This window comes from Luteolibacter sp. (assembly GCF_039920825.1).
GTDB lineage: Bacteria > Verrucomicrobiota > Verrucomicrobiia > Verrucomicrobiales > Akkermansiaceae > Luteolibacter.
The window spans coordinates 1-57,671 of sequence record NZ_JBDSCX010000023.1; the positions used below are offsets into that span (position 1 = coordinate 1).

Below are 57,671 nucleotides of genomic sequence, written 5' to 3' on the forward strand. Positions count from 1 at the left end.
CTCTCCCTGCCTGCCAACCTAGCCGCCTGTGTCCTCCACCTTCAAACCCAGATCACCCAACATGCCGAATCCAACACCGCATGAAGAAAAAACTTGAATGACTACATGCCTGTTCATCTGCGGTTGATTTCTCTTCATTCCAGCAACAACGGCACCAGGCCTAACATTAGATACAGCGCGAGCGTCCAAACTGCGGAAATGGCTTCGATTTTTTTCCCAAGGAGGTTGCGCTCCAAGTAGAGGCTGACGTACACGACGGCAATGCCGAGGACGATGGAGAGGGTGACTATTACGGGAGTCGTGAAGTCGATGGCGGTTGCTGCAAGCAGTGCGGAGGTGGCAGTAGCGACAAGGGCAGCGAGCCAGACGGCGGCGGCAAGTTGTTTCCCCCACAAGCGGCTATAAGTTTCCACTCCTTCTTCTTCATCCTCTGGTTGGCGGAGTTTGCGGCCGATCTCGATGACGATGCCGTTGAAAAAGCTGGCAGCGAGGAACCAGCCGAGTCCGGCGGGCGCATGGGCACCGCGTGGCAGCCATTCGCAGGCGGTGCCGAAGAAATCGACGAGCGGCATGATCCCCATGTGCGTGAGCAGATAGATGACCGGGCGTTTTTTCAACCAGTCGCGGCAGAAGAACTCGACGCTCATCAGCGCAAGGTAGCTCCAGGCGATCGCGAGGACGATCATCAGCCGGACATCCAACGCGAGGACCAGCGCGGTTTGCAGGATAGCTGCCAGAATGAAAACCATTCGCAGCTCTTTAAGCGTCACCAGCCCGCGAGGCACCGGACGATAAGGACGCCAGCGCGCATCCTCGCCCGCGTCCTTGAATTCATCCGCGATTCGAAGTTGCAGAAACATCAGCAGGCAAACGCCGAAAGCCGTCACGTACATCTGCCAGCCGGGAGCCGGAGCATGCCGCACCAGCGAGGAAAACGACACCGCGCAAGCACTGAAGGCGGCGATCAGCGGGCCGTGGGCGAGCAGGGGGAAACGCTCCTTCTGATAGATCCACCAACGGTTCATGGAGCCTTGCGGGTGCGGGCAAGCTTGCGGTGGGCGCGGGAGAAATGCCCGGCGCTCAACGCGGCGATGATCGAGAGTTCGCCAGCTAACAAAAGTCCGGCGCAGACTTCGGCGAGCGCGCGGGATTTTCCATTTCCCGCGAGACCCATCAATTCGAGACACGCATTCTGCGTCGGCAAACCGGTTCCGCCGCCGACGGTGCCGACCATGATTCCGGGCAACGTCACCGATGCATAAAGTCCGCCGTCGGGCGTGACTTCGAAGCGCGTGACGCCGGTGGCCGATTCCGCGACGCAGGCGGCGTCCTGACCTGTGGCCAGATAGAGCGCGGCGAGGCCGTTGGCGAAATGCCCCTGAATTCCCAAGGTTCCACTGAGAACCCCGCCGATGGCCGACATGCGCCAGTAATCGGTCATGGCCTCGGGCGTGGTGTGCAGGAGTTTGGAAATCAACTCGGCGCTGAGTTTCACTTCGGCCGTGACCTTTTTCCCACGAGCCGAGGTGAAGGCGCGGGCGCTGGCCTTCTTGTCGCCTGATAGATTCGACTCGACGTAGTAGCGCAGCGGACGCACCGGGGTTTCCGCGAGAATCAGATCGCAGACGGCCTGGGTGGCGAGCGTGACCATGTTCTGGCCGGAGGCGTCGCCGGTGGTGAATTCGAAATTCAGATAGACGTGATTCCCTTCGACGGTGCAACCGACATCGACGAGCTGTCCGTGGGATGTCGTCGTCGCCGCGGTTTTCTGAAAATCCTCGAAGCGCGCCATCGCCCAGACGACGAAGCGGCAGGCATCAGCGGCCGTTTCAAAAACGAACGCGGGCGCGCGGCTCAGGCTTTCGTAAAGAACCATCGCCGAACATCCGCCGGCCGCAGTGATGACCCGGCAGCCGCGGTGATAACTCGCGACCAGCGCGGCTTCGGTGGTTGCAAGCGGAACCCAGTAGTCCCCTTTGGCCGCCAGTCCGTTGACCCGCAGCGGCCCCGCGAGGCCGAGCGGCATCCGCAGGAGGCCAATGAAATTCTCCACGTTTCCCTGATACCGGCCAAAATCATCGTCCGTCCCCTCCAGCAAAATTTCGCGCAGCGCGGGATCGGCCCCGGTTTCCCGCCACAGGTCCATGGCGCGCTCCTTGGAAACTTTCGCACTCCCGGCGGGCACATGCGGGAGATTTTCGAGGTCGGGCATCAACCTTAGTGCCACGGTTTCAATGCTTTGGGCTCCCAGCATCCGCGCGGCGTGATCCTGCGTGAGTCCTCGTTTCCCGGTCATGTGGAAAACGATTGTCGGGCAACACTGGCCCGTCAATGGATTTGAAAATCCGGGGAAAAATCGCCCGAAATCAATCCTTGCCATCCCTGAATCGGAGGGGTAAAGGCATTACGTTCATTTTGCAAATTCGCAAAAGAACGCGCTTCGTCTGGTCTCTCACGCCATGGTCTCAGGAAGTGTTGAATGTGATGGCGTGATAAGAATAGACAAAAATGGACATCTACGTGGGCAACCTGCCCTACACCGCTACTGAAGAAGACGTTTCAGGCCTCTTCGCCGCTTATGGACCTGTCGAACGGGTAAAAATCATCACCGACCGCGAGACAGGCAGATCCAAGGGGTTTGCTTTCGTGACCCTCGGCGACCAGAGCCAGTTGAATGCTTCGATCGAAGCGCTCAACGGTTACGACTATCAGGGCCGCGCTCTCCGCGTGAACGCATCTGAGCCAAAAGAAGCCAAACCCGGCGGATTCCGTTCCGGTGGTGGTGGCGGCGGTGGCTACGGCGGTGAACGCCGTGGTGGCGGCGGCGGCGGTGGCTACGGTGGCGGTGGCGGCGGTGGAGATCGTCGCGGCGGCGGTGGTGGTGGCTACGGTGGCGGCGGCGGAGACCGTCGTGGCGGTGGCGGCGGCTACAAAGGCGGCGGCGGTGGTGGCGGCTACAAAGGTGGCGGCGGCGGTGGCGGCTGGGATTGATCCCTAACTCACCTCACAAGCTTTTTCACAGCGCCCGGTTTCCCTCACGGAAAACCGGGCGTTTTTTGTGTCCTGCGATGGAAGAGATCGGAGATAGGAGATTATAATACGCTCTTTCATCCCCGATCCCTCATCCCTGATCTCTAACTCTTATAACACCGCACCACCCGGGGCGTGATGCCGGTGAAAATCTCCCAGACGATGGTGTCGGCTTTGTCCGCGATTTCGGCGACTGGAATGTTAGATCCGAACAATTCCACCTCATCCCCTTCCGCCACTTCATCGGCGGCGGTGACATCGATCATCATCTGATCCATCGTGACCCGCCCGAGAATGGGAAAACGCCGGCCGCGGATCCACACGTCCGCGCTTTTTCCTGAAACATGACGCGGGTAGCCGTCGCCATAGCCGATTCCGACAGTCGCCACGCGGGTCAGCTTGGTGGTTTGAAATTGGCGGCCGTAGGAAATGCCATGACCCGCCGGCAAGGTGCGGACCAGCGTGACCCGTGATTTCAAGGTCATCACGTTGGACAGTTTTTCCTGAAACTCAGGTAAGGGAGAAACGCCATACAGCATCAGTCCCGGACGCGAGAGATTGCAGACGCCCTGCTGATAGCCTAGCAGACCGGCGCTGTTGGACAAATGGCGCCATTGGAATCGGGTGGCCCCGCCTAGCTCGGCGATGATTGCCTCGAAGCGCGCGAATTGTTTCAAGGTGAATTCCTCATCCTCATCGGCCGACGGCAAATGCGAGCCGATCCCCTCGATTTCGAGGTACTCCATTCGTTCGAGCTGCGCCAGTTTTTCGGGTAAATGATCGGCCACGAATCCCCCCCGGCCCATGCCGGTATCCACGGCGAGATGAACTTTGAGGCGCTTGTTGCGGGCGGCGGCGAGGCGATTGAACTGCTCCGCTTCCTCGATGGAGGAAATACACGGCGTCCAGTCGCGGGCGACTATTTCCTCGCGCTCCTCGGACCAGGTCGCGCCGAGCAGATAGATGCGTGTCTCGACTCCGGCCGTGCGGATCCGGCGAGCCTCGCCGACATTGGCGACACCGAAAAACGCGATGTTTTCATTCTCCAACGCCTTCGCAATGTCTTCCAAGCCATGGCCATAAGCCCCGGCTTTCACCACCGCCATTAGGTCACCGGGAAAGGCCTCGCGGGCGACGCCGAGATTTTTCTTCAGCGCGCCAAGATCGATCTCCACCCAGGCACGCGGCGGCGAAACAGGAAACGTGTCGTTCACAGCCGTGACGCTAGGCATCCGCGCGACGGTGGCAAGGAAAGCGAATCAAAGTTTCCCGCTTGCCCGATGGACGCGCAGGGGATTGTTTCCGGTGAATGATTTCACGGGGGCTCGCGCAAGGTTTCATATCCATCTGGATCGCGTCGGGCGCTGCCGGAGCCGGGATTCCAGACGGAGCGGAGGAGATGCATTTGGTGACTGCTCCAGCGGTTTCAGCCGACGGTAAATCGATGGTTTTCGAATGGATCAACGACCTGTGGACAGCATCAACCGACGGCGGAGAGGCGGTCTGCGTGGAGCACAATCCGGCGCGCGACACTTACCCGCAATTCACGCCGAATGGAAAACGCATCGTCTTTTCATCCGGCCGCACCGGCTCGATGCAAATTTTCTCCATCCCTGCTGGCGGAGGTGAGGCCATCCAGCACACGCACCAAACCCAGGGCAACGAACTGGAATGCCTCTCGCCGGATGGCAGCCATGCGATCACCCGGGGGATCCGCGAACGATCCGGTTTCCGGGCGACCAGCCTGTTCACGATTAACCTAACAACCGAAGAGCGGGAGCAACGGCTGTTCGATGCCACGGGCGACGAGGCGTCGTGGTCACCCGATGGCACGCGGGTTTTGTTCTCCACCGGTGGCGAGCAACTCTATCGAAAAGGCTACAAAGGATCGCGTGCGTCGCAGATCTGGCAGTATGAAATTTCCACAGGCAGGTTCGAGTGCAAGGTCGCCGAGGAAACAGACGCCCGAACACCGGTCTGGCAGGCGGACGGAAAAGGTTTCTACTATCTCTCCAGTAGAACAGGAACGCTGAACCTTTGGTCGCAAAGCGGTGATTCCGCGGCTCCTGTAGCGATCACCCGCGAGACCGGTGACGGCGTTTTCTCCCGCATGCCGTCCGCGGATGGCTCGACGTTTGTTTTCCGCCGCGGCTTCGGGTTGTTCCGCTTGCGGCCGAAAACCGATACGACGCCGCTGCCTCTTACCTTGTGGACCCGCGAGAAGCTGCCGGACGTTTCCCGGGATCGGAAAAAAATCACCTCCGCAGCGAGTGCGGATTTTACGGCGGATCTTGATCAGGTGGTTTTCGCAGCCGCGGGCGAATTGTGGTGGATGAAACGTTCCGGCGAAACCAAACGCCTGACGGAAACCGCAGCGGCGGAAGGCGATGTGAAATTCTCACCCGACGGACAATGGCTGTATTTCCTGCGCGACGACGGCCTGACTCCTAACTATTTCCGCGCCGAACTCAAGGAGAGCTCGTTGGCAAATGAACAGCAGATCACCCGCGATTCGTTCACGAAAATCGACCTCAAACCAAGTCCCGACGGGAAGAAAATCGCGTGGGTGGAAGGCACGGGCAATGTCTTCGCCGCGGCGGCCGATGGTTCCGACCCACATCTTGTTTTCAAATGCTGGGACCGTCCGACATTTGATTGGCACCCCGGCGGTCAGTGGCTTGCGATCGCGGCGGAAGATCAAAATTCCAACCGCGACATCTGGTTGGGCGATGCCGATGGCAAGCTCGCCCCACTCAACCTGACTCGAAATCCGGCGTTCGAAGGTTCGCCACGATGGTCGCCGGACGGCAAATGGCTGGCGTTTTCCGCGAAGCGCAATGCCGGCGGGATCTCGCAATTATGGGGAATGGAGTTCGGCGCTAAAGGCATTCCCGCGGACAAGGCCAGGATCATTTCCACCGGCGACATCGAACCCACGCAGGTGATCTGGGCCGCCAATTCGGAGTCGTTGCTGTTTCAAAATCAGAAACTCTCGGATCCGAATCTCTATTCTATCAGCGCGGCGGGCGGTGATGTCAAAACCCTAACGGCTCAACGCGGTGTGCCGATCCGCACTTTGAAGGAAGGTTCGTTGCTGTGGCGGGTGGATCAGACACCAGCGATTTTCAAGGATGCCAATTCCGTGAAATTTCCCATTTCCGCATCCATCGACCGGCCGCGGAGCGAAGTCCTGACGTTGGCATTCCGACGGATTTGGAAAACGCTGGGCGAACGGTTCTACGACCCGACGATGAACAGCACCGACTGGGAAGCACGGCGAATCAAATACGAACCCGCCGCCGCCCAGTCGCGGACATCGAGGCAATTCGACCGGACAGTGAGCCAATTGTTCGGCGAGCTGAACGCATCGCACCTATCGTTCCTCCGCAAACCATGGCCTAACGAAATCGTGAAAGCCCCCAAAGAGGAAGCGACCGCTCATCCAGGCTTGGTTTTTCGTGATGCCCTGTCGGAAGGACCGCTGGTGATCGAACGGGTGATCCACGGATCATCTGTGGCTCTGATCCCGGATGCACCGGAGCCGGGTGAGACGGTGGTTAGAATCGCAGGCGAGGCGGTAACGAACCACACGCCGCTCCATCGCTTTTTCAACGGCGGCTTGGATCGCACTTTACCGGTGGTGATCCGCGCCAAGGATGGACAGGACCGGGTCATCGAACTCCACTGCATTTCCTACGCCCGCGCCCGATCGCTCGACCGCAAGGAAAAGGAAACGACCGCACACAACCAGGTCACGAAAAGCGGAAATTTCACCTACATTCCGGTTCACGACATGAGCATGAAGACTTTTACCGATCTGGAACTAACCGTTTACCGGGCTTCATTGGATTCTGCGGGAATGATTCTCGATTTCCGCAACAACGGTGGCGGGCGAGAGGCGGACCGGATGCTGTCGTTGTTTTGCCAGCCGGTGCATTCCTTCACCGTGCCGCGCGACGGACCGGAAGGTTATCCGGTCGATCAGCTGGTCCACGCCGCTTGGAACAAACCGCTGGTAGTGCTTTGCAACGAGAACACGTTTTCCAACGCGGAGATTTTCTGCCATGCGATGCAGGAAACCAAACGGGCTCCTCTAGTCGGCATGACGACGGCGGGTGGCGTGATTTCCGCCGTTAAAGTGACGATTCCCGACGCGGGCAAATTGCAGGTCCCGTTCCGCGGTTGGTTCCAAGCGGGAACGCGGAAGAATCTGGATTTGAACGGAGCGCTACCGGATTTCCAAGTGAAGTTGACACCGGCGGATACGGATGCGGGGAAGGATCCGCAGTTGGAAAAGGCGTTGGAGGTGCTGCTGGAGAGCACTCGCGGCAACCGGTGATCCGCCGTTACAACTCGACCGTTCCGAAGAGCTCGCGGGTGTCGACGCCCGACCCGGTGGAGACGACCTTCCACTGCCGGTCGGCATTCAACCGGACACTGGCGAGGTGCTTCTGAGCCCATTGATCCGGCGCGACCATCGAAAGCTGGCGGCGGCCGCGCATTTCATAGAGGTGATAGGTTTCGCCGATGATGGGTTCGAACTGGATGTCCGCTTCGTAAACCAGCTTGTTCCAGTTGAAGTGGTCGATGGTCTGGAGATAGATCTCGCGGATTTCCATCAGCTTTTGCTGGAGTTCGCGCTCCACTTGGGAAATGCCGCGGGATTTGAAGGACGTCAGATCATTTGGAATGATCGGCGGGCTGAGCGTGGAAACGGGATAGGGCAGAAATGCCCGCGATGGTTTGGATTCAGACTCTGACATGGTTTGGAATTCCTGCTGTTCCCTTCGCTCACGATATCCCACCGGGCAACAAAAAACCGGGAGGTCGCGAAGACCTCCCGGCTGAATGATTTCAAGTTCAGAGCTTACTTGGAAATCGGATAGGCCATTTGAGGAGAAACGGAAGTTCCCCAGACACTGTCTTCCGACTTTTCGAACAATTCCTTGCCATTGATCTTGACCTTGCTGGTGGTCTTGAGGATCGGAATGGAGGTAACGCTGTTGTCCAGTTTCAGGACCACGGCCTTGCCATCATAAACGTCGTAGTCGAATTGCTCACCAGACAAGGCGGTGGTGAACGGAGCCATCACGATCGGACGTGAAGGATTGCCAGCAGCACTCATTCCGGTGCCGTCAGCATTTGTGATGATGCCGAAACCAACTTCACCCTTCTCCAGAGCCTTGGCCCCACTGGTGATGCCATCAGGCTTTTTGGTATAGGGGGCTTTGGCGTAGAACATCGGCTCGGATTGAGCGATGCCCGCGCGAACCATTTGACGGAAGCGGTCGTTGGCGGCGGTTCCACTCACCTTTTCCGTGTCGGTCGCGTCATGGACCGCCGTTGACGTTGCCTCGTCCGGGAAGCTTCCGTATTCCGTTTCGAATTCGAACAAGGCCATGCCGATTTGGCGGGCGTTGTTGACGGCTTCCGTTTGGTCGGCCTTTTTGCGCTGACGGATCACCATGGGAGCGGTGAGACCGGCAAGCGCCGCAATGATCACGATAACAACAAGTAGTTCCACCAGGGTGAAACCACGACGCATTCTATAGTTTGTTTTCATAGGTCTATTTTATCTATTTATGGGTTGGGGCAAATCGCCCCGGTTTATATGGTCCCAACGGCATAAGCCGAAGAGACTGCCCCAAAACTAGCCCGGGCTTTCACCGAAGCAAGGAGGAAATTGAGGGATATTCCTTCGCATTGCTTTACCGCTTTACTCTCAAAATGAAGAGCTTATGGCGGCCAACTTCCAAGGTTTACAACTTCGTCGGCTTGTGGCTGGGATCGCGGCGGAAATCATCCAGCATGCGGAATTCCCGGTCGGTGATCGGATAGGGTCCGGCAAATTCCACGGCGTCCCGGTTCTCGGCCCGAGTACGGCAGGCAAATGCCTCGCGCTCCTTGAGATAGTATAAAATGAAATATTTCCGGTCCCGATTCCCGGTTTCAGCGAGGAAATTCGGCAATCCGTGTTTGGCGACGAAGAACTGTATATCAGGATAAACGCTGGACTGCGTGGCCAGCCGCTGGAAGCCGAACGAGGGAGGATCCTTTCTCACCAGCATGATCTGATCCTTCGCCGCAGCCGCCTCACTGCCATACAGTAGGGTGTTTCCAACCTGCGAACAGGAGGTGGCGAAAATCATACCGGCGGCCATGCCGAACAGCCGGAAAATCCATCGGGGGTCATGCCACATTGTCACGGGTGCTTCTACGGCAGGTTACGTGCCACTGTTGCGGGCACGGTCGCTTCGGATCAATCCGTCGATCTGTCGGATGTTAGGTCGGTTTCCTTCCGAATCGATGAAAAACGGAGTTTCCATCGGCACAAGGAATTCGACCGCCGAATTGATACCCACCAGACGCCCATAAGCATCCACCACTGGACCACCGCTGTCGCCCGGTTGGAGGGGGATATCGATCTTGAATTTCCGGGTCCCAGTAAACGGACCCTCAGGAGCCAGTGAGGTGCCGAGCTTGCCATCGCCGGATTTGAAACCGGTGGCGATTCCTCCATGAATCAACCGGGTGCCCGCCGGAAGCCATTTGTCGGGATCCGTCCATTGATAGAAATAAGGAGTCTTCACCGGAATATGGAGCAAGGCCAGATCCGCCGACTCGGAGCGCCAGACCACCCTCGCCTTTGCCGGACGCAGACGCCCGCCCTGACCGTAAATGAGAAAAACATTCCGACCCGCCATCCGCGCAAGAACGTGATCCGCCGTGATGAAATAGCCATCGTCGGAAAGCGGAGCTGCGGAACCACCGTCCGCATCACCCGGTGCCTGCGAAGTTGAAAAATTCCGGTTCACCCAGCGGCTCAGACTTTGGTGATCCGTCACCACCACCGCGCTCACCCGCTCAGTGACGATCTGCCGCGTCGCCTTTCCAGGAGCCACCATGTCCGGCTTGGGAGGAACCGCACACGATTGGGCAAACAAACCCATCAAAAGCAGCAGTGACACACGGGCAAATCGTTCCATCCACAGCGACGAAAGCACAGCCATTCGCATTCGTCACATCTGATTTCAATTTTCACCCAACAATCGCTCGATCACCCGTCGGAAAGGCGAAGGCATCGCCAGCGCCAAAACCGCCTCCGCCTCCTGCCAAACCTCGCCATCCGCCGTTTTGAATCGCTTCAGTCCCGAAGCATCGTGCACCCGCAACATCACCCGGTAGCGTGTGATCGTGTAACGATGTTCATCCAGCACTGGTAAATTTGAAATTTCCGCCGCATCCCGCGTCGGCAGTTTCCACAGCCCCTCACGGCGTTTCCCTCCTTCGCGATGGAGTAGCAGCCGCCCATCGCCATCACGCAACCACAACGCATGCTCGTCCACCTGCGTCACCGTCGTTTTCTGGCGCTTCACCGGCAGGTTTTCCGGCTCGCGTGTCTTGCAAAATGAAGCCACCGGGCAACTCAAACAATCCGGCACTCCCGGCCGACAAATCGTCTGACCCAGTTCCATCAACGCCGAATTATAAATCCGGGGCCGCTGCGGATCCGCCAGCGCTTCCGCCCATTCCCACATCTGTTTGTTACCAGACGTGTCATCCACCGGAGCGGAAAAATCCATCACCCGCGAAAGCACCCGAGCGACGTTTCCATCCACTACCGCCGAAGATAAATCGAATGCAAATGCCCGTAGCGCCCCCGCCGTGTAACGCCCGACTCCGGGCAGTTTCATCAACGCCTCAAGCTCCGTCGGAAACTCTCCTCCATGCTCCGCAATGACCGCCCGCGCCGTTTCGCGCAGCATTCTAACACGCCGATAATATCCCAACCCTTCCCACGCCTTCAGCAGGCGCTCGTCCTCCGCGGCCGCCAGCGATTCCACATCCGGAAACGTCTCAAGGAACCGCGTGTAAAATCCCCTGCCCAGCACCGTCGCGATCTGCGTCTGCTGGAGCATCACCTCGGAAATCAGAACCGCATAAGCATCCTTCGTCCGCCGCCATGGATAGTCCTTTCCGTTTTGCGAAAACCAGTCCGCCAAAGCCTCACGAAAACCCTCCCGGTTTTTCAATGCCCCACTCTTCATCATCGGCTTCAACATTCCGCCGCAGGGTCAACGATTCCAAGCTCCACGCAAATGCGAAATTGGCTCACCCGACGAGATTTCCTGGAAGAGGAACCTACCTCTTCACTTCCGCGAAATCTCATCCAACAGGGATTGCTCCAACTCCGTATCCTTCATGGCATGAATCCACCCCGTCGCTGCTTCACCATCCTGCGATGCCCATCCTCTCGCGATGCCCTTGAGGAGCACAGGATCGTTGCCCACGGATTCCGCGAGCTTGATGGCATCAAGCGGCTTCGACTCGGCCATCGCTTCCAGTGCCATGGCACGCACGTTTTGAATTCGCTCGGGATCCGAGAACACGGTCGCGTGACTCCATGCCTGCAATGAATCCTGGTTGGAAAGGCTCACCAGCGCCGTTTCGAGAAATTCCTCATGCCGCGGCTGATCCTTGGATTTCGTTAGATAGTCCACCGCGGCCCCGGGTGCGTCGAGAGCCCATTGCGCGGCGATCACGTGCAGGCCGCGCTCGCTTCCGGTTTCGGGAGTCAGAGCGAAATAACGGGACAACGCTTCCTGTGGATTGATGGCCACCCAGGCGTCGGCGAGTTGCGCCAACGATACCTCGCGAAGATTTCCGGAATCGAGAGCAGTGGCCCAGTCGAGACAGTTGTTAGGATTTGAATTCGCCCAAGCCGGGATAAGGCCGAGCGCCGCGGAAACAGCATCCTTTTCGGATGCCAGCTCAGCCACCCATGCTCCGGCTGCCTGCGGATCGCTTTTCGCCCAACCGCGAGCGATGGCAGCGAGGGCAATCGATCTAAGATCGGGATCCTGCAAATCCGCCAGTTTCGACAGCGCCGCCTGAAGATCCGTAGCGGCGAGGTCCTCTAGAGTCTGCAACTGGTTCCGCGTGCCCAAACCCGTCTGTGGGGGAAAAGCAGGATTTGAAAGCAGCCTGCCGCCACGCGATCCAGACTCACGAACCGATGGCGGAGATTCACCACCAACAACAACATCCTTCCGATTCCCCCCTTTGAGGAATACAGCGGCCCCCAGCCCGCAGACAACCGCCAGGCTCACCCACCAGAGTTTGGCAAAGGTAAATCGCACCGGGGTATCGGATCAATCCAACGTGCGGCTTCCGGTGAGCCGGACCGTATTTTTCCCAACCTTGGCGGTTCCTGTTAGCTTGAAATCCGAATCGATCTTCGCGACGACCGAAAGATTTTTGTCCGAGCTGCCGATGAGCTTGCCGCTCGCATTCACGGTGCTGACGGCTGGATTCAGTTCGCTTTTGATATCGGTGCCGTCACTGAGGCTCAGAACGTGTCCGCCCCCGGTGATGGACAAGAGCACCCTGGCCCCGGCTTGCACATCATAAATGCCCGAGAATTTGGAACCGGCGATGGCAGTCGTGACGGTTGCGACCACCACCAATCCGAGGATCTTGATTTTGTTGATTCTCATCGCCGTGATGTGGCACGACGGAAGGCATCTTGTCAAGGAACCACACATGCGGAAGGAATGGCACGGCATCATTCCGATCATCGCCGAGAACGTGCCAAGTTTCAGATAAAACCGCTCGAAGCAGCGGTCGATGAAATCCGCGCTCCTTTTTTGATCTCACAACAAAAATCCCACCGGCGGGGTGCTGCCGGTGGTGTTGAAAAATCGGGAAATGTTAGGAAGGACGAGCGGCAGGTCCGTTTTCGCGACACCGAGCCAGAGCGCCATTTCGGCAAAGAACTCGTCCACGCTGGTCGTCGGGATGAGACGGCCGCGGCCGACGTCGAGCAGACTGTCCTGATAGAGATCCGGGTAGGTGCCGTAGATCCGCTTTCCCTTCACCTGGCCGCCGAGGACGAACTGGTTGCCGCCCCAGGCGTGATCGCTGCCCTGGCTGTTCGATGTTAGGGTCCGGCCGAAGTCCGAGGCGCTGTAGAGAACCACCTCGTTCTCCGCACCAAGGGCGACAAGCGTGTCGTAGAACGCTTTCACCGCGTCGTTCACGATGGGCAGCATGGCGGCCTGATTGGCGATGAGGCCGCTGTGATGGTCGAAGCCGCCGTAATTGATGAAAAACGTATTGCGCCTTTGTCCGAGATTGCCGCGGCCGGCGATCGTTTTCGCCACCATTTTCAACTGGTCAGCCAAGCGACTGGACGGCCAAGTCACGCTGGCGGGCAAGGTCACAGTGGTAGCCGCCGTGAAGGCGTCGTAGGCGGCTGTGGCGTCCTTTTTCGATTTCGCAAAACTCTTCTGGAAGATGTTCTGATATTCGAGCGCCATCTGGCTGTCGAGCGCAGCGCTCCGTATCTGTGTTAGACTCTGCCCGGCGATGTAGGCGGAATTGTAGCCGGTCATGCTGTCGGCCCCGGTCTCACGGATGGCGTATTCGGCAATGGTGTTTCCCGCCTGCCAGACATTCGAGCCGTCGAGCGAGATGTTCATGGAAAAGCGGTTCTCGGTGTTGAGGCTTTTCAGGAGATCCGCCATCCGTCCGCCCCAACCGATGCCGCTGCGGTTGTCCGGGATCGATGTCTGCCACTGCTCAATCTGATCGGAGTGGGAGAACAAACCCAGCGGCAGCTTCTGACCCGCGTTGTATTGGTTCTTGGTGACGTGCTCCACCAGCGTGCCGACGTTGGCGACGAACGCGAGTTTGCCCGACTCGAACAAACTCTGCAATCCGGGCAGCGCGGGATGCAGACCTAACGGACGACCGGGATCAACGGTCGGATTGATCGGCAGAAGCTGGTTTTCAGGCAAGGCTATCGACTGCCGGATGTTCGCATATTCCTGATAGGCCGCACCGCGCGGGGCGAGCATGTTGAACGAATCGTTTCCTCCGCTGAGGAAAAGGCAGACCAGCGCCTTGTAATCTCCGGGGCCGTTCTGCGCCGCCGCGCTGCCCGCCAGGCGCAGGTTGAGCAGGGTGTTCATGATCGGCAGGGCGCTGATCAATGCGCAGTTCGCCTGGCCCATAAAGTCACGGCGGTTGAGGAATTTCGTGCTCATGATTTCTAACGTAGGATGCAGAACTCGGGCGAGGTGAGGATGAGATAGACGGCGAGATTGACCCGCTCGGTCTGCCAGGTGCTCGTGACGCTGGAATCAACACGCAGCAGCGCTTCACGGATCGACTGGAACTCGCGCGGTGAAAGCCCGCCACAGGTGAGGTGCAGGTCGAGGCGGCGGATCAGCGCGTCAACATCAGTGCCCGCGAGCGTGGTTTCCCGCGTGAAATTCGGGCGAACGGTGCGGGTGGAATCCGCGGTGCCCCACCGGTGAAGGTCACGGTTGGTGATCGAGTTGTAGAAATAGTTAGGCGATGAAACGGCGGTGGTGGCGTTGAGGATTTGAAACTCGGGAGCCACCAGACCCGCATCGCCCACCACGCCGGGCGGCAGGTAGTTGGGCGAGTAGAAATTGAAAACGCTGGGCGAGTTGTAGGGCTGCTGTTGTTGGTCGAAATTGAACTGCGCGCACTGATAGAAATCGACTCCCGAGGATTTCGCGTTGAAAGCACGGCCATAGTTCACACAGCGCAGGAACGGTTCGCGCGGTTTCCCCCAATGCGGATCGGTCAGCTTCGCTCCGTCGCGGGCTTCGGGATCAAGCAGGATCGCCTTGATGAACGCCTTCATGTCGCCGCGAACTCCGGATCCATTGTCGGCGAAAACGGCGGCGACGCGCCCGATGTAGGCGGGGCTGGGATTCGAGGTGACGAGCCGCTGGATCAACTGGCGGCCGATGAACGGACCGACGTTCGGGTGGTTGAAGAGGTTGTCGATGGCCGCGTTCACATCGAGCATGGTGGCGGTGCCATCGTCCGGGCTGCTGGCGATGCGGGCGGGCAGGGAAAGACCTTTCAACAAGGTTTTCGGAGCGAGGTCGTGCCATTCGTCGTAGCCGCGCATCGGAACGAGCCACTTGGGAGGATTCGGATAGACGTCGAAATTCGTCTCTTCCTGCGGACCGTAGCTGAGGCCGGTGAAGACGCGGGCGAAGTTGGTAATATCGATGTTGGTGTAGGTCGGGATCGGCTGGCCGGTCATCGGATCGATCTTTTTCGTGCCGTCCTGGTTCAGCTCCCACAGTCCGATAGAGAAAAGCTGTTCCACCTCGCGGGCGAAATTCTCATCCGGAAACGTATTGGTCGCCGGGTTGCCCTTCTTGTTTTTCACATGGCTGAGGTAAAACCCCATGACAGGATGGGTGGCGACGTCGTAGAGAAGATCGCGGTAATTTCCCAAAGCATTCCGCACAAGCATGTCGTAGTAGTTCGACATGCCGCGATACTCCACGGCGAGCGTTTCCGGCCGGTCGCTGACGACGAAAATCTGGCTGAGGCTGTAGGCGACCCGCTGCCTAACCGGATCATATTCGGCCGCGGGTCCGCCCGGATAGATGGCGACGGTGCCGAGTGCGCGGTTCCACCAGGAAACCATTTTCGGATCGAGATACATTTGCGGGATCGTGTTCGCCATCGCCACGAACGGCTCGTGATATTGCGGCGGAATGGCGAACTGGGCGTCGAGCCATGCGCTGAATCCCTGCGCCATCACGGTCTCCACGTTTTCCGGAATCTCGTCGGAATCCGCCGGATCGTCCTGATCCGGGCCGAACGCGGCCTGCACGAGAAACCTCGGCGTCGCCTTCGCCGAGGGTCCGCTCGAACCGGTTTCGTTGATGATGGATGCGGTTGCGTTGTTTGCCGCCCCTATGGTGTAGCCCGATCCCGAAGTCGCGGTTAGAACGACCGTCTCGGTGGCCTCAGCGTCATCGGCATCCGCCAGCGGTCGAATCTCAATGAACACCTCGCGCTGGCCCGCCGCAAAAGTCGCGAAATTCCCGGCCAGCGAAGTCTGATAGTCCGCATCACGGGTCGCCGTGCCGCCGAGCGAGAAATTCACCGTCAGCGGCTGGATTCCTCCCGTCCTCCGGAGAACCAGAACGGCGGGGTCGGGCCAAAGCTCGCTGCAGGAATCGTCGTAAGCGGAAACGGTGATTGTGTTCGACGCGCTCATCCCGGCGATCACGCGTTGCGAATCCGTCTGCGAGTAGCGGTCCGTGTTCGCGCGCAACGGATCGTATCCTAACGAAATTTCCTCCCAGTCATTCACGCCGTCGCCATCTGAGTCCTGATCCGAGATCTGGATCCGGAAAAATTCGCGCCCGTCCGCAGGCGGCAGCAGGAAGGTCATTTCCCCGCCCGAACCGACTGCGATGTCGCCGGAAGGCGCGAATGATGTTAGATCGTCACTTGCCAACAGGGCATAGCGTTTTCCTTTCGCACTTGGCCATGAGAGCAGAGGGATGCCGGTGTTGAAATGGAGGTTCGTCTCCGGGTGCGAGATGCCGGATTTCGGGTTCGTCCCGGCGCTGCTTTCCGCCGCATTGCTCCAGCCGTCGCCATCGAAATCGCCTGCTGCGGGCAAGCCGGACGCTTGGAACAACATTTCCCAGACATCACTCTGCTGGTTGTTATTCTGGTCCACCGCCCGGACTGAAGGCATGGAAACCACAAGGGCGAGACCTAGAACTTTTCCGTTCATCAGGTCGCGGAACGTAGCGGGACTTACTATAAATACAAGCAAACCTTTCCCGCCGCTGAATGGAGAAGGGTTTAACCCTCATTTTTCGACACGCGCGTGAAATGAATCACCGGAAGGCGCCGACCATCCGGACTGCGGGCGTAGATCGTCGCCAAGTCGGCATCTTCTGTCAGAAAATCCAATTTGAATCGGGCTTGGGAGGCCCCGGGATGGTCCGGATGCAGTTTCCCAATTTTCGGCGAGGGCTGCTTGGCCTCATGGCGGTCGATGACCAGATTCTCAGCCTCGAACGTTACCGGATTTCCCCATTCTTCGGGAAACAGCACCACGCCCTGGATGGTGCTCCTGCCGCCGAGCACGTGGAGAAGAGATTCGTCCAAGACATAAGCGGACAACTGAGCCTCGGCCTCGGCAGTGAACGCCACTTTCCAAATCCGGCAGCCGGATAGCTTTTCAATGAGTTTGCCGAGCCACTCCTTCATTTCCGGAGCGGTGTTCTCCATATCCATCAGCCCGCGGAGGAAATCAACTCCCTCGCCGATGCTCTCTGAGTCTGCAAAAGCCTGGGCCATCGCTTCCAGCAGTTTCACCGCAGGCTCGAAAACATCCGGCCGGTTGAGGTCGCGGATGCCGGTGGCCACCTTCAGCCACTCTGCGGGTGGCGCTCCGGCCTTCCTCAGCGCCAGCACCAGGCGACGGGTGGCATGGCGGCTCCCAGGGCAGGCCTTCAGCGCCTTTTCCGCCTGCAGGATCGCGCGTTTGTGAAATCCGGATTTGGTCGCACCGAGCGAAAGCGCGTTACGGCAATGCACTTTCAAAACAGCGTCCGTGCTTTCTTTCGCCAGCTCGAGCAATTCAGTGCGCTGCGGCTCCATCCATTCCAGCGCACCCTGGTCCAGCAGGTCCCAATGCCCGCTCCATTTCTTCAACTCGCCGACCTCCCCATCTTCAAACGGGAACCCGCGCCCTTCCTCAAGGTGAAACAACACGAACCGTTGGAGTCCGTAACGACCGTCGAAATAGTTAGGCAGCCAATGCCCGAAATCCGCCAGCGTGGTCACGCTCACGTTGGGGAGATCCATCAGAAGCCGCACGGACGCAAGATCCGGATAATAAAACTCGCCGGCGTAGAGGAAAAAACGGCCGCGGGCATTCGCCACCAACTGGCGCACGTCCAGCGGGCGCAGGTCCGCACGTTTCCCGTCAAGTTTGAGATACTTCACCGACAGGCTGCCCGGCGCGAACAACTTGAGCACCGCTCCCGACGCCACGATGACATCGGCCCCCAGCAGAGCACCATAGACCACCGCGCCGTATCCGCCCATGGAAGAACCCCACACCACCCGCCGGTCTTCCGTTAGACCGAATCCGGCCAATAGCGCGAGCAGAGCCTTGGCCGAGGATTCCGGGCACTTACCCAGTCCCGGCACTCCTTCGAGATACCAACTGTTGTGCGGGCAATTGAGGAAAACGACATTGCAGTCCGTGTTTTCAAGCACCCGGGAGGCCGCGAACTTCCCTGCCGGATAGTTGACTGCGGAAAAGACCACAATCGTTCGCGGCGAGTCCCGCAAAACGATCCGGCAGTATGGCTCATCATGGACGATTCGGGCGGCGGACATTGCTGCGGAGGGTTCCCGAATCCGCTGAAATGTCAATGGTCGGATGAGCTCCCCGTCGCTCTTCTAACGCTTCACTTCCCGGCCGGAGCGTTTTCGGCGAGCCACTTCTCGCGGGCTTCCAGATTCGCCTTCATGGCGATGATCTTGTCGCGTTCCGTGGCGGCTTCTCCGTATTTGCGGAGAATGGTCCAGAAGTCGGCGGAAATGTCCTTTCTCGCGTCGTCGAGAAGTTCCTTCATTTCGTCCGCGTTGTCCTTAGGTGCCGCGGAGGGAGTGGTTTTGCCGTAGGTGTCCGAAGTGCTGGCGTTGCCGGATTCGCGGTCGGGCGAGGCTTGCGGCAGGGAAAGCTCGACGAGCTCTTTGCGGCGGTTTTCGAGGGAGGCGTTGATGCGGCCGAGTTCCTGCTCCTGGATCGCGCGCTCGGCATCGGATAGATTCCGGTTTTTCAGCAGGTCGGCAGTCGAAGCACTGCGGGATTCGAGCGAGGCGATGGCCTTCTCGAGCGCCTCGCGGAGTTCGCGCAGACTCTTCTCGGTGGCGACTCCCTGGCGGCGATTCTGCTTCCATTCGTCACTGATCCGGGAGGTTTCCTCATACCAGCCGTTCCAATAGTTGCCGCCGGTGGACTCGTATTTTTCGACTTCCTCGCTGGCCGGCATGGATTTCGCGAGTTCCAGAATCTGATCCACGCGCTTCTGGGTGCGGGCGTCGAACTTTTCCAAGTCCCCGGTGAGCGCTTGCACGGCCGCGGACTTGTCGCTGCGAAGACGTTCGAAAATATCGCGGCGCTTGCCCTGATAGATGGTGATCGACTTCCGCAAGCCGGCGATGACTTCGCCCTTGAGCGCGTTGATGCGGGTTTTCGAAGCTTCCGAGTCTTTGAGATTTTTCAGGGTGTTGACGATCGAGTCGATGCGCTTCTCGTTGCGGTCGTCGAGGGCGCGGATGTCGGTCGCGATTTCCGCCAGGCGCTGCTCGCGCATCTCGATGTGGCTTTTCAAATCCACCACCGATTGGCGGCGGGCTTCCATAGCGACGGATGTTGTATCCTGAGCGTGCAAAACCGGAAGAACAAACAGGGAGATCAGTGCGAGGGCTTTCATCGTATGGGTTGGATTATCAGTTTGGCTTCCGGCGGGCAACCATTGAATCGACCGCAGCCTATCAAACTTTCCCCGCCCGTTCGCACCCTACGTCATCGCGTGATGGCAACGCCGTGAAACCATGTTACTCTGACTGCAATCGATTTGGTTTCTTGTTTTCCTTGGATGCTTGTTACGTGGTTTTGCCCCCCGGTTCGAAAGAGCCGGGGGGATTTCTTTTCCGATGGACTCCCCTCCGGAAGCTGGCGTAATCAGAGGGATTTCAAGAACGCGACCAACGCCGCGCGGTCCGCCGCAGGCATTCCGACAAATGCCTGTTTCGACGCTTCCGCCTCGCCGCCGTGCCAGAGGATGGCTTCTTCAAGGTTGCGTGCGCGGCCGTCGTGCAGATAGGCTTCGCCACCGCTGACTCCGGACGTCAGGCCGATGTTCCAGAGCGCCGGTGTCCGCCACTCGGAACCGGTCGCGGAGCCCTCGCCCATGTTGTCGGCAAGACCCGCGCCCATGTCGTGCAGCAGGAGATCGGTGTAAGGATGGATCACCTGATCGCGCAACTCCGCCATCGGATGATATGGGCTGGTCGCGAGGGTCGGCGTGTGACAGGCAAAGCAGCTAGCGGCGGTGAACATCTGTTCTCCTCGAAGAGCCTGCGATTCTATTAGGTCACGCCGGGCACCCACTCCGAGCAACGAGATATAACGGGTCATCTCATCGAGTTCGGTGGCCGCCACCTCGGGAGTTCCGGAAGCAGTCTCGCCATCAAGCGTCGGGAAAATGGAGGTCGTCACGCCCATGTCGGTGTTGAGAGCTCCGGCGACCTGCTGGCTGACACGGGCCTTGCCCGCCTTGTAAGTGAAACGTCCGAGACGCTGCTGCCCGGTCTGCGGATCAAGCACCGTCTGAATGCGCCCGGAAATGCCGTCGTGATTCACGTCGTCCGGATCTGATAGGGCGACAATCGTGTTTTCGGCGACAGCCTCCAACAGCCCCATGCCGACCAGCGGCGGCGTCAGACGCACCGAGAAATACGCGGGCGTGGTTCCTTGAAACGAGTAGGTCGGCTTCCTCAGCGACCAAGGTGCTCCATCGCCATACTGCCCGCTGGAATTGATATAACTGGCGATCACCGCGGAGCCCTCTGCCGCACCGCTGGTCGATTGTGGCTGGAGCACGGAACCCAGAGTGGAATGGGGACTGCCAGTCGAGTTGCTTCCCACTTTGACGACCGACTTCGTCATGGGAGCTCCGATCGCCGGTGGCAGCGCGCGGCCGTTGTTGACGTGGCACTCGACGCAACTGCGGGCAATGAACTTGGGCCCGAGTTTTCCGACCTGCTCGGCATACACCGGATTTCCCGGCTCGGAGTGCGTTCCATCGCCGAAATCGGTGTGGTGCAGCCGCCGGCCTAACATAAACGGTTGAATGCTGGACGGGGAGATGTTTCCCGCCGTTTGCTTGAACCGATGTTCGGGTTCGTTGGAATACTGATAGGGAAGAGTGGTTTTCCCGCCGAGCCACGCCGTCTGCGGAAGCGGGGAGGAATCCTGCAACGCCCCTGACGCCTCCCACGGCACGATCCCCTGCCCCACGATGTAGAGCATGACGGTGCCGTAGTAGTTGTTGCGGCCATGCGTCGCCGCTTGGATGAACTGGCTGACCTCGATCTCGACGCGGTCGCCGATCTGCAGCGGCCGATTTTCGGGGAGTTTCGAGGTCAGCGTCTGCGAGTAAAGGTTGGTCCCGACAAGAGGCGCGGAGTAGTTTCCATGATACTCGGCCACCGTGTTGATACCGCGGAAAAAGGCGCGGAACTCGGGCGCGCCCAGCGGAGTGAGTGTCTGATAGTTGAAAGTGATTCCCGTTCCGCCCTTGGCGACGTGGTCGATGATTTCAATGCCGATCGTACGCTCTTCCCAATACCAGGTCAGGTAATGATCGTAGGCATGATAGATCGCCTCACGCGCGTGCCGGTCACGCGCTCGGTCACCGACGCGGGTGACGAGCGCGGTCGGCGTGTCGATGGTGGTCGCCGGTTCGGGCACGGTGGTGGAATTGAACAACGCCACGATGCCGCTGGCGACATCCGGCTGGGCGGACAACGTGGCATCCCCCGCGGGGCTCTCACCATTCACCGTTAGAGCACTGACCGAAATGAAATACGTCTGTCCCTGCAACAGGCCCGCCAGCGTGGCGGTGGTGACATTGCCGACATCGAGCGTCTGATCCAGATTTCCGCTAGAGATTCCGTAGCGGATGCGATATCCGGTCACGCCAATGGTAGGACTGACGTTCCATGCAAGACCGATCGCGTTGCCGATTCCAGATGGAACAGTATGCAGCCCGGTCGGCGGCGACACGACCGCGATGGGAATCCCCAAACGGAAAAAGCCCGCCCCGTTGGTGATGGGAACCGTGATCACCTTAGGATTGCCGTCGCCAACGATCACCGGCGGAATCGCGGTCCAGGCCAAAAGATCCGGACTCGCCCATGGCTGATAGGAAACACCTGCCTCCGTGGACCATTTCAGTTTGGCGACAGGCTGGGCCGCCACGGCGAGCACATCGGTGTGGCCGGGGCTGCCGGATGTGGCGCTGCCATCATCAAGCAGGACATCGTCAATGAACACCTCACCATGACCGCCCGCCACAGCGCCGGTGGCGAAGCGGAAGCTCAACCGGGCCTCGACGGTACCCGCCGGAGCGACGAGTGCGGGTTTGGAAATTTTCACCCAAGTGCCTTGCACGCCGTTGAAGTTGACCACACCCGTGCCGCCGACAACGACGTTGGACGCATTCAACCACTGCACCTGATACTGCTGCACGTAGGAGGGGCCGCTGCCGATCTGCTTCGCCCAGAACGAGAAATCATAAGTGTGCCCGCCGGAGACAGCGCCGCCCTGGGCCGCTATCAATTGATAGAGGAGTCCTTCAGCGGGCGAGGAACCCACGTTGGTTAGAGCACTGCTCATGCCCGAGGCTCCGAGATGGGCCGCCTCGCCCGAACGAGCGGGCGGTTGTCCGCCTCCGGTGGTCCAATGGTCGGCAACAATGCCGCTCCCGGCTTCGAACCCCGCGTTCACCGGACCGGCCGGCACAGGATCCGAACCCGGAACGATTTCCAATACCCGATAGATCCGCAATCCGCCGCCCGCCGTATCATCAAACGTCTGTGTCGCTCCGTTGCCGGAAACCACCGCCCCCAGATTGGTCCATGGTCCGCCGGAAGCAGGCGACCATTGCGGTTGATAGGTATTTCCAACCAGCGTCGGCCAGCCAAAGGAAACTCCGCGCTCGATCATCATGACGGGTGTGGCCGCGCGCACGTTCGAGCCGACGACCAGAAAAATGGCGGCACTTGCAGCACGAATAGGAAGACCGGGTTTCATTTTTTTACTGGAAGGAGGATGCGACGCATCAACAGAAAATGCAAATTCATGCAAAATACGTTCGCCACATCACGAGGTTATCGAGCATCGCACAAGTTGATTTTTCTCCCCTGCTCTTCATGGAGCGGAAGTGATGCCCGCGCGGAGGAATCCGCGGGGGCCACGAGGGGACGGGCCATCGATCGAACCTGCAAGACGGAAGCTGCGATAGTGCCAACCGCTGCGAGTAGCTGGCATCCCCTCCGCCCTGGCGGGGGAAACCTCCACCACCGTCCGGTCAAAACCGGCGAGGTCGTCGGATCCTTCGATCGTGTAGGCGAGCTGTCCGATGACAGCGCTCAGGGCCGAAGATCCGCTGAAGACCGCCCCATCCAGCGCCGGGAGGGTCAGGAGCAGGACCCGTTCGCCGGCGATGGATTCCGCGCGCACCCGGAATTTTCCGGATGAGGCGGCGGTAGCCGGATCGCCATCGAGTGCGAATTCCGTCCGGTTGTCCTGACCATCCCTATCAGGATCGCCGGCTGCGGTTAGGTCAGGATTGATAAACCCGGAAAAATTGAAACCCGCCATCCATGCGGCGAAAGGGTTTGCCGGAGCGGCGGTGATCGAAACAGATCCGAAGGGCCCGGCGTCGGTTGGCCAGACATTGACACCAGTGGTTTCAAAGCCGTATTGCACGTGACGACCCGCTCCCGCGGCGGTTGTCAGGCTGAGTCTGAAAATGCCGTTGGTGAGGTGCGCCGTCACCGACTGGAATGAAGAGAAGTCCGGCGAAAAATCCCTGATGAAGGCCAAGGACTGATGGGCACCGGTCAGGGAATTCGCAGTGACGGCTCCGGTGAAGACGACGGTTTTTCCTGACAAGCCACCTGTCTCCTCCACATACATGTTGGCCTTCATGATCTTGTTGCCGGGCCTCCCCGGCGCCCCGCCGCCGATATACCAGTAGCTGGCCGTATCGGCGATGGTGTTTGGATAAACGGTTAGGAATGGACCATTGAAGACCGCACGAAGATCGGCCACGGGCCAGCTTTGCCCGGATCTATGGGAACCACCGTTAGAAGGAAGATCGAACACGTGCATGTAGCCGAGCCAGGACTCCGCCGGATCGACGGTGACCACCGTCTCCGCGGGAGTTGTCTGGTCCGGCGAATAGACTCGGACATAGTCCACCGTCATCCGCTGGGGAAACACGGTGGAACCGTTGGGCGCACCCGGCCAGTTTCCTCCAACCGCGAGATTCAAAAGAATGAACTGCGGCTGATTGAAGGCCCACGTCCCTCCGTTAGGAAGCGAGCCCGGGGTGACAGTGAAATACGGCTGTCCGTCGAGAAACCATCGGATCCGATCCTCCTCCCACTCGATGGCATACACGTGGAAATCGTCCGCCAGCGCGACACCTGATAGAACAGTATTTCCGGAAATGCCGCCCGCTCCGGAAAAACCGGGGCCGTGAGCCGTACCGTAAAGAGTGGACGGCAGCGAGCCGATGTTTTCCATGATGTCGATCTCGCCGCAGGCCGGCCAATTCACCGCATCGACGCTGGTACCGAGCGTCCAGAACGCGGGCCAGATTCCTTGACCACGCGGAATCTTGATCCGCGCCTCGATGCGGCCGTAGGTCCACGACCATTTGCCCTTGGTCAGCAATCGGGCGGAGGTGTGGTTTTTGCCACCATAATTTTCCGCCCGGGCCTCGATCACGAGGTTGCCACCCTCGATCCGCGCGTTTTCGGTGCGATCGGTGTAATACTCGAGTTCGTTGTTTCCCCAACCAGAGCCGCCGATGTCATAACCCCATTTCGTGGAGTCGGGTTTGGTGCCGTCGCTTTGGGAAAATTCATCCGCCCAAACCAGGTTCCAGCCGGGAAGACCCTGCGCCCGTGCAACCGCCGCCAAGATAAAGACCACCAGCATCCCCGTTAGACTGATCCGCATCGGGGAGCCACTGAAGTGCTGACACGTGGACGGCCCGATGGTCCGCGCGAAGGCTTTCAAAATGGTCTTCATCCGATGGGTTCCGGCGGGAACTCCTGCCGGAAAAAGTGAGCCAAAACGGAACAAGCCACCCGGACTCCCGACCGGATGGCTTGATGGATTCATCTTTCCTGGTTTCGGTTGTGACCCGATTCAGGGGGTCGTCTGCAGGACCTTATAAAATTTCTTCGTCACGGAAATCGGATCCACGATCGAGTAAGGCGATCCGTTGCCGATCACGGAAGTTCCCAAGTCCGACCACGAAGACAAATTGGTCGAGGACTTGACCTGATAGACGCTGCCGTCGAGCGTGTCCCACGTGACCTCGACAGCGGGTGCAGCGGTCGCCTCCAGGACGAATTCGTCTCCGGGAACGGATGGAGTGGGGAGCGAAACCTCGTCGATCAGTGAAACCCACTGCCAGCCGTTGCCGGCTCCCATGGCCTGGATCCACCCGATTCTCATTTTCGCAGTACCTGCAGGGGCGGTGAAAGTTTTTTCCACCTTGGTCCAGGTGGAACCGACACTGGCAAACGAAGTGTAGGAGTTACCGATGAAGACGTTGGAGTTGTTGAAGAATTCGAAGCTATATTGCGGATTCGCGCCACCGACCTTGATCGGGTTCAACGCGTAGAATGAGAAGGTGTAAGTGACGCCTCCGGTGACCGAAAAGAAGTCGCTGCGCACGTCCGTGTTCGGCGGAGACACCGGACCCTCGGCGGCAGTTGACGATTCGATGACGAGCATCTGGCTTCCTTCGTGCGGGACATCGGCTCCGTATGAGGAACCCACGGTCATGCTTGCTCCGACGTTGGGTGCGACCACGATGTTCCAGTTTTCCGCACCGGGGTTGAAGTTGGAGGGAACGGCGGTGGTTTCGAAGCTTGGATTGGGCACTCCGTTGCCAAGCTGATCCGCAGTCTTTTCAATCACCTGATAGAACGGAGCCTTGCCCAGGGCGAACTTCGACGTGACCGAGGTTCCGGTGGAGGCGGTTCCCACATCCGACCAGTTGAAGCCGTCGGTGGATTCCTGAACCTGATAGCTGTTCGCCTCGCTCGTAGGGGTCCAGCCAACCAGCGTGCCAGTATTGATCGTGGCCGAGGGCGCTCCCGGAGGCGGAGGGGGAAGGATCTTGAAATTATCATAAGCCACCATGGAATCCGGACCCCAAAGAGGCACGACCATGAGCTGGGTGCAGGTGGGCGGAATGGTGATTTGGAATGAGTAGGTGGCCCACGAGGTGCCGTCACCAATGATAGTCGGATAGAGATCGCCGGTGCCGGTGGGAACGAATTCCACCTTGAGTCCGCCGATGTGGGTTCCGGCGAGAATCTTCATGTCCTGTTGGAAGGTATAGGTCTTTCCGGCAGTGAGGCCGAGCGAGGCGAGCGACATCGGGGCATTGTTGTTAGCCACCATCACCGCATACGCGCCTTTTCCTACTGAGTCGATGACCGCGCAACCATCGGGATTGCCGCCGGTGCCCGGGTAGCTGACGGTCTGGCCGCCGCCCTGGAAGAAGGCCCAAGCCGTGCCCGCGGCGGAGAAGGTTCCGTTAGGAATCACCGGGACGACCGGTGGCGGAACAATCTGTGTGTTGTCGACGAGGATGTTGTCATAGCCGATGCTGGAGTTTTCCCCCCAGAGCGGCACGACCTTGATCGCCGTGGCGGCGGGGTCGATGGTATAGGTGAAAGAGTAGGTCTCCCAGGAACCGGAAGTGCTGGTGGCGTACATGTCGCCGCTGTTGCTGAGGTGGGCTCCGTTCCACGATTCGATCTTCACGCCCCCGCGATGGCCGACGCCGGAGATCAGGGTGATCATGTCCTGTTTGAAGGTGTAAGTTTTTCCAGCCACCAGACCCAGCGAGGATAGGGGGATGGGAGCGTCGCCGTTGGCAACCCAAATGGCCCACTGACCATTGGTGGCATCCATGATTCCATAGCCGCCGGGATTTCCTCCGGTAGCCGGGTAGCTGTAGGAAATGCCACCGTGCACTTGGGCCCAGCTCGTTCCACCAGCAGTGAAATCACCATTGGGCATGAGCATGGGGGCCGCGATCGCGCTTCCCGAGGCACCCACAAGGGCGCAGAAAGCCAGGTTTTTCATGAATGAGTTCATAGGGTCTTTTTGGAGGTCTTGGTTTGGGATTTTTGCAGATCTACAGTTACCAGACGGCAGGTTGTTCGATCTGTTTGCGCAGGTTACGCGCTGCTGCTGCAATTTAATGCAACACCATCAGACATAAATAACTTCCGCGTTTGCCATGTCGAGGAATTTTATGCAATTATAGTAATTTTCTCTAATTATTCCTCGAAACCTCCATTTCATATCCATCTGAATGCCAGATTCTTACATAATATCCGTACGGTGATCCCGCAGCCATTTGATAGTCGCCTTCCGAGGACGTCAGTCCGTTGTTGAAAGTTCCAGTCCTGGTTCAAAACAGCCGGAGGGCTTTTCCGTTCTAAGGGCAGCCACGGAAAGCCGACGATCAATAGGAAAGCCCGAATCCTAGCGGAAAGAGCGCGCTCTGAGCGTAGACCTCGCCGTGCCCTCGCGGAACCTGATCCATGGAACGGGGCCAAGTGAATGATAGTTTGCCGCTTGCCGGGGAGTCGCCAAAAAGCACGTCAGCCACACCTGAACCCTCGGTCCCCGGAAGCCAGGCGGCCACGATGGCGTCCGCTTCGTCGGCCACCGGGCCGAGGACGAGCGGACGGCCTGATAGAATCACGACCACCACGGTCGCACCGCTTGATTTCGCATCGGAAACCGCGGCGATGTCTTCCGGCGCGAGGGAGAGATCCGCGGTGTCACCCTTCGACTCGGCATAAGGAGTTTCCCCGATGACCACGAGGGCTACGTCCGCGCCCTTCCCATCCGGTTGGGTTCCGGAGTCGGTGATCCGGAGGTTTTTCCCCGCGGATTGGCGCAATGCCCGGAGGATGGTGGTGCCACCGGTCGTGACCTCCCCGCGCTTGCCCTGCCAATCGATGGTCCAGCCACCGCATTGCATGCCCAGATCATCCGCTCCGCGGCCGGAGACATGAATCCTACCGGCGCTGCGGGAAAGCGGGATTGCCTTGTTCTCGTTCTTGAGCAGCACCAGCGACTTGCTAACAGCCTCACGCGCGATAGCGCGGTGCGCGGCCGAACCGAATTCGTTTTTTAATAACGCGTCGGCCTCCAGCTTGACGCCTGGTTTCATCAGACCCATGGCGAATTTCACGCGCAGGATGCGGACCACCGCGTCGTCGACGCGTTCCATCGGGATTTTCCCCTCCCGGACAAGCTCCGCGACCAAACGGGGAAACTCGCGGTAACGGTCGGTGAGCATCACCATGTCGATGCCCGCGTTGATGGAGATCTCGACACATTCCTTGTAGTTGGAAGCCCTCACCTGACCGGACGCGTTGTTGCTAACAGTTGCCAGGCTCTTTCCGGAAGATGCTGTCAGCTGATCGATGGCATTGTAGTCGGAGATGACCAATCCCGCGAAGCCGAGTTCCTTCTTGAGGATGTCGGTAAGGAGATGCCTGCTGCCCGAGCATTTCACCCCGTTCCAACTGCTATACGACGGCATGATGGTTGCCACCCCGGCATCGATGGCGGCTGGGTAGCCTGCGAGATGAATGGCTCGGAGTGTCGCCTCGTCGAGCCGGGTGTCGCCCTGGTCCAGCGGGGCCTTGCCATGGAGGCCACCGAAAGTGGTGCCGCCGTCGCCGATGAAATGTTTGGCACACGCGAGCACCGAACCGGGCTTCGAAAGGTCGTCCCCCTGGAGACCGCGGACGGCGGCAAGACCGAGCTCCGCAACCAAAGCGGGATCCTCGGAATACCCCTCGTAGGTGCGGCCCCAGCGGATGTCGCGAGGAACGGCCACACAGGGAGCGAACGCCCATTGGATTCCGGTGGCGCGGACTTCCCTGGCCGTGACGTGGGCGATCCTCTCGACAAGCCCCGGATCACGGGTGCATCCGAGGCCTATATTGTGGGGAAACACCACGGCACCGAGCACGTTGTTGTGGCCGTGGACGGCATCGATTCCGTAGATCAGCGGAATGCCTAACCGGGTGCTGAGCGCTTGCTTCTGGCAGTTTTCATACTGGGCGGCCCAGTCGCCGAGGTTATTGCCGGTTTTCGGATCGGAACTGCCGCCACTCAGGACCGAGCCAAGGTGATAAGTCGCGATGTCCGCGGGATCCTTGATGGCGAGCACGTTCGGCTGGGTCATTTGACCTGCCTTTTCCTCAAGCGTCATCCCTGCGACAAATGCCCGGATCTCGCCATCGCGGGCGGTAAGCCAGGGCGGCGAGGCGGCAAATGAAAAGCCGGGCAATGCGAACAGGACGAATCCGAGGCCCGCCTTCATGGCGAGGCTGGTGCGTGGTGCGCGAGGTGGCATGAAAGCGCGTTTCTGCTAGTTTGTGTGACGGAACGGATCACTCCTACAACCCTGCGCCGGTCGCGGCTCAAGGTTGCGCCGCATGGAGCCGCACGAAGATTTTCCCCGCCGGACCGCTGTTGATGGTGGTGGTGACCGTCACCACGCCTGCCACCGGCGCGGACGAAGTGATGGTTGCGGTGGTTCCGCCGGAGTTGGTTTCGGCGCTTGCCTTCCATTCCACGAGATCGGTTGACCACCGGTAACCATAGGAAACATCACTCGCGATGGTCGGGTTGAGCGTGTGCTGGAAGGTGGCGGAACCGCCCGTCGCCGAAATCTGGGTGAGCCCTGCGGAGTAGGTGTTGGGATTGGTTCCGAGGACATTTTCCAGACCATTGGAAACACCATCGTTGTCGGAATCCGTGACGAAACCGGTGGCTGGCGAGTTGGCGGCGAGCCAGTCGGCATAGGTATTTCCACCACCCGTGAAGTTGAGCTTGAGAACGTTGCCGCCTTCCACCGCGAGGACGTATCCGGCAATCGGGGCTGCCAGCACGGGAGTGCCAGTGATGGATGACGCGGTCATCAAGGTGTAGCTTGTCGACGGAGCCGGCGTCCCCGTGATCTTCACCGCACCCACCGTTAGATCGACGGTGGACGTGGAGGTGGTGGGCAAACCCAGGGTGAATCCAAGAAATGCCCCACTGCCCACCGTGATTGGCGAGGATTGGCTTCCGCCGACCAGGGCGAGCGTTCCCTCGGTCACCGTGGAGGCTCCGGTATAAATGTTGGCCCCCTTCAGCGTCAGTGTGCCCGCGCCGGTCTTGGCAAGAGACAAGGTGCTCGAGACCGTGGCGGTGTTTGCGATGTTACCGGGAAACTCCACGTCGCCTGCACCGGAAACATTCAGTGTTTTGCTACCAAGGAGCGGACTAACAGGACCATTGAGCGTCAGTTTGCCCGAGTCCGAACGGACCCCGTAAGCCGTGCCGCCGGAGTTCCATGTCAGGATTCCGCTGAGGATGTTGTCACCGCTGACGTTGAGCAGGTGATCGCCGGAGTTTCTGGCGTTGATGGTGATGTTCTCGGCGACAGTAATCCCTCCGCTGAGTGCCAGACGGCCGGCGGCGGATGAGATGTTGGTGCTTCCGGCAGTCGTTCCAAGGGCGGAAGGGTTTGAGATCTGCAAGGTTCCGCCCGTGATGGTGGTGAGCCCGCTGTGAGTGTTCGTTGCGGAAAGGACGGTGGTGCCGGAACCGACCTGCCGATAGGTGCCGCTGCCCGTGAGGACGTTGCCCACCGCATAGGTGTCGCTGTGGTTGAATTCGAGCGAGCCGGTGGTCACCGACACGTTGCCCGCGCCAAGATTGCCCGTGGTGCCGCCATTGCCGACCTGCAGCACGGTGTTCGAATTTTCCACGGTGGTGGTGCCGGTGTAGGTGTTGGTACCCGCGAGGACGACCGTTCCGCCACCGTTGACCCTTAGGTTGCTGGCCAAGGTGTTGGTAAACTCGTTGTTGTTCACCGTGCCGGTGACGAGCACCTTTCCGGGACTGCCGGCGGCGGATGTGCTGCCGAAGGTGAAGGTCTGGGACGATGTGCTGCTTTCCGCCAGATAGACGTTGCCCGCAACGGTCAGGAATCCATCAGCAGGCAACAGGGTCGTGGACACGTAGCGCGTGCCGCTGCCGGTGATGCTGCCGTTGATGGTCAGGTTCTGGGTTCCGCTGACGGTCAGCACGCTGCTGCCGGTGGCGCTAAGGAATATTTTGTTAGCAATCGAGCGGGCGGCATCGCTGGCGAAGAGACCGACGGAATTGTTGGTGGTGATCGTGCCCGATCCGAGCGCGCTGTCATTTCCAATACCAATGGTTCCTCCGAACAGGCGGGTGCCCCCGCTATAAGTGTTGGTTCCGGAGAGGACCAGGGTGTTGGCTCCGAGTTTGGTCAATCCGAGGATATTGGATCCGCCATTGGGATTGGCGATGACGGACGAATGAGTGAACACACCCAGATCCGCATTGCTCGTGTCCAACCCCAGGAAAGAGCCGGACACGAAGCCATCCGCCGTGCCGCCCAGCGCCCCCAACAAATTGATGTCCGCGGAGGTGAATTCGCCGAAGCCGCCGACGTTCATCGAAAGCGTAGCTCCGGATGAAACCACGATGTTCGCCGCCGTCCAACTCGCGTTGTTGTTGAAATACAGTGCTACCTGCCGGGACATCTGCAGCGTTCCAGCGGTCACAGCGGTCACACCGGTGTAGGTATTCTCGCCCCCTAAGATGACCCGGCCACCGTTGATTTTCTTGAGGCCGGAAGTGCCGATTACCCCCGCGTTGATGGTCAGGTTCGCAGTCGTGCTGTTGTTTCCTACGGTTGGGCCGGTTCCGCTCAGCTCCAGGTTGTAAATTCCGTTAACAACGTAGGACCCCGTCTGCCCGCTGCTCATCGAGAGCGAGAACAGGGAGATGGATTGGTCAAGGGTAATGGTGCCGCCCGTGGCCGGATTGGAGTAACCTGTGCCGCTCGCGTTACCGATGAACGCCGTGTTTCCCGGTCCGCCCACCCACGAAATGTTAGGTGTTCCGCCCGGAAGGGCGGTCCAGTTGGTATTCCCGACGTCGCTGGTCCACGAGCCGCTTCCGTTCTGATTGCTTGCGGCGGCGGGATTGGCATCCCAGTAGAAGCTATCGGCGGATGCGGTCTGGGTCAGGGCGAGCAGGCCCGCTCCCAGGGAAATAAAGGCAATGAACGGATTTCGGATGGGTTTCATGATGGGATTTCGTGGGGTTGGTTTTGAGCGATAGTGTCAGGAATTGAGGAAATGGTCTATTGGCTGATCGGCCAAACCGGCGTTTTTCCGCCAGCGTGCCGGAATTAAGATCACCTAACGCGACGACGGAACAATAGCAGCACACCGACACCACCTAGCAGTATCGAGGCTGGTTCGGGCACGACGGCAATGTTTACGAAGCTGTCGGACCCACCGGCGAATTCACCGGTGAAATTGGAACCGCCCTCGGTGGCGTTGTAGGAAATTTCCCAGGTATTCAGACCGGCGGTGAATTGTCCGTTGTTGGCAATTTCATTGCCGCCGAATGTGAAATATCCGTTGTTCCAGGAGCCCGTGTAGTTGATCAGCGAGAAGGTTGCTCCCAACGGGAGCGCCACATTCGTTAGAGCGATGTCAGCCAAGGTCAGCGCCACGGTTCCGGACAGATTCAGGTCGCCCGAGACCTTTTGGAGATCAGCCCCCACGGTCGGTGAGACGCTGGAGTCAAGGTCCACGGCAAAGGTCGATCCACCATTGAATGTTAGAGCTCCGGACGACAGCGTCTGGACGGACGCGCCGGGAGCAAGGACGCCGGTGACATTGACCGCACCGGAAATGGCGCCGGTTCCCCCCAGGGTTCCTCCGGAGTCGACGTTGACCACTCCTGCCCCCGTTCCCGAACCGCTGGTGTTGTTCACGAGCAGCGTGCCACCGGACACAGTCGTATTCCCGCTGTAGATGTTCGCATTGGAGAATGTGAGCGTGCCACCGCCGCTCTTGGAGACCGAGAGTGTTCCTGTTCCGTTGGAAACGATGCCGGACAGTTCGGTGTTTCCGCTACCGGAAACATTCAAGGATTTGGATGCGGTGCTGCCTCCGCCGATCCCGAGCGCGCTGCTGACAGTTAGTTTTCCGGAATCGGAGCGGAAATTGTAGGAATTGCCCCCCGTGTTGAGCGTGATCGCACCGGAGAGGGAGTTGTCACCGCCGGAATTGACCAGATGCGCGCCAGTCGCAAGGCTGTCCTTCCCGTTCAATCCAAGGGTTTCCCCAACAGAAATTCCGCCGATCAATTCCAACCGGGCAGTGCTGGAGCCTCCGCTGACAGTCGTGACACCGCCTGTGGTTCCCAACGCCTGGCTATGCGCCACACGCACCGCACCGGAATTGACGGCCAGTGTACCTCCCCATGCGGTGCTGATGCTGGAGTCGCCGTTGAGAAACAAGGTGCCAGCACCATTTTTCGTGATGTTGATGGCACCAGTGGCACCCGGATTGATCTGCCCGGTGACCGTGGTGTCGCCGCTGCCGGTGAAGGTGACGGCGCGGTTGTTGTTTCCACCCTTGCTCAACGAGGCGAGGATCAGGCCGCTCGACGAGTTGTTGTTGATCGTGTGGGAGGTGTCGATGGTTCGCCCGCCGATTTGGATGTTAGGAAGCGAGACGGCGCCGGCACCGGACGCTACGGTGATATCGTTCGTGCGGATGGAGGTACCGGTGATCGTGAGGCTCCCGCTTTGCCCGGCGGTGATGGAAAGGTTCGCACCCGAAGCGCCGGCGATGCCTCCGATGGCCGCCGGAGTGTTGCTGTTCGTGAGTGTTAGGCTCGCGGAAACAGTCCCGTCCCAGACAGCGGTGTCGCTCGTCGAGCTGGTAGATATCGGCAACGTGTCCGAAGTCCAATTCGCCGCAAGACTGATATTTGACCCCGTGCCTGCCGGGCCACCGTCCCATACATAAGTCGTCTGGGCCACAAGAGGGGCGACCAGACAGGCGGTTGCCGCGATCACGAACACGGCTGAGCAAGGGAAATGGCGAGGTTTCATAAGTTGGGTTTTATGGAATCATCAAAAGAGTGGCGACCCTACTGGTTCGGGTCAATTGGCCGATCGGCCAACCCACTGAGAATGAGCCACCCGCAGATCCATTAGACCTGCGGAATTTTCTGCCATCGGAACCTTAACCTGATTGGCCTCGATCATTGCGTCGCCATCCAAAATTTCCGACGAGATGCCAGCGTGGCTCCAGACGGCGAGATCCATCATGGCTGCGTAATGCGAAGTTTCATGAACAGCCGCGGATTCGAATTCGTCGGAACGCGTGCCTCGATGGTCCGCGTGGAAGAGCCTTCCGTCACCGTTTCCTCAAAAATTCCCTCTCCGCTCCAGTGGAGGAAATCCGTGGACCAGACCGGCTCCACCGTGATGCCGATGGCGGTCTTCGAAAGCGAATAGCTCATGCTGAAATGATCCTCGTCGAAATAGCTGTCGATTCCCGGCGGATTCGCGGCAAGTGGCGAGGTCCCGAGGCCGTATTCGACGAGATTGGCGATCCCATCGTGATCGGGATCGGCCGTTTTCCCGGCGATCTCGGGGTCGCCGGCATCCCCGCCGAAAAACGAGCTCTGCCACGCGGTAAAGGTGGTGGTCGGAGTCCAGACAATGCTGATAGAGGATCCGATTTTCCGGAGTTCGAAGCTACCCCGCGTTTCCGCGGCATGACCGGATGGATCGTTGTGGATGGAGCCGAGGACAAAATTACCATCGACCGCATTGGCTGATAGAACGGTCCAGGCGTGGGGCTGGCTCCAAAAGGCATCGGTGAAATCCACCGTGCTGCCCGGGCTGTCCGGCACGATGTCGACAACCGCACCCGCGGCGATTGAAACCTCGTCGGCGGTCACCGAATCGAAACCCGTATCGACGCTGTTGCCACCGATTTCCCATTTCAAACGGGAGGTCGCGGAGTAGCTCAGGGGAGCCGTGAATTCCTGAGTTCCGAACCCATAGCCGGGAGAGTGAACTCCACTAACAGCGGTGCTGGCGGCGATGGGTCCTGTTCCGGAAAGGGTGCCAGCAGCTTCCACCATCACGCTGCTGGTTGTGGATAAATTTCCGTTAACGACCAGCGTGCCGCCACTAACAAAAGTCCCGCCGGTGTAGGTGCAGGCTCCGGAAATCGTCAGGGTTCCGGTGTCGGTCTTTTGGATACCAAGGGTACCGGACGCGCTGCTGATAGCGCCGGAGATCTCGATATCGCCAGCTCCGGAGAAATGACTGATCTTAGTCGCCGTGCTGCCGAGCATGGTGATTGAATTGGCGATGAGGAGCTTGCCGCCGTCGGCACGGATGAAATAGTCGTTTCCTCCGGTGTTGAGGGAGATCGCGCCGGTCAGGGTGTTCATACCGCTTTCGTTGAGCAGTTGATCTCCCGAGTTACGGCCATTGATGGACAATGGTTCAGCGACCGTGATTCCTCCCCTCAGCGCGAGCTTGCCACTGCTGGTGATGCTGGTGATTCCGGCCGTGCCACCGAGCGCGGAATCGTGGGAAATGGCAAGCGTGCCGGAATTGATGGCGGTGGCACCGGCGAACGAGTTCGCGCCACCTAGCAGCCAGGTGCCGCTGCTGTTTTTGGTGATGGATACGGTGGACGCTCCATTCACGATGGCTCCGGTAATGGCGTTGCCAGTGTGGGTGCCGCCGAGCGCGAGTGTGGTGGCGTTGTTGGCACCGAGGTAGGTGCCGATGGTGAGTGGCGCGGTGGTGGGATTCAATGTCTGGGTGCCGGACGAACCGCCGGTGCTCTTGAGCTGCGCGATGTGCAGGCCATAGCCGTTTGCTCCCGTCACGTTGAGCGTCGTGCTGTTGCCCCAACCGGTGGTCGCGCCGTTGAGCTGGATGATGTTGCCCGTGGTTCCGCCGCCGTTGTTGCCGACGTCGATGATGGTGGTGATGTTGCTGTTTCCACCGAAGCCGTTGGACATCGGGATGACGCCCCCGCTGCCGGTTCCGTCAATGTGAAACTGGACCACAGGCGCGACCGCGCCGGTGTTGGATAGCAGCACGCCGTTGGAGCCGAGGCCGGTGGCGCTGGTCACGCGGATGATTCCGCCTGTTCCCTTTGAAATGGTGTGTCCGGAGTAGGTGTTGGCTCCGGCGAGAACGAGCGTGGAGCTTCCGGTCTTCGTGATGCCGCCGGTGCCGGAAACATTTCCCGTGATACGGCATTCGGCGCTGCCGCTTCCTTCGAAGGTGGTGGTGGTGCCGAGACTGACAGGTGCGCTGATTTGATAGATGAGCGATCCTCCGGCTCCAGCGGAAGCGGACAGATTCACCACCGGAGCGGTGCCATCACCCGCAGTGGCGAAGGCGAGGGTTCCACCGCTAAGATTTACCAAGCCCGCCCCACCCGCGGGACCGGTGCCGGAAAGGGTCAGGCTGTTGAGCGTGAACGGTGTGGCTGCGTTGTTATTGGAGACGATGGTGCCCGCGGGAAGGGTGGTTCCAGCCAGATAAGTAAGGGTCGTCGAATTGCCGCTTTGGGGTTGCGATCCGCTGAACCAATTAGATCCGTTGGTCCAGTCAAGGGCCGAGGCGGTTCCGGCCGCGGTCCAGAGCGCCTGGCTGGTATCGAGCACGCTGAGGAAGAACGATGCGGTCGAGGTGCCGGTGCCGTCGCCCGCGGAAATGACGATTTCGGTGGTACCGGCCTTGTTGGCTGCCGGGGTGACGGTAACGGTTCGGTTCGTCCCGCTTCCGCCGAAGACGATGTTCGCATTGGGAACGAGGGTGGTGTTGGATGAACTTCCGGATACTGTTAGGGAAGCGGAGGAGGTTTCCGCATCCGCGATGGTGAAGGCGATGGCTCCGGTGTTCGTGTTGACGTTGATCGCGCGGTCGCCGGGGCCGTTGATCACCGGCGTCGCGTTCACCGTGAGGGCAAACGCATCGCTTTTTTGTCCTCCATCCGCATCCGTGACGGTGATGGTGATGGTTGAGGTTCCAGGTTGGTTGGACGCCGGGGTGATGGTGACAGTGCGGCTGGCTCCCGTGCCGCCGAACACGATGTTTTCCACAGGCACGAGCGCAGCGTTGGATGATGCCGCCGAGATAGTTAGATTTGCCGCGGTCGTCTCGGTATCGCCGACCGTGAAGGCGATGGCACCGGTATCGGCATTCCCGCTGACGGTGCGGTTGGTGATGTCGCTGATGGTCGGCAGGTTGCCGCGATAGCCGACAGCGACACCGCTGAATCCACTGGTGCCTCCGTCGTTCACCGCCTTGGCCCAATAATAGTAACTGGCAGTATAGGCGGCGGTGGTATCATCGAAGGTAGTGGCGGTGACTGGTCCGAAACTGATCAAGACCGCGGTCGAGCTGTTATTTACCGTATTTCTCCAGACCTGATAGCCGGCAGCGCTGCCGACACCATTCCAGCCGAGCAGGACCCGGTCGTTATAGACGCCGTCGGTGGCATACAAGCCGGTGGGAGAAGAAGGCGTGGCGGGCAACACCCGATAGCCGGTATCCGAGCCGCTGAAACCGCTAGTCCCGAAATCATCCACGGCCTTCACCCAGTAATAGCAGGTCGTGGTGTAAGTGGCGGTGGTGTCGTCAAAGGTGGTGCCTGTGACGGGGTCGGTGTTGAGCTTGATGGCAGTGACACTGTCGTTTTCGGTGTTTCGCCAGATTTCATAACCATTAACTGAAGCGACACTACTCCAAGTGACACGCACCTTGTCGCTGAAGGCACCGTCGGTCGCAGCCACACCGGATGGAGCGGCGGGAGGATTTACCGAAACCACCTGGACGGTGCTCAAGGTGGTGTTTCCCACCGTGTCATAGGCCTTGCAGACGATCGTGTAGGAGGTGCCTGTCCCGGCAGGAACCGGCCAGAGATACTGATAGGGTGCGATGTTCTCGGTGTGTTTCAGGACGCCATTGATGGAATACTCCACCTTGCTGATGCCGGACTTGTCGGATGCGGATGTGTAGATCTCCGTGGTCGAACCGGCCTGCACCTTGTCAAAGAACGGTCTTTCGATTGAGACAAAGGGACCCATGGTGTCGGATGACTTGGCATCGTTGACCAACGGGGGAATGGGACTCTGCGTGATGAAGCCATACTTGTTGTCGCTGTAATAGGACAGCCCAACACTTTCCCTGTAAGCATCCTGCACTTCCGTCGACGTGGTGATCCGCCAGTCGTTGCCATCCGGGTTGTTGCCGTTGAAATAGACCCAGGCCTTGATCCGCGGCATGGAGTATTTAAGATAGTCCATCATCGCGGTGCGGTACCATTTTGCCTTCGAGTTGCTGGCCGGAGCACCCGTCTCGTCGGTGTGGCAGCCGGTTTCCGCGATCATGATCGGCTTGCCAGGAGCGATGGAAATGAGCTGATCGAGCGTCGGACCTCCGCGCACGGAGAAATTCCCCCAGTTGTTAGTGATGCGGTTATAAACGTCGGTGGACGTCCAATCGACATAGTTGTCGCCCGGATAGAGGGGCGGGATCGGAGTGGATCCGGAGTAGATGGTGTTAGGACACCACACCCAAGTGATGTTGGTCACGCCGTTGCGGGTGAAGATGTCGTGGACGTGGCGCCACATGGCGATGTATTGGGAGCTGGTGTTGCCATTGACGCCCGGGCTCCAAGGATACCAGTTTCCGCTCATTTCATGGGCGAAGCGCAGGAAGAACGGGTGGCCCCATGCCTTCGCGGAGAGTGCCCAGGATTTGATATACGCATCAAAATTCCCGTTGATGATATTGCTCAACTTATAGGTCGAATCCGGCGACGCACCTTCAGGTTGCCAAGTGATAAGAGGGATCGACCCGTGATTGCGGAGGCCGCTCATGGTCGACGTAGGGAAACCAATTGACCCGTTGCTGTCGTCCCAGTTCCTGAAGAAATTGATGATCGAGAGACCCTTTCCTGAATTGGTCTCGAAGGTGATGGCGCTGCTGAGGGAACCCGAGCCGCCTCCGAACGCGCCGTTGTAAACGGATTCCTGGGCAATCACCGAAGTCGCCAACAGTGTCGTACATGCCAGCAGTTTCAAGACTGCGGCAAGCCTCCGCAACGGCACAGTTAGATCGTGGGATTTCAAGACAGGATGGGTTTTCGAGGAGACATCCGGAAAATCGCACTGATCCCCACGCGAGTCTATTGGCCGATCGGCCATCGGGCGACATCACGGCTTCAGCAAGCCGCGCTCGAAGCCGCGGGCGACTGCTTCCGCGCGATCGGACGCCTGGAGTTTTACCAGCAGCGCCGCGACGTGGGCCTTGGCCGTGCGTTCGGAAATGTTGAGCAGACGGCCGATCTCGGCATTGGTGAATCCCTGGCGCACCAATCCGAGGACCTCCATTTCGCGGCGCGAAATTACTCCCTTTTCGTGATCCGCTTCGAGCAGACGGGCAACGTGTTTCCCGATCGGACGGCCGCCGGCGTGGCATTCACGGATCGCCTCCACCAGCTCGGTGCGGCCGATGTTTTTCGTGACGTAACCGGAAGCACCGGCCTCCAACGCGTGGCGGACGTCCTCCTGCGCTTCCGACGAAGTGAGCATCAGCACACGGGCGTCCGGATCCTCCGCACGGAGACGTTGCAAAACCTCGATGCCGTCCATACCGCCCATACTGAGGTCCAGCAACGTAACGTCCGGCCGATGTTCGCGCCACAGGCGCAAAGCGGACTCGCCGTCATCCGCCTCGACGACCACCTGGAGGCCGCGCTCGCTGTTCAGCATGTTTGCGAGGCCTGCGCGGAGGATCGCGTGGTCGTCGACCAGCATCAGGCGTATTGGTTCGGGTGAGGGCATGACGGGTTGAAATTAGCGTTGGTTTTCAGGGGAGTCGATGGGCCGTTCGGCCATTTCCCCGTCGTAAGCGCGCAGCGGAGCCTCGACGTGGATGGTGGTTCCCTGACCCGGCGCGCTGGTGATGGCAAGAGTGCCTTCGAGACGTTCCAGGCGCTCCCGCATTCCCTGCAATCCGAAATGCCCTTGGACCACCCCGACCTGTTCGCCGGGAACAAATCCCGAGCCATCGTCACGGACCGTTAGAGAAATCCGCTCTGGATCATCCAAAGTCCGGATATCGACACCGACCACCTTTGGCTTGCCATGACGAATGGCATTGTGGAGCGATTCCTGGACAATCAGCAGAAGATTTCCGGCGACGAAATCCGGCACGCGGGACAGGTCGCCCTCGGAATGGACTTCGATGCGCGCGGACTGCCCAGCTCCTAACCGATCTGCCAGAGCATCAAGCGCCTCGGGCAGTTCCATTCCATTGAGCGGAAGCGAGCGCAACGCCCAAACCGAATTGCGAAGCTCGTCCACGGCGTGATTCACCATGCGCTTGGCCACCTTCAGATGGCTCGGCGGGCCATCACCGGCGGAAGCGCCCACCACTTCGGATTCACAGGCTTCGATTTGAAAACCAAGACCGCTCATCGTCTGGAGCAGCGTGTCATGGAGATTGGCCGCCAGACGGGTGCGCTCGCGCAGGGTCGCTTGAAACTCGATGGCAGCATCGCGGCGGGCATGCATTTCCCGCGCGAGCTGTAGGGTTTTCCGCCGCACCTGGCGTTTCAACTGGAGGCTCCAGACCAAGGCTCCGCCCAGTGCTAACAGCATCGCCGCCAGCACCGCGGTGAGATGGCCCGCCGTCCACCACGACGGCTCGCTGAGCACGACCACATCTGACGGACCACGCAGGATCAGGTTCAGGTTTTCCGGAACCGTTCGCGAGATCCGGGGAAGAACGTCCTTGGTCGCGTAGTCGAGCTGAACCAGCCCGGTGATTTCGAGTTCACTGCCCGGCAGCAGCAAGTCAACCGGCCCTGCCTTTCCATTGTATAACAGCGCACGGAAAATCAGGTCGCCCTGATCCTCCTTCCCCGTTTGTTCCAAGGTGAGCGTGCGCAGGCCGTTGCCACGGGGCTCGGAGCGCACGGCGAGCAACCGGGCCCGGCAGCGGATCAGGTGGCCATCATAGTCATGGGGAAGCGCGACCTGAGCCGTCTCGACCGCCACCTTGTTGAGTTCGAGGATTTCACCGGGGCTGATCGACACCGGCTCGGGCGGCACCCCGGTTCCGGTCTTGCGCACGCTGGCATCGCACAGCGTGCCGATGAGCCGCGAAATTTCCACAAAGCCCGCGGCCTCCACCCGGTCGCCAGGACGCAGCTCGATGGATGACGTCGTTTCCACGCGCACCGCGCTATCACCCTCCTGCAGATAGAAAAACCTGCCGCCTAACGAATAGATCACCGTTCCCTCTACTTTCACCCGATGCGGTCCCAGCGGCTCCGTCCGGAACGGCAGCAAACGATCGAGCGCCACCCACGGCACCTCGTCGGACGGCGGAGGCGGTTTCTCCACCACGAGGTCCTCGGCCACGCTTGAAAGCACTCTAACTCCCGTCGATTCGCCGCGGGTGTTGAAATGCGTCGCTGCTACCCCCTTCAGGCTGATTTCGGAGTCCAACAGCTTGGCCGGATCGGGGACGGACGCCGCGCTGCTGAGTTGCGCGGTAAAACGGCCGGGATTGGCATCCAGCAGCAAGGTGATCCCGTCCCCCACCGGATAGTAGCCCTGCACCACTCCCCTCACCTCCACCCGCTGGCAGTCGGCGGAGCCATTGAAAAAACGCGAGGGTTCCATCAGCAACGCCTTGGGCATGGGCTTCCTGCCGATGACGCGCAGGGTCGCCGGGATGATCTGCGGGGCATACCCTCCCGGATCGCTCACGCCGGTGATCTCGACTTCCGTGCCCTCGCGAAGATGATCGAAGGCGTTCTTTCCCGATTGGAATAGCTTGCGCTTCCTCGCCTCGACAAAATCCACCCAGATCCCGGCGGAGTCATCCTGGATCGTCAGGTTGTCACGCGCGTTCCTCCATGTCACCACTCCCCGGACGCGGATCGTTTGCGCCTGCGCCGCCTGTTCGCGGGAGAGCTGGCGGACGTCCGCGATGCGCGTCAGCATCTCGTCCGCGGTCGCATCACCGGACAACCCCATCAACAAAAAGGCGATGAGGATCCTGATGGGTTTGCGAACCGATGGAGCACCGAGTGCCTTGGATACCGCTTTGGGATGAATCAACATGAACTCGACAATCCGTGCGACAGTCGAAAATCAATCCCCTGAAGTAAATCAGAAAGGTTGGATAGCGCGAAGCAGCGCATTCGACGGCCGATCGGCCAATAGACCAGTGGATGCGGCCATCACAGAGTGCTTCTCGAAAACGCTCCATGAAACCCCACCTAACAATTTTCTATCTTTCCGTTCTGTTCGCTGGCATCGGCAATGCGGATGAAACCCACCCCCGGATGACCAGTGCCGCGAAAACGACACCCGAGGGCCCTTGGAAGGAATATCCGACGCGGCTCGTCAGCTCCCTTCCCGACTACCAATCCACGACGGATCCCGCGCGTTCGACTTATGGCGGCAGCCGGTCGGTCCGGAGCACCGCCAGCGGATTCTTCCGGACGGAAAAATCCGGCCGCCGCTGGTGGCTCATCGACCCGGAAGGTTACCGCTTCATCAATGTCGGGGTGGTCGCAGTTGCTTCTCCGGGAGGCAATACCAATTCCGAATCATGGACTGAAACAACCTCCAATTTTTTGCTAGATCACGGATTCAACGGCACCGGAGCCTGGTCGGATACCACGAGGCTCCGCTCGGGCAAGCGCCCGATGGCTTACACGATGATTTGGAATTTCATGAGCTCGTATGGCTCGAAACGCGGAGGCATGTATCAGCAGGCCGGCCACATGGGTTATCCCAAGGATTGCATCTTCGTCTTTGATCCCGGGTTCCCGGATTTCTGCGACGAGTATGCGAAACGCCTCACCGCCACAAAAAGCGACCCATGGCTGCTAGGCCATTTCTCGGACAACGAGCTGCCGTTCTACAAGAAAGCGCTCGATAACTTCCTCAAGCTGCCGCCTGAAGATCCCGGCCGCAAGGCGGTGAACGAATGGCTGACGGAACGCCGGAAAGAACATCCGGAGGAAAAAGGAATCACGGATGGCATGCGGCGGGAATTTCTCGGATATGTGACCGACCGCTACCTGAGTATCACCACCTCAGCCATCCGCAAATACGACCCCAACCACCTGTGCCTTGGACCACGTTTCACCGGACAGGCCTTATCATCGAAGTCCCTGTTCCAAGCGGCCGGCCGCCATCTCGACGTCATCGCGGTCAACTACTATCACGCATGGTCGCCCGATCCAGTCCAGACGGGGCAATGGACGGAATGGTCGGGAAAACCCTACATAGTTACCGAATGGTATGCGAAGGGAATGGACTCCGGGATGCCCAATACCACCGGCGCGGGGTGGGTGGTGAAGACCCAGGAGGATCGGGGGAATTTCTATCAGAACTTCACGCTCGGCCTGCTGGAATCCGGCGGATGCGTCGGATGGCATTGGTTCAAATACCGCGACAACGACCCGAACGCCAAGGGCGCGGATCCCTCGAACCTCGATTCCAACAAGGGCATCGTGAACCTGAAACTGGAACCCTATCCGCCGCTGGTGAAGGCGATGGCCGAGCTCAACCGGCAGGTTTACTCACTGGCCGAATACTTCGACAGGAAAGCCCGCTGACCCATGAAGGCGTTCGTTCAGGGACGCTTCGCGGCATCCGCTTCGATCCAGCTCCAGAGATTGGCTAGGCCGGTTTTGACGGACTCCTTCGCCGCTGATAGATCGCCGCCGGGGGCGTGTTTGCCGAAGAGGTAGAACTTGATCTTCGGCTCGGTGCCGGATGGGCGGACGGCGAACGAACGGCCGTCCTCGAGATCGACGAAGAGCATTTTCTCCTTGGGAATCAGGTCGCCTTCCTGGTCGAAAATGTCTTGTTTGGCGAAATCGCGGACGCGGAGGACGGCGGAACCATCGACTTCGGTCGGCGGACTGTCGGCGTAGGAATTGGCGAGGGCCGCGATCTTGGCCGCGCCGTCGGCACCTTCCATGACGAGGGATTTGCCGATTTCCAAATAGTAACCGTATTCGGTGTAAACGTCGTCCATCAACTCGGTCAGCGTCTTGCCGACAGATTTCGCGTAAGCGGCGACTTCGGCGAACATGAGGGTCGCGCCGTTGGCATCCTTGTCGCGGATGGCGTCGGAACCGAGGTAACCGTAGCTTTCCTCGCCGCCGAAGACGAAGAAGCGGGAGTATTCGAGACGCAGCGCGCGGGTCTGTGCTTCCGTTAGCGAGCGATAATCGCCCTTCTTGTCGGCGGGGATGGCCTCCTCGTATTTGCGGAGCTTGCCGGCGATGTATTTGAAGCCCGTTAGAGTATCAACAATGCCGACGCCGAAGCCATCGGCGATGGCGTGCTGGAGTTCGGTGGTGACGAAAGTCTTCACGAGCACGGCGCGGCTGCGGTTCGCATTGGTGAGCCAGCCGAGTTCGAAGCAGGCTTTCAGGCGATACCATGCCATCAGCGAGCCGATCTGATTTCCAGTTAGAAGAACCATCTTGCCTGCGGTATCGCGGACGGCAACGCCCATGCGGTCGGCGTCGGGGTCGGTGCCGATGACGATTTCCGCGCCGGATTTCTCAGCGAGATCGATGCCCATTTGCAGCGCGGGTCCGTTTTCCGGATTCGGCGATTCCACGGTGGGGAAACGACCGTCCTGGATGTCCTGCTCAGGGACCGTTAGAACTTCGAATCCGAGGCCGCGGAGCATCGGGACGTTGATGTGGCCGCCGGTGCCGTGGAGGTTGGTGAAGACGATCTTGGTCTTCGCGCCTTCAAGCAGCGATGGCTGGAGCAGCAGGGTTTTCAGGCGGCTGATGTAAAGCTCGTCCATTTCCTCACCGAGAATGGTGACCGTGCCGCGCGCGGATTCGGCTACGGGCTCGTAACGCTCGCTGGTGATCGCGTTGACCTCGTTGATGATCGCCGTGGCATGCGGATCAACGATCTGCGCGCCGTCGTTGAAGTAGGCCTTGAAGCCGTTGTCGTGGGACGGGTTGTGGGAAGCAGTTAGAACAACACCGCCATCGGCGCGGAGTTCGCGCACGGCGAAGGAAAGCTGCGGAGTGGCGCGCGGGCCGTCGAACAGATAGGCATCGCAACCGAGATCCGCGCAGGTCTTCGCGCAAAATTCCGCGAAGTCACGCGAGAAGTGGCGGGTGTCGTGGGCGAAGACGAGCACCGGCTTGCGCGATGGACCGGCGAATTGTTTCGCGTAGGCGATCAACCCGCGGACGGCGCGGCTGACGTTGTAGAAATTCATCGTCGCAGTGCCGACACACGGATGCTCCGGGCGATCGTTCGGCCCGCCTTTCCCCTGCTCTGCCTTCGTCACGACGCGGCCTATCGTCCGACCGCGCAAGCCGCCGGTGCCGAAAGCGAGGGTTTTGAAAAAGCGGTCGTTGAGCTCCTCCCATTCGCCGGCGTCCACGAGTTCCTGAATCGCCAGTGGCGCGATCGCGCTCGTCGTCCCGTCGAGCAGGGACGCGATGTTGGTTTTCGCGGATTCGAGCAGGCTGCCATTGGCAACCGCGGCGGTGAGGGATTCTTGGAGGGCACTCATTTCAGAACGGATCGTAGAAAAAATCCCGTGCATGGCAACCCCGTGCGTTTCGGATTTTTCCGGGGTGAAATAGCCTTCCCATATCAAGACCCGCCAGATTCCAAATCACCGGCTGATCCAAAGCGATTCCCGCTGACGGATCCATTCTCACAAGGGCGCATCCCGCACTTCCGCTTGACTTGCGCCGCCCACGAATCGAAACAGTCCCTATGAAGACACTCCTCTGCCTGGTCGCCCTCCTGTTCTGCGCGGTGCGGTCCGAAGCCGCCTACCCGCTTTTCCTGAACGGCGAATTGTCCTGGAACATCACCGAACCGCAGGCCGGATTCAAGCTGAAGGGTGATATTCAGAATCTCAGCCCCGTGGGAACCGGCCCGATCAGCCTGATCCTCTGGGCAACCAAGACTCCTTACCCGTCTCAGGGAGTCATTGTCGCGCACTACCCGCTCCCGGCACTTCCCGGCGGTTCCCAGTTCTCGGATTTCACCGTGAAAACCCCATCCGATGTCCCGGCCACTCTCAATGGCGATTACTATTTTACCATCGCCGTCGTGGAAGACGTCGGCGGGACTGCTTATAACCGGTTGCTGGTGGCCACTGGAACCAAAAACCTCGTGAACGGTGTTTTCACGGATCAGGACAAATGGACGATCCCCGCCAAGCCGATCATCGACCCGCCGGCCAAGATCAAGGTCGGCGATATTTACACCTTGAGCGAGAAAGCGACCGGGGAATTCAACCGCTTCCCGACCGCCTGGCAGACTGAAATCAAGCTGACCGCCCAGACCAAAACCAAGATCACCTTCGAAAGCGAAAACCGAAAGGCTGCGGTTTCCTACACCTACGCGGTCGTGAAAACCAAGCTTCAGGGTAAAAACGAATGGACCGGGAAACTGATCATGACCTACGGCGCGATCAACAACATTACCTTCAAGGACACCGTCTATCTCTACTTCACCGGGCCGTATTCAGGCACCTACAAGAGCACTGTGACTGGCTATTTGTTTGCAGGTGACTATGGAAAATCCGTCACCTGGGGCACCTTCAAGCTGAAGTAAGGTGACGGAAACATCAGCCTAGTCGTCGGCCCGGACCGCGACTACGATCCGTCGCCCCCGATGCTTCGACTCATTCAAAACGCGATCGCCAAGCGCGACGGCCTCCTCGATTCCGCCACCAACGCCGTCCGCCTCATTGATGGCAGCGGCGACGGTCTTCCCGGCCTGATTCTGGAAACCTACGCGGGCCGCTGGTTGATTTCCACCACTGCCGCTCATCTCCCGCCGGCCGTCAGCGAATGGATCCGCGACCAAGGAGTTTCCTGTTATTGGAAACGACTCGACCAACACCAGAAAGAATCGCCAACCCATCTGGCAGGGCCGGAAGTATCGGAACCGTTCTTAATGTTAGAGAATGGCATCGCTTCCGAAATCTCATTCCAGTCCGGGTACTCCCAAGGCATTTTCCTCGATCAGCGCGACAACCGCGCCGAAGTCCGCAGGCTGATGGCTCCCGGCCTGCGCCTGCTGAACACCTTCGCCTATACCGGAGCCTTCTCCGTCACCGCCGGAATGGCCGGGGCGGAAACCACCACGCTCGATCTATCACAACCGTATCTCGACTGGGCGAAGCGGAATTTCTCCCACAACGGCCTCGATCCCGCAGCGCATCATTTCTGCAAGGGCGACACATTTCACTGGCTCCGCCGCTTCGCGAAACAAGGACGCACCTTCGACGGCATCGTCCTCGATCCACCGACCTTCTCGCGCGATGAAAAGGGCAAGGTCTTCCGCGTGGAGGAAAACTTCGGCGAGCTCGCGGCCCTCGCGATCGATATTCTGTCGCCGGATGGCTGGCTGCTGTGTTCGACAAACTGCCGCAACCTCGGCCTCAACGATTTCCAAAAACAACTCCGCAACGCCTCGCGCCGCGCGATGAGTGCCCGCCATTCCCCCATGCCGCCGGATTTCACCGATGAACCTTATTTGAAATCCGTGTGGCTCAAATCATGAGCGGGGAAACCGGAAATCCGCCCGCACTGGTGAAGCCGCTGATCTCCGAACGACGGCTGCTGCTCTTGCTCGCAGCCGTGCAGTTCACCCACATCGTGGACTTCATGATCATGATGCCGCTGGGACCGCAGCTCATGCGCGAGCTAGGCATCAACACCCTGCAGTTCGGAGGACTCATCTCTTCGTTCGCAATCACGGCGGGCGTCGTCGGGCTCGCTGTCGCTCCGTTCGCCGACCGTTTCGACCGGCGGAAACTGCTGCTGTTCTGTTATGCCGGATTCACACTGGGCACCCTGGCCTGCGGGCTTTCCAACAACACCGCGACCCTGCTTGTCGCCCGCGCCATCTGCGGCGCGTTCGGCGGCGTGAGCGGGGCCACCATCATGGCCATCGTCGCCGACGTGGTGCCGCCGGAACGCCGGGCGCACGGCATGGGCGTCATCATGACCGCCTTCTCCGCGGCGGCGGCACTCGGAGTTCCGTTAGGACTGAAGATCGCGCAGTGGTGGAAATGGGAAGGCCCGTTTCTAACTGTCGCGGCGGTCGGCGCGGTCGTGTGGATCGGCCTGTTCCGGATTCTACCCCCCGTCCGCGGCCACCTGACGGAGGACAAGGTGAAATCCGTCAGCGATTTTCTCGGACTGCTCAGGGATGGCAACGCGTGGACCGGGCTCGCGCTGATGGCGACAATGGTTCTCGGTCATTTCACGCTCATCCCCTACCTCGCGCCGCATCTCGTGGGAAATGTCGGACTGCCTGAAACCAACCTGTTCCTCATTTATCTAACTGGCGGACTGGTGACCGTGTTCACCGGACCGCTGATCGGGAAACTGGCCGACCGCCACGGCCGGTTCCGGGTGTACTGCGTGCTGGTCGGCGTCGCCTGCGTGGTCATCCGGCTGTTCACCTCGTCCGGACCGCAGCCGGTCTGGCTGGTGTTGCTGATGGCCGCATTTTTCTTTGCCTGCGCGAACGGCCGCTTCGTTCCCGGCCAAGCGGTGATTTCCCTGGCGGTCCCTCCCGCGCGGCGCGGAGCCTACATGAGTCTGGTCGCCTGCTCGCGCGACCTCGCGGCCGGCCTCACCGCCACGTTGGGAAGCCACATCGTGATTCAGGGTGCAAACGGACGGCTGCTGCATTTCGACCGGCTCGGCTGGCTCGCCATCGGTGCGAGTATCATCAGCCTTTGGATCTTCAAGCGGTTGAAAACGGTCGAATGATGCGTGTTCTCATCTACACCATCGGCAGCTCGGGCGACGTCCATCCGTTTGTTCAGTTAGGGCTGGCCTTGCAGGAGCGCGGGCATGAGATTTTTTTCATCACCAGCGGACATTTCAAATGGCTGATCGACAAGACAGGCTTCGGATTTCGCGAACTTGGGACGGAGGAAAGATTTCAAGAAGTGCAGGATGATCCGAACTTGTGGCATCCGGTCAAGGCGCTGCCAACCGTGATGAAACATGCGGTCGCTCCGAGTTATGAGCCGATACTCGCTTACGCCCGCGAACTGAATCTGCCGGGAAAAACGGGGATGCTGTGCAGCTCGCTCGCATTCGGCGGCAGAAATGTTAGGGACTTGCTGGGAATCCCGATGGTGTCGGTGCACCTCGCGCCTTCGCTCTTTCCAAGTTCCTATCGACAACCGGTTTTGCATGGAATGTTGATCGGACAACGTGCGCCGAAGTTTCTCAAAACGCTGCAATGGAAAATCGCCGCCAAGGTCATGGATGCGATGATCTGTCCCGAGCTGAACCGCTTCCGCAGCGGCCTCGGGCTACCGCCTTTGCGCAACATGATCTTCGATGGCTGGCACTCGCCGGACCGGGTGATCGCGCTGTTTCCGGAATGGTTCGCCGCGCAGCAGCCGGATTGGCCACAACAAACGCGGCTGACGGGGTTTCCGTTGTTCGACGAAAAAGGCATGCGCGAAGTCCCCGCGGAGTTGGAGGAATTTCTATCAGCCGGTGAGGCTCCGGTGGTTTTCACTCCGGGCAGTGCGATGAAACACGGCCATGCGTTTTTCGACGAAGCGGTGAAGGCGTTGAAGCTGATGGGACGCCGGGGAATTCTCCTCACGCCCTTTCTCGAAACGATTCCCGCGAACCTGCCGCCGGAGATCCGGCATTTTTCCTATGTGCCGTTCAGCCAGGTCCTGCCCCGTGCCGCGGCGTTGGTCTATCATGGCGGCATCGGCACCTGCGCGCAAACCTTGCAGGCTGGCATTCCCCATCTGATCCAGCCAATGGCGCACGACCAGCTCGACACGCTCAGCCGCGTGAAAGATCTCGGCGTCGGCGATGGCATTCATCCCAAGCACTTCAAGGCGAAGCGCATCGCGGAGGTGTTGGGGGCTTTGTTGGGAAATCAAGAGGTTCGAAAGCGCGCAAAAGAAATGGCCACGCGTTTCACTGACACGGACTGGATGAAAAACACTTGTGAGCTGATCGAGGAAACGCTGCCGGCGGTCATAAAGTCGTGACCGCGGACCGCCATTCCGTTGATAGGTCAACGTGCGATTCCGGAGATGGGATTTCCGTCCCCATATTTTTCAAACTCCGTCGCAGACGGAAACTTTGGACTGCGGTGAAAGCCGCAGGCGCATCACCGCTTTGGGGGTGGAGGCCGGGTTTTTCCAGGCTTGCTAGATGAAGAAAAAAGCCCGCATATCCCGGCTTTTTCGAATTATCAGATATATAAGGAACGTCGGAGCCCCCTCTCAAAGCGGTGATACTCACCGCAGTCCAAAGGTCTGTCGCGTCCCGGTGTCGATTATCACAGGGAGAAAAACCGGCCGATTGTCACAAGATCGTCACTGACAAGAGGCTGGATTCCCGATTTCATGCCCGCGAATGACTTCCCCGACCGAAGAAGACGCGCGATTCGCGAGCGAGCAACTGGCAACCGGTTGTGACACGATGGTGCGGCTGTTGAACGGACTGCTCGATTCGAAAGGCCGCGTCGCCGAGGAGGTCCACGCGATCCGCAAGCTGGGAAAATCCCTGCGCGGTGGATTCTCGCTTTTCCGGCTGGGGAAGAGTTCGGCGAAGGAAATCCAAGTGATCGGACGGCTGTTATCGGGCCCGCGCGATGCGGTTTCCCGGCTGAGCACGTGGAAAAAGCTCGCATGGGAAGGTGACCCCGGCACGACAGCGGCGATTTACGGGCTGCTCGAACAACAAACGCACTCGGCGGCGCGTCGCCCTCCGGTCGAGACGATTTCCTGGTGCGTGGAACGGGTCGATGCCGCCCGCAACAACCTGTTGGAACTGCCGGTGGAAACCTTGGCGGCCCGGATGGAGGTCGGCATGGAAAAACTCGGCAAGCAGGTCAACAAACGCTGCAAAAAACTCGAAGGACGCGGTGAGGAAAATTTCCACGATGCGCGCAAAGCCCTCAAAGCGTACCTCGGAGCCCTCGGTTTCCTGCCGGAAGGAGCGATCCCGCGAGATCCCACGATGGTCGAACTCACCGAAGTGCTGGGCGACGAGAACGACCTCGCGACGCTTTCCCATTGGCTGGAGGAACATGGTTTCACCGCCGATTTCGTTCCCGGCCTTTGGAAAAAGCTGACGGAATCCCGGAAATTGCTGCAAAAAAGGACAACGCTGGATGCGGCGCTATGGGTTGCCGCCCGCAAATCGCAAACCGGGCGGTAATTTCCCCCGATTCGCGAGCACGAGGGTTGCGCACCGTGCATTTTCCACTATGGAAAGGGCGTCCCGATTGGTTCTTCCCTTCATCCCACTTCCATCGCCATGCCCGCTCGTCTTGATTTCCGCAGCCGCCACTTAGGTCCCGTTGGTTCTGATCGGGAGGAAATGCTTAAAATTACCGGTTATCCGTCGCTTTCGGCGCTCATCGATGCCGCCGTTCCCGCCGGCATTCGGATGGACGGCGCGCTGAGTTTGCCACAGGCGAAATCCGAACACGACGCGCTCGCCTGGCTGAAGTCGATCATGTCGAAAAACCGGGTGATGAAGTCGTTCATCGGCCAGGGATATTCCGGCACGCACACGCCCGGCGTCATCCAGCGGAACATTCTGGAAAATCCCGGCTGGTACACCGCCTACACGCCCTATCAGGCGGAAATCGCGCAGGGCCGGCTCGAGGCGCTGCTGAATTTCCAGACGATGATCACCGATCTAACTGGCCTGGATGTTTCCAACGCCTCGCTGCTCGACGAAGGCACCGCCGCCGCCGAAGCAATGAGCCTCGCACTGGCCGGCAAGCCGAAGGGGAAGGCCATCTTTGTTTCCGACCGCTGCCATCCGCAAACCATCGACGTGGTGGTCACGCGTGCGGAGCCGCTCGGCATCGAGGTGGTCATCGGCGACTGGCAGACGTTCGATCCGGCGGATTGCGAAGGGCTTTTCGCCGTGCTCGTCCAGTATCCCGACACCCGCGGCCGCATCGACGACTTCACGAAATTTTTCACCGAAGCGAAAGCCGCCGGAGCGGTGACTATCGTCGCCTCCGATTTGCTCGCACTCACCGTCCTCAAGGCACCCGGTGAATTCGGCGCGGACATCTGTGTGGGAAATTCACAACGCTTTGGCGTGCCGATGGGCTTCGGCGGACCGCACGCCGGATTCATGGCCTGCGCCGACGCATTGAAGCGCAAGATGCCGGGCCGCCTGATCGGCGTCTCGGTGGATTCGCGCGGCAAGCCCGGCTATCGCTTGTCCCTGCAAACACGCGAACAACACATCCGCCGCGACAAGGCGACCTCCAACATCTGCACCGCGCAGGTGCTGTTAGCAGTGATGGCGTCGATGTATGCCGTGTATCATGGCCCTGAGGGACTGAAGCACATCGCCAACACAGTTCACTCCCGCACCGCGGAACTCAAGACAGCACTCACCGCCGGCGGGGTGCTCATCGAAATCGGACCTTTTTTCGACACGATCGTCGCCAAGGTCGCGGGAAAAGCGGACGCGGTTCTATCAGCAGCCGCCGCTTCCGGCATCAACCTCCGCCGCATCGATGCGGATCATGTTGGAATTTCCTTCGATGAAACTTCGACAGCCGATGACATCGCGGTAATCGCCGCCGCCTTCGGAGTGAAAGTGGGTGCAAAGGAAGTTTCCGGAGTCGCATGGCATGAAGGGCATTCGCGTGGCACGACTTTCCTCACTCAGAAGGTCTTCAACAGCTATCACTCGGAAACGGACATGCTCCGTTATCTGAAGCGTTTGGAATCGAAGGATCTCGCGCTCAACGAATCGATGATCGCCCTCGGTTCCTGCACCATGAAGCTCAACGCGACGTCGGAAATGATGCCAATGAGCTGGCCGGAAGTTTCATCGCTGCATCCGTTCGTGCCCGCCGACCAGAGTCAGGGCTACCGCGAAATGCTATCGGTGCTCGAAGGCTGGCTCGCCGAAGTCACCGGCTTCGCGGGCGTGTCGCTCCAGCCGAATGCCGGATCGCAGGGAGAATACGCCGGTCTGTTAGCAATCCGCCGCTACCACCTCGCGCGCGGCGACTCGCACCGGAATATCTGCCTCATTCCCGTTTCCGCCCACGGCACGAATCCCGCTTCCGCAGTCATGGTAGGGATGAAAGTCATCGGCGTGAAATGCGATACGGATGGCAATATCGACGTCGCCGATCTCGCGGCGCGCACCGAAGAACACCGCGACAATCTGGCGGCACTGATGGTGACCTATCCATCGACGCACGGCGTGTTCGAGGAAACCATCCGTTCGATTTGTGAAATCATCCACGAAGCCGGCGGCCAGGTTTATATGGACGGTGCGAACATGAACGCTCAGGTCGGCCTGACGTCTCCCGGCCTGATCGGCGCGGATGTCTGTCACTTGAATCTCCACAAAACCTTCTGCATTCCGCACGGCGGCGGCGGTCCCGGCGTGGGTCCCATCGGCGTGGCCAAACAACTTCTCCCCTATCTTCCCGGCCATTGCGAACTCGATTCCAAGGAAGGTGCCGTCTGTTCCGCACCGTGGGGCAGCGCTTCGATCAACACGATTTCCTGGATGTATATCGCGATGATGGGCCCCGACGGACTAACCGAAGCCACCGAGGTCGCGATCCTGAATGCGAACTACATCGCCAAGCGGCTCGAACCGTTTTTCCCGATCCTCTACACCGGCAACGACGGCCGCGTCGCCCACGAATGCATCATCGATGTGCGTCCTCTATCCGATCAAAGCGGCATCACCGTCGAGGACGTCGCCAAGCGCCTGATGGACTACGGCTTCCATGCGCCGACCATGAGCTGGCCGGTCGGCGGAACACTGATGATCGAGCCGACCGAGTCCGAATCGAAGCCTGAGCTCGACCGGTTTTGCGACGCGATGATTTCCATCCATGGCGAAATTTCCGCCGTCATCAGCGGCGAGCTGGACGCGAATGACAATCCTCTCAAACACGCGCCGCATCCTTGTGAGACGGTCTGCGGAAATGATTGGCCGCATTCCTACAGCCGCGAGCAGGCCGCATTCCCGCTTCCCTATCTGCGCCAGCATAAGTTCTGGCCGTCGGTCGGACGCATCGACAATGTGCATGGCGACCGCAACCTGGTTTGCACCTGCGACTCGGTGGAAGCTTACGCGGAAGCCAACTCATGATGTCGGAATCGCCCATCGACTGGACGATCTGGCAGGGCGAAATGCTCGCCACCCTGATGTTCGTCATCAAGGACGGGCAAATTCTTCTCATCGAGAAAAAGCGCGGGCTCGGAGCCGGAAAAATCAACGGCCCGGGCGGCAAGATCGAACCCGGCGAAACGGCGCTCGAAGCAGTGATCCGCGAGACGCAGGAAGAACTGTTGGTCACGCCGCACGACCCGGTAAAACTAGGAGAGCTGCGATTTTCCATGTCGGACTGCCCCGACATCCTTTGCCATGTCTATCGATCGGAAGATTTCAGCGGCACGCCCACCGAGACGGATGAAGCGGTGCCCGCATGGACCGCGCTGGATGAGATCCCCTATCACCGGATGTGGGAGGACGACCGGCATTGGCTGCCGCTGGTGATCGAGGGAAAAACCTTCATCGGCAATTTCATCTTCGAAGGCGAGCGGGTGCTTTGGAAGGAAATCCTCACCGACCTCGTCTGGTGAAATGAAAAGGCCGCTTCCCCTGCGGAGAAACGGCCCGGTGATTTATTTCGTTAGATCGCTCAGAGAGCCGCCTTGGCGGCGTTGAACTTGGCGACAAGCTTCACGAGCTCGGCTTCGGCCTTGGTGATCTCCTTGCTGAGAGCAAGCAATTCGACCAGCTTGGCATCGAAGCCACCCGATACGGAAGCCTTCGCTGCTTTCGCGGCCTTGGGGGCTTTTGCAGCCTTGGGAGCCTTGGCGGCTTTCACAGCGCCCTTTTTCGCGCCGCCTTTGACACCGGCTGCTTTCAACCAAGCCATCACGGTAAGCGGGGAAACCTTGAATTTGGCGGCAGCCTTGCTTTGTCCGCCACGGCCGTTTGCTTCATTGTAGGAAACGGTGAAATCGACAACCTCCTGCTTTTGCTCGTCGGTATAACGGGTGCCGGCCTTGCTCTTGCCTGCTTTGGCTTTCTTCGGAGCTTTGGCAGCTTTCGGCGCCTTGGCGGCCTTCGGCGCTTTTGCAGCTTTCGGTGCTTTTGCTGCCTTCGGCGAAGCAGAGCCCTTCAACCAGGTGGCGATCGTCAGTTGTGAAATTCCGAATTTTTCGGCAGCTTTGCTCTGACCTCCGCGGCCATTTGATGCGTTGTAGGCAACTGTGAAGTCGGTGACTTCTTTCTTCTGTGCGTCCGTATAACGAACTCCCTTGGTGGATTTCTTCTTGGTGGTAGTACTCATGACGAAGGCAAGCTATAATTCATGAACCCGCTAGCAAGCACAAATCCGATGCCTGGATTTACATGAATCGGATGCTATGCCATGCCACTATCTATTTCCTCACCTGACATGACCGCCATCAGAGCTGATCTGTCATTCATATCCGTAAGCCAATAGTCACAACCCTCCTTCACTTTCGGCCGGGCAACCACACCTCCGAATCCAATGAACACATCGACATCCGGTTTGGTTTCCATATCGGATATTCCATCACCTATCATCACCACGCGTTCAGGCAGAATGGCATGTTTCCATTCACGGATGACTTCGTTTTTCCCGAGATTGCGCGTGGTGGGATAGTCCTCACCATAGCCTTTGTAGGTTCCGTCCTCATTAAGATAAAGCGGCACCGCCTCCACATGGGCAACGCCCAGTTGCTTTGCGAGAGGCTTGATCAATGGTGCGAATCCACCTGAAAGAATCACCACCAACCATCCCTCCTCCTTCGCCTCGCGAACGAAATCGGCAACTCCGGGAACCAAGGTGTTCATATAACGATTCTTCACCACGTCGCAGACTTCGCGATCCGGACGGATCATCTCCATTCTTCTGGGAAATACTTCGGTGATCGGCACCTCTCCATTCATCGCCGCATGGGTCAGTTCCACGACTTTAGAGAACACTTCATCACCCCGCGCATGGGCGAGTTCATCGATGCCCTCGATCGTGGAAAGTGTGGAATCACAATCAATGAACAGCAACTTGCCGCGCCGCTGGGTCGCAGGTTGGATCTCAAGTTCGGTTCCTTCAGACACCAGACCGAACAGCTCGATCATCTCTTCGTTGCCCAGACGGATGCATCCGCTGCTTGCCGTCTGACCGAGATTGTCCTCCTGATTGGTCCCGTGAATATAGATATTCCGCTCCAATGTATTGGCGTTTTCCGCATCCAATCCTTCAAGACGCAGGATGCGGCTGAGAACCAGATCACCTTCGATGGCATCACCCGGATTCCATTGGCCTACGGGCAATCTCATTTTGAAAATCGTTCCGGCAGGTTCGCCATCGCCGATTTTTTCCGAGATCCGGAATCGTCCCGTCGGCGTGCGGTAGGTATCCAACTGGAATCCCATGCCCTTGGCAGCGGTGGAAATGTCGAACCGGCGGATACATTGATCGCCCTCGATGACGTTCAATTCCTGATCATCGATGGAAACAACAAGTCGGCGGGATGGGCTCATGGTGGTGTCAGAACAAGTAGCGCGTTATGCCCGCCCATTCCGTGGGAAAGCTTCTGAATCGGCCCGGATGCATCAAGCACCTGATCGGGAAGTGAAAATCCGTGCGGTGCGTGAAGGCCGGAAAGGTTGGGCGGAAGCTGCCGGTCACGGGCGAAGCGGGCGAGGATCACGGATTCTAACAAACCACTCGCTCCGATGGTATGCCCGGTGAAAGGTTTCAACAAATGCAGGGTCGGCCGCGCATCCGGAAATGCCCGGCTCAACGCGGCGGGATCGGCAATCGCCTGCACGCCGGTGCCGGTGGCGTGGGTGCAAACCGCGGCGGGCTGACCGAAGAGCTGGATCGCCTTTTCCAAAAGCTCCGGCGTGCGCCCGCCATCAACGGGAATCCCCACCGGATCGCAGGCATCCGCATTGCAGCCGTAGTGAAGCAGGCTGGGAAAATTTCCTTCGCGGCATTCTATGGCCATCGCCGCGGCTCCTTCCGCGGGAATGAATCCCGAGCTTTTCGGATGATACGGATCAGATTCAAGTTTGCCTGCCAACAGACCCGACGCCGCATAGTTATCCAACAAAATTGGAACCAGCGGCAGATCGACGGCGACCGCCAAAGCCCGCGGCGCGACACCCGACCGCACCAGCATCATTGCGATACCCACCGCATCCAGTCCGGCGGCGCAACCGCTCGCAAGCACATGATTCGGTCCGGTGATGCCGAATTCGATGGTGATCGCCGATGCCGGTTCGCTGTGAATCGTATTGCTCGCGGCCATCAGCTTGAACGGACGGCGGCCGGGCCACGGACCTAACCAACCCGCCGCATTCCCACGGCTTGTGCCGACAACCAATGCGGCGTCACGCAAATCTCCGGCACTCCAACCCGCTTCGGCGACCGCCTGCCTCGCAACGTGCAGCGCCGCCATGGTCGCGGGACTCCATTTGCGGTTTACCAGCAGTTTACGCTCCGCGATCCAGGCACCGGGGCGCGATGCGTGGGGGCTATCCATTCCTAATAATTCACCCAGTTTGCGAAACGGCACCTGACGGGCCAGCAACGCCTCACGATGCGATGCCACGTCCGAACCCAGAGCGGATAGAGCGCCGAGGCCGGTGATCGAAAGCGGTGGTTGGCGGGTCACGGGTGATCAGGCAGGGCAACTCCCGCAACGATTTTCAAAGAGTGATCTGTGCTCCCAGCTCGACGACGCGGCCGGGAGGAAGCTGGAAATATGCGGTCGCCGGAGAGGCGTTGCGGGCCATCACCGCGAACATCGTCATGCGGAAACGATCCATGAATGTCGCTTTCTTGCCGACTCCGTAGGTTTCGCGGCCGAGGAAATAGGTGGCCTTGCCCGGTTGGAAACGGGCCTTCTCCGGCATGCGGTGTTTCAAGGCATCCGGCACGTCGGGAGTGTCCG

39 protein-coding genes (1 of these 39 running past the window's edge) are annotated in these 57,671 nt (G+C 59.4%); 10 read left to right on the forward strand and 29 right to left on the reverse strand.

Annotated elements, in window-relative coordinates:
- Positions 1–134: 134 nt before the first annotated feature.
- Complete coding sequence (locus ABIQ96_RS05710) at positions 135–1,025, reverse strand: UbiA family prenyltransferase (RefSeq protein ID WP_348213597.1); 891 nt, start codon at positions 1,023–1,025, stop codon at positions 135–137.
- Complete coding sequence (locus tag ABIQ96_RS05715) at positions 1,022–2,296, reverse strand: hydroxymethylglutaryl-CoA reductase (protein ID WP_348213598.1); 1,275 nt, start codon at positions 2,294–2,296, stop codon at positions 1,022–1,024. The genes ABIQ96_RS05710 and ABIQ96_RS05715 overlap by 4 nt, the downstream gene beginning before the upstream one ends.
- A gap of 212 nt (positions 2,297–2,508) precedes the next feature.
- Here ABIQ96_RS05715 and ABIQ96_RS05720 point away from each other — a divergent pair, with 212 nt between their 5' ends.
- Complete coding sequence (locus tag ABIQ96_RS05720; protein WP_348213599.1) at positions 2,509–2,991, forward strand: RNA-binding protein; 483 nt, start codon at positions 2,509–2,511, stop codon at positions 2,989–2,991.
- 143 nt (positions 2,992–3,134) lie between these two features.
- Here ABIQ96_RS05720 and alr read toward each other — a convergent pair whose 3' ends face one another.
- Positions 3,135–4,262: an alanine racemase gene (alr, locus tag ABIQ96_RS05725; protein ID WP_348213600.1), complete on the reverse strand. Its 1,128-nt coding sequence runs from the start codon at positions 4,260–4,262 to the stop codon at positions 3,135–3,137.
- Positions 4,263–4,438: 176 nt separating this feature from the next.
- Here alr and ABIQ96_RS05730 point away from each other — a divergent pair, with 176 nt between their 5' ends.
- Complete coding sequence (locus ABIQ96_RS05730) at positions 4,439–7,369, forward strand: S41 family peptidase (RefSeq protein ID WP_348213601.1); 2,931 nt, start codon at positions 4,439–4,441, stop codon at positions 7,367–7,369.
- 7 nt (positions 7,370–7,376) lie between these two features.
- Here ABIQ96_RS05730 and ABIQ96_RS05735 read toward each other — a convergent pair whose 3' ends face one another.
- The 21 genes from ABIQ96_RS05735 to ABIQ96_RS05835 form a co-directional block, all read right to left on the reverse strand.
- Positions 7,377–7,793, reverse strand: coding sequence for a DUF2452 domain-containing protein (locus ABIQ96_RS05735; protein ID WP_348213602.1), 417 nt, complete (start codon positions 7,791–7,793; stop codon positions 7,377–7,379).
- 104 nt (positions 7,794–7,897) lie between these two features.
- Positions 7,898–8,593: a prepilin-type N-terminal cleavage/methylation domain-containing protein gene (locus tag ABIQ96_RS05740; RefSeq protein WP_348213603.1), complete on the reverse strand. Its 696-nt coding sequence runs from the start codon at positions 8,591–8,593 to the stop codon at positions 7,898–7,900.
- 196 nt (positions 8,594–8,789) lie between these two features.
- Positions 8,790–9,236: a hypothetical protein gene (locus tag ABIQ96_RS05745; RefSeq protein ID WP_348213604.1), complete on the reverse strand. Its 447-nt coding sequence runs from the start codon at positions 9,234–9,236 to the stop codon at positions 8,790–8,792.
- A gap of 18 nt (positions 9,237–9,254) precedes the next feature.
- Complete coding sequence (locus tag ABIQ96_RS05750; RefSeq protein ID WP_348213605.1) at positions 9,255–10,016, reverse strand: serine protease; 762 nt, start codon at positions 10,014–10,016, stop codon at positions 9,255–9,257.
- Between the two features lie 45 nt (positions 10,017–10,061).
- The gene (locus ABIQ96_RS05755) at positions 10,062–11,093 is read right to left on the reverse strand and encodes an A/G-specific adenine glycosylase (protein ID WP_348213606.1); all 1,032 of its coding nucleotides are present in this window, start codon (positions 11,091–11,093) and stop codon (positions 10,062–10,064) included.
- Between the two features lie 87 nt (positions 11,094–11,180).
- On the reverse strand, positions 11,181–12,170 hold the full coding sequence (locus ABIQ96_RS05760) for a hypothetical protein (RefSeq protein ID WP_348213607.1): 990 nt from the start codon (positions 12,168–12,170) through the stop codon (positions 11,181–11,183).
- Positions 12,171–12,182: 12 nt separating this feature from the next.
- On the reverse strand, positions 12,183–12,527 hold the full coding sequence (locus tag ABIQ96_RS05765) for a hypothetical protein (protein WP_348213608.1): 345 nt from the start codon (positions 12,525–12,527) through the stop codon (positions 12,183–12,185).
- Positions 12,528–12,683: 156 nt separating this feature from the next.
- Positions 12,684–14,078, reverse strand: coding sequence for a DUF1501 domain-containing protein (locus tag ABIQ96_RS05770; protein ID WP_348213609.1), 1,395 nt, complete (start codon positions 14,076–14,078; stop codon positions 12,684–12,686).
- 5 nt (positions 14,079–14,083) lie between these two features.
- The gene (locus ABIQ96_RS05775; RefSeq protein ID WP_348213610.1) at positions 14,084–16,618 is read right to left on the reverse strand and encodes a DUF1800 family protein; all 2,535 of its coding nucleotides are present in this window, start codon (positions 16,616–16,618) and stop codon (positions 14,084–14,086) included.
- 71 nt (positions 16,619–16,689) lie between these two features.
- The gene (locus ABIQ96_RS05780; RefSeq protein WP_348213611.1) at positions 16,690–18,240 is read right to left on the reverse strand and encodes a hypothetical protein; all 1,551 of its coding nucleotides are present in this window, start codon (positions 18,238–18,240) and stop codon (positions 16,690–16,692) included.
- A gap of 71 nt (positions 18,241–18,311) precedes the next feature.
- Entirely contained in the window at positions 18,312–19,343 is a 1,032-nt protein-coding gene (locus ABIQ96_RS05785) for a hypothetical protein (protein ID WP_348213612.1), read from the reverse strand.
- Positions 19,344–19,594: 251 nt separating this feature from the next.
- Positions 19,595–22,729, reverse strand: coding sequence for a di-heme oxidoredictase family protein (locus ABIQ96_RS05790; protein WP_348213613.1), 3,135 nt, complete (start codon positions 22,727–22,729; stop codon positions 19,595–19,597).
- Positions 22,730–22,846: 117 nt separating this feature from the next.
- A complete protein-coding gene (locus tag ABIQ96_RS05795; protein WP_348213614.1) occupies positions 22,847–24,739 on the reverse strand; it encodes a glycoside hydrolase family 16 protein in 1,893 nt (630 codons plus the stop codon).
- 120 nt (positions 24,740–24,859) lie between these two features.
- Entirely contained in the window at positions 24,860–26,818 is a 1,959-nt protein-coding gene (locus tag ABIQ96_RS05800; RefSeq protein WP_348213615.1) for a hypothetical protein, read from the reverse strand.
- Between the two features lie 385 nt (positions 26,819–27,203).
- Positions 27,204–29,117: a glycoside hydrolase family 3 N-terminal domain-containing protein gene (locus ABIQ96_RS05805; RefSeq protein WP_348213616.1), complete on the reverse strand. Its 1,914-nt coding sequence runs from the start codon at positions 29,115–29,117 to the stop codon at positions 27,204–27,206.
- A gap of 67 nt (positions 29,118–29,184) precedes the next feature.
- Entirely contained in the window at positions 29,185–31,872 is a 2,688-nt protein-coding gene (locus tag ABIQ96_RS05810) for an autotransporter-associated beta strand repeat-containing protein (RefSeq protein WP_348213617.1), read from the reverse strand.
- Positions 31,873–31,982: 110 nt separating this feature from the next.
- A complete protein-coding gene (locus ABIQ96_RS05815) occupies positions 31,983–33,698 on the reverse strand; it encodes an autotransporter-associated beta strand repeat-containing protein (RefSeq protein ID WP_348213618.1) in 1,716 nt (571 codons plus the stop codon).
- A 51-nt stretch (positions 33,699–33,749) separates the two neighbouring features.
- Complete coding sequence (locus ABIQ96_RS05820) at positions 33,750–33,917, reverse strand: hypothetical protein (RefSeq protein ID WP_348213619.1); 168 nt, start codon at positions 33,915–33,917, stop codon at positions 33,750–33,752.
- Positions 33,914–38,764: an autotransporter-associated beta strand repeat-containing protein gene (locus ABIQ96_RS05825; RefSeq protein ID WP_348213620.1), complete on the reverse strand. Its 4,851-nt coding sequence runs from the start codon at positions 38,762–38,764 to the stop codon at positions 33,914–33,916. The genes ABIQ96_RS05820 and ABIQ96_RS05825 overlap by 4 nt, the downstream gene beginning before the upstream one ends.
- A gap of 84 nt (positions 38,765–38,848) precedes the next feature.
- Positions 38,849–39,478 (reverse strand): response regulator transcription factor, encoded by a 630-nt coding sequence (locus ABIQ96_RS05830; protein WP_348213621.1) that lies wholly within the window; start codon positions 39,476–39,478, stop codon positions 38,849–38,851.
- A 12-nt stretch (positions 39,479–39,490) separates the two neighbouring features.
- Positions 39,491–41,770 (reverse strand): sensor histidine kinase, encoded by a 2,280-nt coding sequence (locus tag ABIQ96_RS05835; protein ID WP_348213622.1) that lies wholly within the window; start codon positions 41,768–41,770, stop codon positions 39,491–39,493.
- A gap of 146 nt (positions 41,771–41,916) precedes the next feature.
- Between ABIQ96_RS05835 and ABIQ96_RS05840 the strand changes: the two genes are divergently transcribed.
- A complete protein-coding gene (locus ABIQ96_RS05840; protein WP_348213623.1) occupies positions 41,917–43,278 on the forward strand; it encodes a hypothetical protein in 1,362 nt (453 codons plus the stop codon).
- A gap of 17 nt (positions 43,279–43,295) precedes the next feature.
- Here the strand turns inward: ABIQ96_RS05840 and ABIQ96_RS05845 are convergent, their stop codons facing one another.
- Positions 43,296–45,221 (reverse strand): phospho-sugar mutase, encoded by a 1,926-nt coding sequence (locus ABIQ96_RS05845; protein ID WP_348213624.1) that lies wholly within the window; start codon positions 45,219–45,221, stop codon positions 43,296–43,298.
- A 209-nt stretch (positions 45,222–45,430) separates the two neighbouring features.
- Between ABIQ96_RS05845 and ABIQ96_RS05850 the strand changes: the two genes are divergently transcribed.
- From ABIQ96_RS05850 to ABIQ96_RS05880, 7 genes are all read left to right on the forward strand, one after another.
- Positions 45,431–46,279, forward strand: coding sequence for a hypothetical protein (locus tag ABIQ96_RS05850; RefSeq protein ID WP_348213625.1), 849 nt, complete (start codon positions 45,431–45,433; stop codon positions 46,277–46,279).
- A gap of 60 nt (positions 46,280–46,339) precedes the next feature.
- A complete protein-coding gene (locus tag ABIQ96_RS05855; RefSeq protein ID WP_348213626.1) occupies positions 46,340–47,233 on the forward strand; it encodes a class I SAM-dependent rRNA methyltransferase in 894 nt (297 codons plus the stop codon).
- Complete coding sequence (locus ABIQ96_RS05860) at positions 47,230–48,453, forward strand: MFS transporter (RefSeq protein ID WP_348213627.1); 1,224 nt, start codon at positions 47,230–47,232, stop codon at positions 48,451–48,453. Before ABIQ96_RS05855 ends, ABIQ96_RS05860 begins: the two co-directional genes overlap by 4 nt.
- The gene (locus ABIQ96_RS05865) at positions 48,450–49,712 is read left to right on the forward strand and encodes a nucleotide disphospho-sugar-binding domain-containing protein (protein WP_348213628.1); all 1,263 of its coding nucleotides are present in this window, start codon (positions 48,450–48,452) and stop codon (positions 49,710–49,712) included. The genes ABIQ96_RS05860 and ABIQ96_RS05865 overlap by 4 nt, the downstream gene beginning before the upstream one ends.
- Positions 49,713–50,082: 370 nt before the next feature.
- The gene (locus ABIQ96_RS05870) at positions 50,083–50,889 is read left to right on the forward strand and encodes a CHAD domain-containing protein (protein ID WP_348213629.1); all 807 of its coding nucleotides are present in this window, start codon (positions 50,083–50,085) and stop codon (positions 50,887–50,889) included.
- A 99-nt stretch (positions 50,890–50,988) separates the two neighbouring features.
- Positions 50,989–53,823, forward strand: coding sequence for an aminomethyl-transferring glycine dehydrogenase (gene gcvP, locus ABIQ96_RS05875; RefSeq protein ID WP_348213630.1), 2,835 nt, complete (start codon positions 50,989–50,991; stop codon positions 53,821–53,823).
- Positions 53,820–54,317, forward strand: coding sequence for an 8-oxo-dGTP diphosphatase (locus ABIQ96_RS05880; RefSeq protein ID WP_348213631.1), 498 nt, complete (start codon positions 53,820–53,822; stop codon positions 54,315–54,317). The genes gcvP and ABIQ96_RS05880 overlap by 4 nt, the downstream gene beginning before the upstream one ends.
- Positions 54,318–54,376: 59 nt before the next feature.
- Here ABIQ96_RS05880 and ABIQ96_RS05885 read toward each other — a convergent pair whose 3' ends face one another.
- From ABIQ96_RS05885 to ABIQ96_RS05900, 4 genes are all read right to left on the reverse strand, one after another.
- Positions 54,377–55,033 (reverse strand): hypothetical protein, encoded by a 657-nt coding sequence (locus ABIQ96_RS05885; RefSeq protein WP_348213632.1) that lies wholly within the window; start codon positions 55,031–55,033, stop codon positions 54,377–54,379.
- A gap of 74 nt (positions 55,034–55,107) precedes the next feature.
- Positions 55,108–56,253, reverse strand: coding sequence for an HAD-IB family phosphatase (locus ABIQ96_RS05890; protein WP_348213633.1), 1,146 nt, complete (start codon positions 56,251–56,253; stop codon positions 55,108–55,110).
- The gene (locus ABIQ96_RS05895) at positions 56,250–57,392 is read right to left on the reverse strand and encodes a beta-ketoacyl synthase N-terminal-like domain-containing protein (protein ID WP_348213634.1); all 1,143 of its coding nucleotides are present in this window, start codon (positions 57,390–57,392) and stop codon (positions 56,250–56,252) included. Before ABIQ96_RS05895 ends, ABIQ96_RS05890 begins: the two co-directional genes overlap by 4 nt.
- Positions 57,393–57,426: 34 nt before the next feature.
- On the reverse strand, positions 57,427–57,671 hold the 3' portion of the coding sequence (locus ABIQ96_RS05900; protein ID WP_348213635.1) for a potassium transporter Kup. It continues 1,606 nt past the right edge of the window; 245 of the gene's 1,851 nt are visible here — the last part of the coding sequence; its start codon lies off the right edge, out of view; the stop codon is at positions 57,427–57,429.

Coding starts and splice junctions, on each gene's coding strand:
- ABIQ96_RS05710 (WP_348213597.1), bottom strand. CDS start 1,025: ATGAACCGTTGGTGGATCTATCAGAAGGAGCGTTTCCCCCTGCTCGCC.
- ABIQ96_RS05715 (WP_348213598.1), bottom strand. CDS start 2,296: ATGACCGGGAAACGAGGACTCACGCAGGATCACGCCGCGCGGATGCTG.
- ABIQ96_RS05720 (WP_348213599.1), top strand. CDS start 2,509: ATGGACATCTACGTGGGCAACCTGCCCTACACCGCTACTGAAGAAGAC.
- alr (WP_348213600.1), bottom strand. CDS start 4,262: ATGCCTAGCGTCACGGCTGTGAACGACACGTTTCCTGTTTCGCCGCCG.
- ABIQ96_RS05735 (WP_348213602.1), bottom strand. CDS start 7,793: ATGTCAGAGTCTGAATCCAAACCATCGCGGGCATTTCTGCCCTATCCC.
- ABIQ96_RS05740 (WP_348213603.1), bottom strand. CDS start 8,593: ATGAAAACAAACTATAGAATGCGTCGTGGTTTCACCCTGGTGGAACTA.
- ABIQ96_RS05750 (WP_348213605.1), bottom strand. CDS start 10,016: ATGGAACGATTTGCCCGTGTGTCACTGCTGCTTTTGATGGGTTTGTTT.
- ABIQ96_RS05755 (WP_348213606.1), bottom strand. CDS start 11,093: ATGTTGAAGCCGATGATGAAGAGTGGGGCATTGAAAAACCGGGAGGGT.
- ABIQ96_RS05765 (WP_348213608.1), bottom strand. CDS start 12,527: ATGAGAATCAACAAAATCAAGATCCTCGGATTGGTGGTGGTCGCAACC.
- ABIQ96_RS05770 (WP_348213609.1), bottom strand. CDS start 14,078: ATGAGCACGAAATTCCTCAACCGCCGTGACTTTATGGGCCAGGCGAAC.
- ABIQ96_RS05775 (WP_348213610.1), bottom strand. CDS start 16,618: ATGAACGGAAAAGTTCTAGGTCTCGCCCTTGTGGTTTCCATGCCTTCA.
- ABIQ96_RS05780 (WP_348213611.1), bottom strand. CDS start 18,240: ATGTCCGCCGCCCGAATCGTCCATGATGAGCCATACTGCCGGATCGTT.
- ABIQ96_RS05785 (WP_348213612.1), bottom strand. CDS start 19,343: ATGAAAGCCCTCGCACTGATCTCCCTGTTTGTTCTTCCGGTTTTGCAC.
- ABIQ96_RS05790 (WP_348213613.1), bottom strand. CDS start 22,729: ATGAAACCCGGTCTTCCTATTCGTGCTGCAAGTGCCGCCATTTTTCTG.
- ABIQ96_RS05795 (WP_348213614.1), bottom strand. CDS start 24,739: ATGAAGACCATTTTGAAAGCCTTCGCGCGGACCATCGGGCCGTCCACG.
- ABIQ96_RS05800 (WP_348213615.1), bottom strand. CDS start 26,818: ATGAAAAACCTGGCTTTCTGCGCCCTTGTGGGTGCCTCGGGAAGCGCG.
- ABIQ96_RS05805 (WP_348213616.1), bottom strand. CDS start 29,117: ATGCCACCTCGCGCACCACGCACCAGCCTCGCCATGAAGGCGGGCCTC.
- ABIQ96_RS05810 (WP_348213617.1), bottom strand. CDS start 31,872: ATGAAACCCATCCGAAATCCGTTCATTGCCTTTATTTCCCTGGGAGCG.
- ABIQ96_RS05815 (WP_348213618.1), bottom strand. CDS start 33,698: ATGAAACCTCGCCATTTCCCTTGCTCAGCCGTGTTCGTGATCGCGGCA.
- ABIQ96_RS05820 (WP_348213619.1), bottom strand. CDS start 33,917: ATGATGGATCTCGCCGTCTGGAGCCACGCTGGCATCTCGTCGGAAATT.
- ABIQ96_RS05830 (WP_348213621.1), bottom strand. CDS start 39,478: ATGCCCTCACCCGAACCAATACGCCTGATGCTGGTCGACGACCACGCG.
- ABIQ96_RS05835 (WP_348213622.1), bottom strand. CDS start 41,770: ATGTTGATTCATCCCAAAGCGGTATCCAAGGCACTCGGTGCTCCATCG.
- ABIQ96_RS05840 (WP_348213623.1), top strand. CDS start 41,917: ATGAAACCCCACCTAACAATTTTCTATCTTTCCGTTCTGTTCGCTGGC.
- ABIQ96_RS05845 (WP_348213624.1), bottom strand. CDS start 45,221: ATGAGTGCCCTCCAAGAATCCCTCACCGCCGCGGTTGCCAATGGCAGC.
- ABIQ96_RS05850 (WP_348213625.1), top strand. CDS start 45,431: ATGAAGACACTCCTCTGCCTGGTCGCCCTCCTGTTCTGCGCGGTGCGG.
- ABIQ96_RS05855 (WP_348213626.1), top strand. CDS start 46,340: ATGCTTCGACTCATTCAAAACGCGATCGCCAAGCGCGACGGCCTCCTC.
- ABIQ96_RS05860 (WP_348213627.1), top strand. CDS start 47,230: ATGAGCGGGGAAACCGGAAATCCGCCCGCACTGGTGAAGCCGCTGATC.
- ABIQ96_RS05865 (WP_348213628.1), top strand. CDS start 48,450: ATGATGCGTGTTCTCATCTACACCATCGGCAGCTCGGGCGACGTCCAT.
- ABIQ96_RS05870 (WP_348213629.1), top strand. CDS start 50,083: ATGACTTCCCCGACCGAAGAAGACGCGCGATTCGCGAGCGAGCAACTG.
- gcvP (WP_348213630.1), top strand. CDS start 50,989: ATGCCCGCTCGTCTTGATTTCCGCAGCCGCCACTTAGGTCCCGTTGGT.
- ABIQ96_RS05880 (WP_348213631.1), top strand. CDS start 53,820: ATGATGTCGGAATCGCCCATCGACTGGACGATCTGGCAGGGCGAAATG.
- ABIQ96_RS05885 (WP_348213632.1), bottom strand. CDS start 55,033: ATGAGTACTACCACCAAGAAGAAATCCACCAAGGGAGTTCGTTATACG.
- ABIQ96_RS05890 (WP_348213633.1), bottom strand. CDS start 56,253: ATGAGCCCATCCCGCCGACTTGTTGTTTCCATCGATGATCAGGAATTG.